The 56372-nt window shown below is 60.8% G+C and carries 53 protein-coding genes (1 of these 53 cut by a window edge); 32 read left to right on the forward strand and 21 right to left on the reverse strand.

The annotated features are described in order from the left end of the window. From ACR0D6_RS12855 to ACR0D6_RS12890, 8 genes are all read left to right on the forward strand, one after another. Window positions 1-119, forward strand: the final stretch of a protein-coding gene (locus ACR0D6_RS12855; protein WP_480765775.1) for a cytochrome c oxidase assembly protein. It extends 457 nt beyond the left edge of the window; 119 of the gene's 576 nt are visible here — the last part of the coding sequence; its start codon lies beyond the left edge, outside the window; its stop codon occupies window positions 117-119. Window positions 120-141: 22 nt separating this feature from the next. Then, complete coding sequence (locus ACR0D6_RS12860) at window positions 142-957, forward strand: cytochrome c oxidase subunit 3 (RefSeq protein WP_480765776.1); 816 nt, start codon at window positions 142-144, stop codon at window positions 955-957. 168 nt (window positions 958-1125) lie between these two features. Further along, window positions 1126-1803, forward strand: coding sequence for an SURF1 family protein (locus tag ACR0D6_RS12865; RefSeq protein ID WP_480765847.1), 678 nt, complete (start codon window positions 1126-1128; stop codon window positions 1801-1803). Next, window positions 1800-3188 carry a threonine synthase gene (gene thrC / locus ACR0D6_RS12870; protein ID WP_480765777.1) on the forward strand — a complete coding sequence of 463 codons (1389 nt, stop codon included), beginning with the start codon at window positions 1800-1802 and terminating at the stop codon, window positions 3186-3188. Before ACR0D6_RS12865 ends, thrC begins: the two co-directional genes overlap by 4 nt. Beyond that, window positions 3185-4447 carry a M16 family metallopeptidase gene (locus ACR0D6_RS12875; RefSeq protein WP_480765778.1) on the forward strand — a complete coding sequence of 421 codons (1263 nt, stop codon included), beginning with the start codon at window positions 3185-3187 and terminating at the stop codon, window positions 4445-4447. Before thrC ends, ACR0D6_RS12875 begins: the two co-directional genes overlap by 4 nt. Continuing rightward, window positions 4447-5031: a GNAT family N-acetyltransferase gene (locus ACR0D6_RS12880; RefSeq protein ID WP_480451108.1), complete on the forward strand. Its 585-nt coding sequence runs from the start codon at window positions 4447-4449 to the stop codon at window positions 5029-5031. The genes ACR0D6_RS12875 and ACR0D6_RS12880 overlap by 1 nt, the downstream gene beginning before the upstream one ends. 75 nt (window positions 5032-5106) lie before the next feature. After that, window positions 5107-5925, forward strand: a complete 819-nt coding sequence (locus ACR0D6_RS12885) for an MBL fold metallo-hydrolase (RefSeq protein WP_480765779.1) — start codon at window positions 5107-5109, stop codon at window positions 5923-5925. Between the two features lie 38 nt (window positions 5926-5963). Continuing rightward, on the forward strand, window positions 5964-7376 hold the full coding sequence (locus ACR0D6_RS12890; RefSeq protein WP_480765780.1) for an FAD-binding oxidoreductase: 1413 nt from the start codon (window positions 5964-5966) through the stop codon (window positions 7374-7376). Between the two features lie 5 nt (window positions 7377-7381). Here the strand turns inward: ACR0D6_RS12890 and ACR0D6_RS12895 are convergent, their stop codons facing one another. After that, the gene (locus ACR0D6_RS12895; protein ID WP_170651436.1) at window positions 7382-7921 is read right to left on the reverse strand and encodes an adenine phosphoribosyltransferase; all 540 of its coding nucleotides are present in this window, start codon (window positions 7919-7921) and stop codon (window positions 7382-7384) included. Window positions 7922-7999: 78 nt separating this feature from the next. Beyond that, entirely contained in the window at window positions 8000-8134 is a 135-nt protein-coding gene (locus ACR0D6_RS12900) for a hypothetical protein (RefSeq protein WP_480451103.1), read from the reverse strand. Between the two features lie 107 nt (window positions 8135-8241). Between ACR0D6_RS12900 and ACR0D6_RS12905 the strand changes: the two genes are divergently transcribed. Beyond that, window positions 8242-8415, forward strand: coding sequence for a hypothetical protein (locus ACR0D6_RS12905; protein WP_170651437.1), 174 nt, complete (start codon window positions 8242-8244; stop codon window positions 8413-8415). 6 nt (window positions 8416-8421) lie between these two features. Here ACR0D6_RS12905 and ACR0D6_RS12910 read toward each other — a convergent pair whose 3' ends face one another. Genes ACR0D6_RS12910 through ACR0D6_RS12920 form a run of 3 tightly spaced genes read right to left on the reverse strand, consistent with a single transcriptional unit; the run spans window position 8422 to window position 10991 of the window. Beyond that, window positions 8422-9051 (reverse strand): LysE family translocator, encoded by a 630-nt coding sequence (locus tag ACR0D6_RS12910; protein WP_480765781.1) that lies wholly within the window; start codon window positions 9049-9051, stop codon window positions 8422-8424. Between the two features lie 54 nt (window positions 9052-9105). Next, window positions 9106-10122 carry a DUF418 domain-containing protein gene (locus ACR0D6_RS12915; RefSeq protein WP_480765782.1) on the reverse strand — a complete coding sequence of 339 codons (1017 nt, stop codon included), beginning with the start codon at window positions 10120-10122 and terminating at the stop codon, window positions 9106-9108. After that, window positions 10119-10991: an S-methyl-5'-thioadenosine phosphorylase gene (locus ACR0D6_RS12920; RefSeq protein ID WP_480765783.1), complete on the reverse strand. Its 873-nt coding sequence runs from the start codon at window positions 10989-10991 to the stop codon at window positions 10119-10121. The genes ACR0D6_RS12915 and ACR0D6_RS12920 overlap by 4 nt, the downstream gene beginning before the upstream one ends. Window positions 10992-11214: 223 nt before the next feature. Between ACR0D6_RS12920 and ACR0D6_RS12925 the strand changes: the two genes are divergently transcribed. Then, window positions 11215-12849 carry a SulP family inorganic anion transporter gene (locus tag ACR0D6_RS12925; protein WP_170651441.1) on the forward strand — a complete coding sequence of 545 codons (1635 nt, stop codon included), beginning with the start codon at window positions 11215-11217 and terminating at the stop codon, window positions 12847-12849. 31 nt (window positions 12850-12880) lie between these two features. Here ACR0D6_RS12925 and ACR0D6_RS12930 read toward each other — a convergent pair whose 3' ends face one another. Next, window positions 12881-13522, reverse strand: coding sequence for a CatB-related O-acetyltransferase (locus ACR0D6_RS12930; RefSeq protein WP_480765784.1), 642 nt, complete (start codon window positions 13520-13522; stop codon window positions 12881-12883). Then, window positions 13522-14127, reverse strand: a complete 606-nt coding sequence (locus tag ACR0D6_RS12935) for a flavin reductase family protein (RefSeq protein ID WP_480765785.1) — start codon at window positions 14125-14127, stop codon at window positions 13522-13524. The genes ACR0D6_RS12930 and ACR0D6_RS12935 overlap by 1 nt, the downstream gene beginning before the upstream one ends. Window positions 14128-14199: 72 nt before the next feature. On the opposite strand from ACR0D6_RS12935, the gene ACR0D6_RS12940 reads away from it, so the two are divergent. The 5 genes from ACR0D6_RS12940 (at window position 14200) to ACR0D6_RS12960 (ending at window position 17251) form a co-directional block, all read left to right on the forward strand. Continuing rightward, window positions 14200-14694, forward strand: a complete 495-nt coding sequence (locus ACR0D6_RS12940; RefSeq protein ID WP_480765786.1) for a GNAT family N-acetyltransferase — start codon at window positions 14200-14202, stop codon at window positions 14692-14694. Window positions 14695-14750: 56 nt separating this feature from the next. Further along, window positions 14751-15509: an EcsC family protein gene (locus ACR0D6_RS12945; protein WP_480765787.1), complete on the forward strand. Its 759-nt coding sequence runs from the start codon at window positions 14751-14753 to the stop codon at window positions 15507-15509. A 121-nt stretch (window positions 15510-15630) separates the two neighbouring features. Next, a complete protein-coding gene (locus ACR0D6_RS12950) occupies window positions 15631-16113 on the forward strand; it encodes an NUDIX hydrolase (RefSeq protein WP_480765788.1) in 483 nt (160 codons plus the stop codon). Between the two features lie 52 nt (window positions 16114-16165). Further along, window positions 16166-16609, forward strand: coding sequence for a DUF1178 family protein (locus ACR0D6_RS12955; RefSeq protein WP_170651447.1), 444 nt, complete (start codon window positions 16166-16168; stop codon window positions 16607-16609). 3 nt (window positions 16610-16612) lie between these two features. Beyond that, on the forward strand, window positions 16613-17251 hold the full coding sequence (locus ACR0D6_RS12960) for an SDR family NAD(P)-dependent oxidoreductase (RefSeq protein ID WP_480765789.1): 639 nt from the start codon (window positions 16613-16615) through the stop codon (window positions 17249-17251). Here ACR0D6_RS12960 and ACR0D6_RS12965 read toward each other — a convergent pair. After that, a complete protein-coding gene (locus ACR0D6_RS12965; protein WP_480451086.1) occupies window positions 17245-17601 on the reverse strand; it encodes a hypothetical protein in 357 nt (118 codons plus the stop codon). The two genes, ACR0D6_RS12960 and ACR0D6_RS12965, sit on opposite strands and share 7 nt — an antisense overlap. Before the next feature lie 165 nt (window positions 17602-17766). Here ACR0D6_RS12965 and ACR0D6_RS12970 point away from each other — a divergent pair, with 165 nt between their 5' ends. The 6 genes from ACR0D6_RS12970 (at window position 17767) to ACR0D6_RS12995 (ending at window position 26606) form a co-directional block, all read left to right on the forward strand. Next, window positions 17767-19005, forward strand: a complete 1239-nt coding sequence (locus ACR0D6_RS12970) for an aspartate kinase (RefSeq protein WP_170651450.1) — start codon at window positions 17767-17769, stop codon at window positions 19003-19005. A 45-nt stretch (window positions 19006-19050) separates the two neighbouring features. After that, window positions 19051-21294, forward strand: coding sequence for a phosphoenolpyruvate--protein phosphotransferase (gene ptsP / locus ACR0D6_RS12975; RefSeq protein ID WP_480765790.1), 2244 nt, complete (start codon window positions 19051-19053; stop codon window positions 21292-21294). A gap of 178 nt (window positions 21295-21472) precedes the next feature. Next, entirely contained in the window at window positions 21473-22918 is a 1446-nt protein-coding gene (zwf, locus tag ACR0D6_RS12980) for a glucose-6-phosphate dehydrogenase (RefSeq protein WP_170651452.1), read from the forward strand. 1 nt (window position 22919) lies between these two features. Then, entirely contained in the window at window positions 22920-24725 is a 1806-nt protein-coding gene (gene edd, locus ACR0D6_RS12985) for a phosphogluconate dehydratase (RefSeq protein WP_480765791.1), read from the forward strand. Between the two features lie 3 nt (window positions 24726-24728). Further along, complete coding sequence (locus ACR0D6_RS12990) at window positions 24729-25364, forward strand: bifunctional 4-hydroxy-2-oxoglutarate aldolase/2-dehydro-3-deoxy-phosphogluconate aldolase (RefSeq protein WP_480765792.1); 636 nt, start codon at window positions 24729-24731, stop codon at window positions 25362-25364. Between the two features lie 51 nt (window positions 25365-25415). Next, window positions 25416-26606: a pyridoxal-phosphate-dependent aminotransferase family protein gene (locus ACR0D6_RS12995; protein ID WP_480765793.1), complete on the forward strand. Its 1191-nt coding sequence runs from the start codon at window positions 25416-25418 to the stop codon at window positions 26604-26606. On the opposite strand, the gene ACR0D6_RS13000 is transcribed toward ACR0D6_RS12995, so the two are convergent. Beyond that, the gene (locus ACR0D6_RS13000) at window positions 26603-27709 is read right to left on the reverse strand and encodes a pyridoxal phosphate-dependent aminotransferase (protein WP_480765794.1); all 1107 of its coding nucleotides are present in this window, start codon (window positions 27707-27709) and stop codon (window positions 26603-26605) included. The genes ACR0D6_RS12995 and ACR0D6_RS13000 overlap by 4 nt on opposite strands. 122 nt (window positions 27710-27831) lie before the next feature. Between ACR0D6_RS13000 and ACR0D6_RS13005 the strand changes: the two genes are divergently transcribed. Both ACR0D6_RS13005 and ACR0D6_RS13010 read left to right on the forward strand, forming a co-directional pair. Next, window positions 27832-28614 (forward strand): crotonase/enoyl-CoA hydratase family protein, encoded by a 783-nt coding sequence (locus ACR0D6_RS13005; protein WP_480765795.1) that lies wholly within the window; start codon window positions 27832-27834, stop codon window positions 28612-28614. A 127-nt stretch (window positions 28615-28741) separates the two neighbouring features. Beyond that, window positions 28742-30016: a hypothetical protein gene (locus ACR0D6_RS13010; RefSeq protein ID WP_480765796.1), complete on the forward strand. Its 1275-nt coding sequence runs from the start codon at window positions 28742-28744 to the stop codon at window positions 30014-30016. Between the two features lie 40 nt (window positions 30017-30056). On the opposite strand, the gene ACR0D6_RS13015 is transcribed toward ACR0D6_RS13010, so the two are convergent. The 4 genes from ACR0D6_RS13015 to ACR0D6_RS13030 all read right to left on the reverse strand — a co-directional run bounded on the left by ACR0D6_RS13015 (window position 30057) and on the right by ACR0D6_RS13030 (window position 35765). Beyond that, entirely contained in the window at window positions 30057-30389 is a 333-nt protein-coding gene (locus ACR0D6_RS13015; RefSeq protein WP_480765797.1) for a DnaJ family domain-containing protein, read from the reverse strand. 39 nt (window positions 30390-30428) lie between these two features. Continuing rightward, a complete protein-coding gene (locus ACR0D6_RS13020; RefSeq protein ID WP_480765798.1) occupies window positions 30429-31571 on the reverse strand; it encodes a benzoate/H(+) symporter BenE family transporter in 1143 nt (380 codons plus the stop codon). Between the two features lie 163 nt (window positions 31572-31734). Next, window positions 31735-34890: a valine--tRNA ligase gene (locus ACR0D6_RS13025; RefSeq protein ID WP_480765799.1), complete on the reverse strand. Its 3156-nt coding sequence runs from the start codon at window positions 34888-34890 to the stop codon at window positions 31735-31737. Window positions 34891-34970: 80 nt separating this feature from the next. After that, the gene (locus ACR0D6_RS13030) at window positions 34971-35765 is read right to left on the reverse strand and encodes a dienelactone hydrolase family protein (RefSeq protein WP_480765800.1); all 795 of its coding nucleotides are present in this window, start codon (window positions 35763-35765) and stop codon (window positions 34971-34973) included. 61 nt (window positions 35766-35826) lie between these two features. Between ACR0D6_RS13030 and ACR0D6_RS13035 the strand changes: the two genes are divergently transcribed. Then, window positions 35827-38118 carry a xanthine dehydrogenase family protein molybdopterin-binding subunit gene (locus tag ACR0D6_RS13035; protein WP_480765801.1) on the forward strand — a complete coding sequence of 764 codons (2292 nt, stop codon included), beginning with the start codon at window positions 35827-35829 and terminating at the stop codon, window positions 38116-38118. After that, entirely contained in the window at window positions 38096-39172 is a 1077-nt protein-coding gene (locus tag ACR0D6_RS13040) for a DUF2235 domain-containing protein (RefSeq protein WP_480765802.1), read from the forward strand. Before ACR0D6_RS13035 ends, ACR0D6_RS13040 begins: the two co-directional genes overlap by 23 nt. A gap of 19 nt (window positions 39173-39191) precedes the next feature. On the opposite strand, the gene ACR0D6_RS13045 is transcribed toward ACR0D6_RS13040, so the two are convergent. Then, window positions 39192-39836: an NUDIX hydrolase gene (locus ACR0D6_RS13045; RefSeq protein ID WP_480765803.1), complete on the reverse strand. Its 645-nt coding sequence runs from the start codon at window positions 39834-39836 to the stop codon at window positions 39192-39194. 9 nt (window positions 39837-39845) lie between these two features. Beyond that, the gene (locus ACR0D6_RS13050; protein ID WP_170651464.1) at window positions 39846-40424 is read right to left on the reverse strand and encodes a GcrA family cell cycle regulator; all 579 of its coding nucleotides are present in this window, start codon (window positions 40422-40424) and stop codon (window positions 39846-39848) included. A 128-nt stretch (window positions 40425-40552) separates the two neighbouring features. Between ACR0D6_RS13050 and ACR0D6_RS13055 the strand changes: the two genes are divergently transcribed. After that, a complete protein-coding gene (locus tag ACR0D6_RS13055; RefSeq protein ID WP_480765804.1) occupies window positions 40553-41356 on the forward strand; it encodes an ABC transporter permease in 804 nt (267 codons plus the stop codon). Here ACR0D6_RS13055 and ACR0D6_RS13060 read toward each other — a convergent pair. Both ACR0D6_RS13060 and ACR0D6_RS13065 read right to left on the reverse strand, forming a co-directional pair. Beyond that, complete coding sequence (locus ACR0D6_RS13060; protein WP_170651466.1) at window positions 41353-42588, reverse strand: MFS transporter; 1236 nt, start codon at window positions 42586-42588, stop codon at window positions 41353-41355. The genes ACR0D6_RS13055 and ACR0D6_RS13060 overlap by 4 nt on opposite strands. 115 nt (window positions 42589-42703) lie before the next feature. Continuing rightward, window positions 42704-43588, reverse strand: coding sequence for a DMT family transporter (locus ACR0D6_RS13065; protein WP_480765805.1), 885 nt, complete (start codon window positions 43586-43588; stop codon window positions 42704-42706). Between the two features lie 302 nt (window positions 43589-43890). On the opposite strand from ACR0D6_RS13065, the gene ACR0D6_RS13070 reads away from it, so the two are divergent. From ACR0D6_RS13070 to ACR0D6_RS13080, 3 genes are all read left to right on the forward strand, one after another. After that, on the forward strand, window positions 43891-45078 hold the full coding sequence (locus ACR0D6_RS13070) for an acetylornithine transaminase (RefSeq protein WP_480765806.1): 1188 nt from the start codon (window positions 43891-43893) through the stop codon (window positions 45076-45078). Between the two features lie 74 nt (window positions 45079-45152). Further along, window positions 45153-46079: an ornithine carbamoyltransferase gene (gene argF / locus ACR0D6_RS13075; protein ID WP_480765807.1), complete on the forward strand. Its 927-nt coding sequence runs from the start codon at window positions 45153-45155 to the stop codon at window positions 46077-46079. 85 nt (window positions 46080-46164) lie between these two features. Further along, window positions 46165-47139 carry a 2-dehydropantoate 2-reductase gene (locus tag ACR0D6_RS13080; RefSeq protein WP_480765808.1) on the forward strand — a complete coding sequence of 325 codons (975 nt, stop codon included), beginning with the start codon at window positions 46165-46167 and terminating at the stop codon, window positions 47137-47139. Window positions 47140-47157: 18 nt separating this feature from the next. Here the strand turns inward: ACR0D6_RS13080 and ACR0D6_RS13085 are convergent, their stop codons facing one another. Next, window positions 47158-48636: an inorganic phosphate transporter gene (locus tag ACR0D6_RS13085; RefSeq protein WP_480728844.1), complete on the reverse strand. Its 1479-nt coding sequence runs from the start codon at window positions 48634-48636 to the stop codon at window positions 47158-47160. A gap of 94 nt (window positions 48637-48730) precedes the next feature. After that, entirely contained in the window at window positions 48731-49189 is a 459-nt protein-coding gene (locus ACR0D6_RS13090; RefSeq protein ID WP_480451054.1) for an NUDIX hydrolase, read from the reverse strand. 260 nt (window positions 49190-49449) lie between these two features. Here ACR0D6_RS13090 and ACR0D6_RS13095 point away from each other — a divergent pair, with 260 nt between their 5' ends. After that, window positions 49450-51060: a GMC family oxidoreductase gene (locus tag ACR0D6_RS13095; RefSeq protein WP_480765809.1), complete on the forward strand. Its 1611-nt coding sequence runs from the start codon at window positions 49450-49452 to the stop codon at window positions 51058-51060. A gap of 46 nt (window positions 51061-51106) precedes the next feature. On the opposite strand, the gene hrpB is transcribed toward ACR0D6_RS13095, so the two are convergent. Continuing rightward, window positions 51107-53557, reverse strand: coding sequence for an ATP-dependent helicase HrpB (gene hrpB / locus ACR0D6_RS13100; protein WP_480765810.1), 2451 nt, complete (start codon window positions 53555-53557; stop codon window positions 51107-51109). A 42-nt stretch (window positions 53558-53599) separates the two neighbouring features. After that, complete coding sequence (locus ACR0D6_RS13105) at window positions 53600-54283, reverse strand: DUF3108 domain-containing protein (protein ID WP_480765811.1); 684 nt, start codon at window positions 54281-54283, stop codon at window positions 53600-53602. 113 nt (window positions 54284-54396) lie between these two features. On the opposite strand from ACR0D6_RS13105, the gene meaB reads away from it, so the two are divergent. Both meaB and rpmB read left to right on the forward strand, forming a co-directional pair. Further along, window positions 54397-55374 carry a methylmalonyl Co-A mutase-associated GTPase MeaB gene (gene meaB / locus ACR0D6_RS13110; protein WP_480765812.1) on the forward strand — a complete coding sequence of 326 codons (978 nt, stop codon included), beginning with the start codon at window positions 54397-54399 and terminating at the stop codon, window positions 55372-55374. A gap of 245 nt (window positions 55375-55619) precedes the next feature. Next, entirely contained in the window at window positions 55620-55907 is a 288-nt protein-coding gene (gene rpmB, locus ACR0D6_RS13115) for a 50S ribosomal protein L28 (RefSeq protein ID WP_039532366.1), read from the forward strand. Window positions 55908-56372 lie beyond the last annotated feature (465 nt).

A 56372-nucleotide genomic window follows, 5' to 3' on the forward strand; every position in this document is an offset into this window, starting at 1 on the left:
TCGACGACCCGGAAGCCAAGTATGTTCATACGATCACACTGTCGTATACATTCTACGAAATCGACCTGCCCGAGGGCTATGCCGCCCTTGACGCGCAGGCGGAAACAACAACGAATTAATGCCTGTAGGTGAGGGACGCTGATGGCACACGCAAAAAACCATGACTACCACATTCTGAACCCCTCGATCTGGCCGCTGATCGGCGCGATCAGCGGCTTTGTGATGCTGTTCGGGGCCGTTCTGTGGATGCACGGAATCACTCCGTGGATGTTCTGGGCAGGGCTGGTGGCCGTGCTCTACACCATGTTCGCATGGTGGTCCGAAGTGGTGGCCGAAAGCCGCGCTGGCGATCATACGCCCGTTGTGCGTATCGGCCTGCGTTATGGCTTCATCCTGTTCATCATGTCCGAGGTGATGTTCTTTTTTGCCTGGTTCTGGTCGTTCTTCAAACATCGCATGTATCCGATGTACGACTATGCCGGCACCGAATACATCCAGCCGGACATCCACGCGGTCGATCCGTTCCACCTGCCGCTGATCAACACGCTGGTTCTGCTGCTGTCGGGCTGTGCGATCACATGGGCGCACCATGCGCTTGTGCATGACAACGACCGCAAGGCGCTGATCAACGGTCTGGCCATCGGTATTGCACTGGGTATCGCGTTTACCTTCCTGCAGGCGTTTGAGTATTACGAACTGCTGGCTCATGAAGGCTGGAAATTCGGCGACGATCAGTTCTATTCGAACTTCTTCATGGCCACCGGTTTCCACGGCGCGCACGTCATCATCGGGACGATCTTCTTGTCGGTCTGTCTGATCCGTGCCTTGCGCGGTGATTTCACCCCCGAGAAACATATCGGGTTCGAGGCCGCCGCCTGGTACTGGCACTTCGTTGACGTTGTCTGGCTGTTCCTGTTCTTCGCCGTCTACATCTGGGGTCAGGCCCCGCTGATGTAACGCCGGTCAGGTGATCCAATTGCAAAAGCCGCCCTTTGGGGCGGCTTTTTCTTTCTCAGGGCGCAAGATTGCGCCCGATACAATTGCATGGTTGCAATTTTACCCGCGTCCCTCTTAACAAGACGCCGGTTCAGCCCGAGCCGTAAAATGAAGAGATCTGGTCCCGATATGCGCCGCATCCTGTTCCTGCTGATTTTTGGCTTCGCCGGTCTGGCGATCCTGTTGTCATTGGGATTCTGGCAGGTGCAGCGTCTGGCATGGAAGCAAGGCGTTCTGGCAGAGATCGAAGACCGCATTTCAGCTGAGCCCGTGGGCCTGCCGGGGTCCGTTTCTGCCGAGGGCGACAAGTACCTGCCCGTAACAGTGTCCGGCGAGATGGAGCCGGGGGAAATCCACGTTCTGGTCTCGGTCAAGCAGGTCGGGGCAGGGTATCGCATCATCCAGTCCTTCAGCACCGAAGACCGGACCATTCTGGTGGATCGGGGATTTGTTCCGACCACAGCCAAACAATCCGAACGGCTGACGGGGCAGATGACGGTGACAGGTAACCTGCACTGGCCGGATGAGATCGACAGTTACACACCAGAACCGGATCTAAACGATAATATCTGGTTTGCCCGCGACGTGCCCAATCTGGCGGCGGCACTTGGGGCAGAGCCGGTGTTGTTGATTGCACGAACACAAACCGACCCCGGTATTACGCCCCTGCCTGTGGATGCCGCAGGCATTCCGAACGATCACCTGCAATATGCAATCACATGGTTTGGTCTGGCTCTGGTCTGGGCCGCGATGACTGGTTATTTCCTGTGGCGCAACCGCGCCCCTTCAGAGAGTGATGAGCAATGAAATACATCTCGACCCGAGGCCAAGCGCCTGAACTTACCTTTGAAGAGGCGATGCTGACCGGGCTGGCCCGGGATGGTGGCCTGTACCTGCCTGCCGAAATTCCGGTGATGACGCAGGAAGAGATCGCGGCACTGGCCGGTCTGCCCTACGAGGAAATAGCGTTCCGCGTGATGTGGCCCTATGTCAGCGGATCGTTTGCCGAGGATGAGTTCAAAGAAATCATCGCCCGCGCTTATGAAGGGTTCGGCCACGACGCCCGCGCGCCGCTGAAGCAGTTGAACGAGAACCACTTCCTGCTGGAGCTGTTCCACGGGCCCACTCTGGCCTTCAAGGACTTTGCGATGCAGTTGATCGGTCAACTGTTTCAGGTGGCGCTTAAACGGCGCGGGGACCGAGTGACCATCGTGGGCGCTACCAGCGGCGACACCGGATCGGCAGCGATCGAGGCGTTCCGCGGGTTGGATGCTGTGGACGTGTTCATCCTGTACCCGCATGGCCGCGTGTCCGAAGTGCAGCGTCGTCAGATGACCACCCCTGCGGACAGCAACGTGCACGCCTTGGCTGTGGATGGCGATTTCGATGATTGTCAGGCCGCGCTGAAGGATATGTTCAACGATTTCGATTTCCGCGACAGTGTGAAACTGGCCGGTGTGAACTCGATCAACTTCGCCCGCGTTCTGGCGCAGATTGTTTATTATTTCTCCGCCGCGGTAAGCCTCGGGGCTCCGCACCGCAAAGTCAGCTTTACAGTTCCGACCGGCAATTTCGGAGATATCTTTGCAGGTTACCTCGCCAAGCGCATGGGCCTGCCCATCGACCGGCTGGTGGTTGCGACCAACCAGAACGACATCCTGCATCGCTGCCTGTCTGGCGAGGGGTACTTCAAGGGTGACACCATCCCTTCGATCAGCCCGTCGATGGATATTCAGGTCAGCTCGAACTTTGAACGGGCGCTGTATTATGCCTATGGCGAGGATGGCGGCGCCGTGGCGCAGTTGATGGATGAACTGAAAAACGGTGGCTTCAACGTCAGCCAGGGTGCGATGGAAGCGCTGCACGAAAACTTCGACTCAGGTAGGGTCTCCGAAGAGGAAACGCTTGCCACGATCAAATCCACGCTGGCCCACAGCGCGGAACTGGTCTGCCCGCACACCGCTGTCGGCATCAAGGTCGCCGAAGAACACCGCGCCGCTGATGTGCCGATGATCACGTTGGCCACCGCGCATCCGGCAAAATTCCCGGCAGCGGTCGAGAAGGCGAGCGACGTGCATCCGCCTCTTCCATCCCGCATGTCTGATCTGTATGAACGTCCGGAACGGGTGACCCGCATCGCAAACGATCTGGATGCCCTCGAGGATCATATCAGAAGGCATATCGCTGAGTGACTGTCAGACAGGACCAACTGAAGAACGGCTTTCGTATCGTCAGTGAACATATGCCGGGGCTGCAATCGGCGGCCATCGGCATCTGGGTAACCGCCGGCGGGCGGCATGAACGGATCGAGCAGAACGGCATCGCCCATTTCCTTGAGCATATGGCGTTCAAGGGAACCGAGCGGCGTTCCGCGCTGCAGATCGCCGAGGCGATCGAGGATGTGGGCGGATATATCAACGCCTACACCTCGCGCGAGGTGACGGCCTATTACGCGCGTGTCCTGAAAGACGACGTGGCGCTGGCGATGGATGTGATCGGTGATATCGTTCTGAACCCTGTCTTCGACCCGCGCGAGATCGAGGTTGAGCGCGGCGTGATCCTGCAAGAGATCGGTCAGGCCTATGACACGCCGGACGACGTGATCTTTGACTGGCTGCAGGAGCAGAGCTACCACGATCAGCCATTGGGGCGGACCATTCTGGGACCGACCGAGCGGGTCAGCGCGTTCTCGCGCGAGGATCTGTCGGGCTTTGTGGCAGAACACTATGGCCCCGAGCAGATGATCCTGTCTGCTGCTGGGGCGGTGGATCATGATGCGCTGATGAAAATGGCCGAAGAGATGTTCGGCCACCTGCAACCACGCAAAGGGCTGGTTGCCGAACCGGGCCACTTCACCGGTGGTGAGGCGCGGCAGGAGAAAGAGCTGGAGCAGGCGCATTTCGCGCTGGCCTTGGAAAGCCCGGGATATCGCGATGACGCGATCTATACCGCGCAGATTTATTCGACGGCACTCGGCGGTGGCATGTCCTCGCGCCTATTTCAGGAAATGCGTGAAACGCGCGGTCTATGCTATACGATCTTTGCCCAGACTGGCGCCTATGCCGACACCGGGACGACGACGATCTATGCCGGTACCTCTGCCGATCAGGTGGCGGAACTTGCCAACATCACCATCGACGAGATGAAGCGCGCAGCCGAAGACATGACACCCGAAGAGGTTGCCCGCGCCCGCGCCCAGATGAAGGCCGGAATGCTGATGGGGCTGGAAAGCCCATCGAACCGCGCCGAACGTCTGGCCCGGCTCGTGCAGATCTGGGGCAAGGTCCCCCCGCTGGAGGCCACCGTGGCCAAGATCGACGCCGTGACCACGGCAGAAGTGCGTAAATTCGCCGAACAGATGGCTGTTAATGCTCCGACCGCTCTGGCGCTTTACGGTCCGGTTTCCGGCGCACCCACACTGGCCGAACTGCAGGAGAGGCGCGCGGCGTGATGCTGTTAGGCAGACGCAAGCTGAAACTCGAAACCGAGCGGCTCAGCCTGCGTCCGCCGGTGCATTCCGATTTTCGTGATTGGTCTGCGTTGCGACGGTCATCCAAAGAATATCTGACCCCGTGGGAGCCGATTTGGGCGCATGACCATCTGAGCCGCAAGTCGTTTACCAACCGGGTCTATTGGGCGCAGAGGTCAATTGTCAGCGGAACAGCCATTCCAATGTTCCTGTTTCGCCGCAGTGATGATGTGCTGGTGGGGGCGATCACTTTGGACAATATTCGCCGCGGCCCGGCACAGGCAGGGACGCTGGGATATTGGACGGGACAGGCGTTTTCGAGACAGGGATACATGCGCGAAGCTATAGGCGCCCTGGTGCACCACGCCTTTACGCGCCTCGACCTGAGCCGGATCGAGGCCGCCTGCCTGCCCGAGAATGCCGCCTCTCGGGGGTTGCTGGAAAGCTCTGGCTTCAAATACGAAGGCGTGGCGCAGTCCTATCTTCAGATCGATGGGCGCTGGCGGACGCATGTTCTATACGCCAGCCTGCGGTCTGACCGGCGGGGACGGACCGACGCCGGATAGCGGCCCCGAACCCCATTCCACTTTCAGACAGAAGAAGGGGCATGACTTGAGCGGCAGGTGCGCTACACTTGGGCCATGCGGTGGATTGTTGTGGGACTAATAGTGATCGCAGGTGGGGCGGCTGCGCAAGAGCGGCGGCCCAGCCATTGCATCGCCATCGCCGATGCAGCACCGGGCATCGAATTTCTGCACAAGGCTGCCTGGCAGGACCCGGTTCCCGAATTCTCGGTCCGGATCAGCTATATCGCGCACGCGTCCTTTCTTATTCAAACCCAAGGCGGGCTGAATGCCGTGACCGATTTCACCGGGTTCATCGGCAGCGCGACCTTAATTCCCGACATCGTGACGATGAACCACGCGCATGACACGCACTGGACGGCGCATCCCGATCCCGCGATTCCCCATGTGTTGGAAGGCTGGGGCGAGTTCGGGCAGGGCGTAGACCACCACCTTGATCTGGGAGAGCTGCTGATCCGCAATGTCTCGACCGACATTCGCTCGTTCTATGGGGGTGTCGAAGAGAAGGGCAATTCGATATTCGTTTTCGAAGTCGAAGGGTTGTGCATCGGCCACCTAGGGCATCTGCACCATATCCCGAGCGATGAACAGTTTGCGGCACTTGGCCGGATGGACGTGGTCATGGCGGCCGTGGATGGTGGCACAACGATGCCGCTGCCCGAAATGATCTCAGTGCTCAAGCGGCTGAAAAGTTCCGTCATCATTCCGATGCATTGGTTTTCCGGCTATTCGCTTGATCGGTTTCTGGCAGGCATTCGCGATGATTTCCCTGTCGTGCGCGACGGGGTCTCGGAAATAGAGGTTTCGCTGCGATCTCTGCCCGACCGGCCCACAGTCGTCGTGCTGGAACCACAATATCTCATTGAACAGGAATAATACTTGTCGACGCGCCGCAGCTTGGGCAAGGAATAGGCATGACCCTCAGACCAGCCGACGAAACATTAGCTCAGAGCATCCGGAACAAGATCGGCGACGACCTCGTGCGCCCGGTCGAAGCGCGCTATCTGGAAGAACCGCGCAGGCGTTTTGCGGGGCAGGCGGGGGTGCTGGCCTTGCCGAAGAACGTGGGCGAGGTCGCCGCACTGGTAAAGCTGGCTTTGGACGCCCAGGTGCCGGTTGTCCCTTATGGCGGCGGGACAGGATTGGTCGGCGGGCAGGTTATGCCGGTTGGCCCCGCGCCGCTAGTGATCTCGCTGGAACGCATGTCGGCGGTTCGGGCAGTCTATCCAACCGAGAATATTCTGGTGATCGAAGCCGGTGCCGTACTGGCCGAAGTGCAAGCGGCGGCAGAGACCGCGAACCGGCTGTTCCCCCTGTCGCTTGCCGCGCAGGGCTCATGCCGGATCGGCGGTAACCTTGCGACAAACGCGGGTGGTGTCAACGTCCTGCGCTATGGCAATGCGCGTGATCTGTGCCTTGGGCTTGAGGCGGTCTTGCCCAATGGCGAAATCTGGCATGGGCTCAGTCGGCTGCGAAAGGACAACACCGGCTATGACCTGCGTAATCTCCTGATCGGGTCCGAAGGGACGCTGGGCATCATTACCGCAGCGGCGCTGAAGCTGCATCCGCGCCCCACAGGGATCGGCACCGCGATAATCGAAACTCCGTCGCCCGAAGCGGCCATCTCTCTGCTGGCGCTGGCCCGCGATCTGGTTGGCGAAGACGTCAGTGCGTTCGAATTGATCCACCGGCAGGGATTACAGTTTCTGGACGAGGTTCTACCCGATATTCGCCAGCCATTCGACCGCGCGCCAGAATGGAGCGTTTTGATCGAGATCGGGGTGTTCGAGGGGCAGAACCCTTTGACCCTGCTGGAAACCCTGTTTCAGCGCGCATCTGACAAAGATCTGGCCTCGGACGGCGTGATCGCCAACAGCGAGGCGCAACGCCAGATGCTCTGGTCCGTGCGCGAGAACATTCCCGAGGCAAACAGGCTGATCGGCTCGGTCTCAAGCCACGATATCTCGATCCCCATCTCACGGATACCCGAGTTCATTGAACGCGGGGCTGGTGTTGTCGCAGCGTTCGGGCCGTTCCGTATCAATTGCTTCGGCCATCTGGGCGACGGAAACCTGCATTACAACGTGTTTCCGCCGCAAGGGCATGATCGTACGGAATATGATGATCAGCGCGAGGCAGTAAAGCACGCGCTGCACGATCTTGTCGCCGAATTCGGCGGTTCGGTCAGTGCCGAGCACGGGGTGGGGCGGCTGAAAGTGACCGATCTGGAACGCTATGGCGATCCGGTGCGGCTGGCGGCCATGCGGGCCATCAAGGCGTCACTCGACCCGGTAGGGATCATGAACCCCGGCGCCGTGCTGCGCTGAGTCGCTCAGAGGCCCTCGAATTCGCACAGGACATGGACGTCCATGTCCATCGCCTCAAGCGCCTTGCGGCCGCCAAGTTCGGGCAGATCAACGATAAAAGCGCACGAGATAATCTCGCCACCCAGACGCTCGATCAGCTTGATGCCCGCAGCGGCTGTACCGCCTGTGGCCAGCAAATCATCCACCACCAGAATCTTTTCGCCTGGTTGGATGGCGTCATCATGGATTTCCACGATGGCCTCGCCATATTCCAGTTTGTAATCCTGACTGATGGTCGTTCCGGGCAGCTTGCCCTTTTTGCGGATCGGTACAAATCCAACGCTCAGCTGGTGCGCAATCGCACCGCCCAGAATGAAGCCGCGCGCCTCAAGCCCGACGACCTTGTCGATCCTTTCGCCCGCATAGGGGTGCAGCATCTGGTCGATTGCCATCCGGAATCCGCGCGGGTCCGCGAACAATGTGGTGACATCCCTGAACATGATCCCTTCGTGAGGGAAATCGACGATGGTCCGGATGTAATCCTTGACCGTTTTGTTTTTGGGCATGGCTCATCCCCTGATGCATCGCGTTACCAACGGGTGTTTCGCCCATCGGGTCCGCGCACGCAAGAGGGGGACGGGAAACTATCTTTGGCGCTTCGAAATCACATTCGGCAGACCGTAGTAGCGGTACAGAGTACCCGGCAACCACGACAGATGCGGTTTGCGCCAGTTGCGCTGATCACGCAGAAGAAATGCCTGAGCTGCATGAAGGTTCATTGCCTTATCCTCCGTTTTATTGTTAGGTGCTCGATATCTACATTCTCTATGCGATGTATATACAATGCATCTCTCAGAGAATCAAGTATCAGGCGGAGCAAAGGCGCGTGGCAAAGAAAGACGGCAAAGGTTCGACCAAGAAAAACAGTCAGTTGGTCTTGCGGTTGGACAAGGACGAACGGGATGCGTTCGTGGAGCTCTGCAAGGAACTGGATACCTCTGCGGCGCGGGAAATCCGCCGTTTCATTCGCGGTTTCATGAAGGAAAATGCCGGCGACTGAACCGTCTCAGGCCGGGCGGCGCAGCACTGCCGTTGCAATCCCCATCCCGATCAGCGTCAGGCCGCCAAAGCGAGTCAGGGCGGATACGACATTCGCGCTGCCCACAACGCGCCGCAGGCGGTCAGCCAGCAGGGCATAGGCCAGCGCATTGATCCATGCCAGACCAACAAATGTGGCGATCAGGATGGCGAACTGGGGTGCCAGCACGTCATCGGGGCGCAGGAACTGCGGAACAAATGCGATGAAAAAGGCGATGGATTTGGGGTTCAGCGCGGTAACAGCAGCAGCGTGCCCAAACACGCCTCTGGCCGAGATATCCTGATCAGCTTCTGCCGCTTCCTCTGCCTTGGACGGTGTGCTGAACAACAGTTTTACGCCCAGCCAGATCAGATAGGCAGCGCCGATCCACTTCAACACCGAAAACAATGTTGCCGAGGTCAGAACAAGTGCGCCGAGCCCCAGCAACGACGCGGTCATCGCAATCAAATCTCCCAGCGCCACTCCGGTTGCCGACGCGACGGCGACACTCCGCCCCTTGGACAGAGCATAGCTAAGCACCAGCAGCACGGTCGGGCCAGGTATCAGCAGCAATGCGGTCGAGGCTGCGACGAAAGCCAGCCAAAGATCCAGGGGCATGAGGGTATCCTTATCCGAAGTTCCGGCCGATCAAGCCTCGGTTAAAGGCCGGGGTCAAGCCCTTCGTGTTTCGGTTACCCGCCGCATCAGCGCTTCCAGCGGACCACGCTGGAATTTGCGGGACCACAGGATGGCGTAAGCCGACGACAAGGCGCAGAAGCACAATGCGTATGTGACGATCTCCGATGCCGTTAGTGTGCCGTTCAGCAGCCCGGCCTCTTCCAAAACGCCCATGCCGATCAGTATATGCGCCACATACAATGTCAGGCTCTGTCGTCCCGGTGCAGTTAACAGCTTTCCCAGCCGCAGCCGCTCGATCACAGGCCAAAGCTTGAGCATCAGCCCGATCACCATGCAGGCGCTGCCGGTTCCCGCAAGGATGTAGAACGGTCCCGGCGGGATGGACTCAGTTCCCAGTAGGGCGGCCAGATCAGGATCAGTTGTCAGATTTTGTGGGAGCAAAGCCAGCACCGCCGCACCAAAACCCCACATGATCAACCGGTGCTGCACACAAAGCGTACGCAGGTCGGCGCGGGCGATGGCCATCCCGATCAGCAGGAACGCGGCCCATGGCAGCACCGGATGCCAGCCATTGAAAAACGCGTTGTACAGAAAGCCCGGCAGGGTCCACAGGTCGGTGTAGCTGAGCGTGTCCCAATTCCAGCCCCGGTCATAGTCCAGAATCAAATGTGCCGCGACGCTCAGCGCTACGATGCCGACTGCGCCAATCCAAAGACTGCGCGCAGGGGCAGTCAGAAACATCACCCCGACAAGAAAGTACAAGGCATAGAAATGCAGGATATCCGCATCGAACACCGCCATGTTGATCAATCCAACCAAGAACAGAAAAACCGCGCGGCGCAATAACTGCGAGGCTGAGACCCCGGACAGGCCAACACCGATCCCGGCCAGAACCACGAAAAGCGCGGCAGCCCGCCCCTCCAATGCGTCAACAAAGGCCGACGCCCAATCATCTGCCGGTGCAACCTGCGCGGCGATGCTGAAATTCACCAGAACCATGCCGCAAAACGCCACGAAACGCGCGGCGTCCAGCGCATTCAGTCGCGTCATAGAATACGACCGGCCACCGCATCCAGCTTGGCCAGCAGCGCCGGGTCGCGTTTTTCCGGCGCGGTCAGGATTGCGTATTCCAAAGCGCGATCACAGCCATGCGGGCAGGGCGCCCGATCCGCGCCAAGCAGCGCAGGCAGGCCCTTGACCAGCGCGCGCCCCTTCTCGGCGTTGCCGGTCAGTGTGGCGATGATGGCAGACACGTCCACTTCGCCGTGATCCGGATGCCAGCTGTCGTAATCCGTGACCATGGCGATTGAGGCGTAACAAAGCTCGGCCTCGCGGGCGAGTTTCGCTTCGGGCATGTTCGTCATGCCGATCACGTCACATCCCCATTGCTCGCGATACATCTTCGACTCGGCCAGGGTGGAAAACTGCGGCCCCTCCATCGCCAGATAGGTGCCCCCCCTGTGAATGGTGACCCCAGCGGACCTGCCTGCGGTTTCACAAGCATCGCTCAGACGCGGGCAAGTGGGATGGGCAACGCTGACATGGGCGACGCAGCCTGTGCCGAAAAAGCTTTTGTCGCGCGCAAAGGTGCGGTCGATGAACTGATCGACAATCACGAAATCCCCGGGGGCCATATGTTCGCGGAACGATCCGCAGGCCGAAACCGAGATCACATCCGTGACACCCAGCCGCTTGAGCGCGTCGATATTGGCGCGATAGGGCACCTCGGTCGGTGAATGGACATGACCACGTCCGTGGCGGGGCAGAAATGCCATGTCGACGCCGCCCAGTGATCCGGTCAGAATCTGGTCCGATGGATCGCCCCACGGCGTTTCAACCGTAACCCACTCGGAATTTTCCAATCCGTCGATGTCGTAGATACCCGATCCGCCGATGACGGCAATTTTTGTCTGAGCCACTGTGCGCTCCCTGCTGAATCTTTGTTGTTGCCGGAAAATCTGTGAGTTAACGGCCGGTTTGGCAAGGGTGTGCACCGTGGCAAAGTTGCACGAGTCCGGAAAAAGCGATCCAGGGCATGCACAATTCGCATGGCAGTGTCCCGCCTGATGCAGTAGCTCGCAGGGCGATACGCCTGTAAAAGGGCGCTTTCGCGCGAACACGACAGATCCACAGGACAGCCCCATGCCCCGAGCCTTGCTGGCAAGTTTTGCCAATCGCCTAGCCATTCCCGATCTGCGCTGGATGCCGGACGAGGGGCTGACCCTTTCCCGCCTGCGGATCGAACTGCTGTCGGGCCTGACTGTGGCGCTGGCTTTGGTGCCCGAGGCGGTGGCTTTTGCCTTTGTCGCCGGTGTTCACCCTCTGGTCGGTCTGTACGCCGCCTTCATGGTTGGTCTGATCACGGCACTGATTGGCGGACGTCCGGGCATGATCTCGGGCGCGACCGGCGCTCTGGCTGTGGTGATGGTGGCGCTTGTGGCGCAGCATGGGGTCGAATACCTGTTTGCGACCGTTGTTCTGATGGGCATCCTGCAGGTTATCGCGGGTGCCATGCACTGGGGACGGTTTATCCGGCTGGTGCCGCATCCGGTGATGCTGGGCTTTGTGAACGGACTGGCCATCGTGATCTTTCTGGCGCAGATGGGCCAGTTCAAGGTGCCGGGAACGATGGAAAACACCGGTCATGGCATGAGTGGTGGCGAATGGCTCTCGGGCATGCAGCTTTACACCATGCTGGGTCTGGTCGCGCTGACCATGGCCGTGATCTGGGTGATGCCGCGCATCACGCGTATCGTGCCCGCACCTTTGGCCGGGATCGTCGTCGTGGCGGCGCTGGTGATCGGCTTTGGTCTGGATGTGCCGCGCGTAGGTGATCTGGCATCGATCGAGGGCGGCCTGCCCACATTCCACATCCCAATGGTTCCGCTGAACTGGGAAACCTTCGAAATCATCCTGCCCTACGCCGTCATTCTGGCGGCCATTGGTCTGATCGAATCTCTGCTTACCCTGAACCTTGTCGGCGAAATCACCGGCAAACGTGGCGGAGCTTCGCAGGAATGCATCGCTCAGGGCGTATCCAACGTCGCCACCGGCTTTTTCGGTGGCATGGGCGGCTGCGCCATGATCGGCCAGTCGATGATCAACGTGAAATCCGGCGGCCGCACCCGTATCGCCGGGATCGCTGCCGCCCTGTTCCTGCTGGTGTTCATCCTGTTCGCCTCGCCCCTGATCGAGCAGATTCCGCTGGCCGCTCTGGTTGGTGTGATGTTCATGGTGGTGATCGGGACCTTTGCCTGGAACTCGTTCAAGATCATGCGCAAGGTGCCGCTGATGGATGCGTTTGTCATCGTGCTGGTGACCGTCGTGACCGTGATGGAGGACCTCGCGGTTGCCGTCGTCGTCGGTGTGATCGTCTCGGCGCTGGCATATGCGTGGAACAACGCCAAACGCATCCACGCGATCACCCGTGAATCTGAGACCGAAAAGGGCGCAAAAGTTTACGAAGTTCAGGGCCCGCTGTTCTTTGGATCCTCCGAAGGCTTTGTAGAACTTTTCGACGTGCCCAATGACCCCGACGTTGTAATCGTCGATTTCGCGGAAAGCCGTGTCGTGGACCAGTCCGCATTGCAGGCTATCGAAGCGATTGCAGCGAAATACGAGGCGGCGGGTAAGCGCGTCATGCTTCGGCACCTCAGCCGGGATTGCCACAAGCTGCTGAACAAGGCGGGTCACCTCATGGTCGACAGCGACGACGACCCGGATTACGCGCTGGCCGTGGACTATTCAGTCCGGACCGGAATTCTGGGCGGTCACTGACGTATTGGAAAGGCGGCCCGAGGGTCGCCTTTCAATTTGGTGCCAGACGTTTCAACCGATCGATATCACCGGATAAAAGGGCGCTTTCAGCCGCTCCAACTTCTTGTGGTGGCCAGTTCCACCAGGCAAGGGCTTCCAGTCTGGCGATCACATCCGCTTCAAAACGGTATCGCCGCACCTCTGCAGGGTTTCCCGTGACGATTGCGTAAGGTGGGATATCACCTCGGACAACCGATCCGGCACCAATGATTGATCCGTTGCCGATCCGCGTTCCGGGCAGAATCAATGCGCCATATCCGATCCACACGTCATGCCCGATGATCGTATCCCGCGTATCGGGCTGGTATCCCGACATCCGGTCCGGATCAAAGACAGGAAAAGGAAAACAGGTCAGCCCCGCCATCGCGTGATTGGCCGAAGATGTAATGAACCGGACGCCATGAGCAATCTGGCAAAACTTGCCCAAGCTCAGTTTTTCCTTCGAAAACGGAAACAGATAAGGGGCAAGTCGTGCCCCCCAATCCTCGGGCGGGTCAAAATCTGATGCGTAGCTGAACGCCCCGGCCTCAAACCGTGGATGATCAACCGCCTCGGACAAAAACACCGTGCCCTTGTGGTCGGTCCCATCGGGCAGGGTAACCGGGTATCTGCGATGAGGATCAGGGAGTGGCATCAGTCGTCAGGCCTGGACAGGCTGAATAGCTCGGTCACAACCGAATAGTCGCGATATCCAAGCCGGGCCAGCGGCTGAAATCTGGTGACATCAAACTTTCCGTCCTGCAAACAGTCGTCGCGCAAGTGAACGCCCGTGACCTCGCCAAAGACAACGCGGTTGGCCTCTCCGGGCAGGGTTACGATTTGTGTGAGTTTGCATTCCAGCGATGCTGGTGCGCCTTCGATCCTCGCGCAGGGGATGGTTTCGCACTCAATCGGGGTTAGCCCTGCGTGTTCGAACTCGTCCACATGTTTGGGCAAGCCTGCGGAACTGGCGTTCATCGCGTCCCGATGGGCATGTGCCACGACATTGACGCAAAACACCCCGGTCGCCTTGATATTGGCGATGCTGTCCTTGCCCCCATCCTGATCGTGTTTGGTGCCTGTTGTGGCAAACATCACTTGTGGCGGGGTGTAGGCGACACCGTTGAAGAAGGAATAGGGGGCCAGGTTGTTGATCCCCTCCGCATCCCGGCTCGATATCCAGCCAATGGGCCGGGGGGTAATGATCGCGTTGAACGGATTGTGCGGCAAACCATGGCCGTCTTCGGGGCGATAGAACATCTTTTCTCCAAGCGTTTGCCCAAGGCGTAACGAAGTGCTAGGGCGAATTCCAGCAAGGAAAAGAGGGCAGGGGTGCAGCAATTCGTAATCAGGCCGGAAGAGCCGGGTGATTGGTGGGAGGTCGAGGCCCTCTATGACCTGTGCTTTGCGCCAGGGCGCGAGGCGTTGTCGTCATACCGTCTGAGGGATGACGTGCCACCTGTATCCGGCCTGTCCATGGTCGCTCGTGATACTGGCGGGATATTGGCAGGGGCCATCCGGTTCTGGCCGGTGCATGTCGGGGAACATGACGCCCTTTTGCTTGGACCTGTTGCCGTGCACCCGACCCATCAGGGCGAAGGTCTGGGCGGTTTTCTGATCCGCGAAGGTGTCGAGGCGGGCCGCGGCAAGGGCTGGCAGCGCGTGATTCTGGTGGGTGACGCCCCTTATTATTCCCGCTTTGGTTTCGATCGGCTGGGCGGTGTGGAAATGCCACCGCCGACCAACCCTGACCGGGTTCTGGGGATGGAACTGGTATCCGGTTCATGGCGCGATATTTGCGGTGCCGTGACCCGCTGGAGCAAATAAACCATTGAATCCGGGCACTCGTGACACGATGTCTTTCATAGACGGAGGTACGCGACGTGCAGGATGTTATTCTGGTCGAAACGGTGGATACGGAAGCAGAGCTTGACCGGTTGGCGGATCGCTACAGATCGGCTGGCGGATCGGGTGTCAAGTTGCTCAACCATTTGGGCGGCAAAGCTGAATCTCTGCTTGAACAACTTCCGCCGCAGGTGCGCAACGGCCTGTACGATGCCACCGAAGGTGCGTTGCGTATCGCTCTGCATGCGGCCCAGACGTCACGGCGCGCGGTTCCGGATCAGCAACCTTGGGTGAATACCGCCGTTACAACGGCAATGGGTGCAGCAGGCGGTTTTGGCGGCTTTTCAACCGCATTGATGGAGCTTCCGGCAACGACAACCATGTTGTTGCGCTCAATTCAGGGCGCTGCGGCAAAAGAAGGTTTTGATCCAGCGTCCGACAGCGTGAGGTTTGATTGCATCCGCGTACTTTCCGCTGCGGGACCGCTAGCGGACGATGACGGTGCCGATCTGGGGTTCTACTCGGTGCGTCTGACGCTGACCGGCCCTGCCGTCCAGCGTCTGATCTCCGTTGTCGCGCCGCGTCTGTCGGTGGTTCTGGGGCAAAAGCTTGCGGCTCAGTCGGTTCCCGTTCTCGGGGCTTTTGCCGGAGGTGGCACGAATTACGTCTACTCGCGCTATTACCAACAGATTGCCCGGGTGCATTTTGGTCTGCGCCGTCTGGCCATAGACGCCGACATACCGCATGACGAGTTGGTCCAAAGACTGGTCAGGCGCCTGCCTGAAAGGGCGATCTAGATCGGCATATTTGGTTGATTCCTCAATATATGGTATGGTGCCAGTGTCTGGCCGCGATATCCGGCCGGTATGTGTCTTGAGGGGCCGAGCCTTTGATCAACACGATCCTGCGGAAAGTACGATGAACGCCAGACTGCCGGCGGATATGTTGCAAAAGCCCGGTGCCTACCCGGTTCAGCCGCAATATGGTGCGATTTGTTACAAGTTCGTTCATGGGGATTTACGTATCCTTCTGATCACCACACGTGAAACGGGGCGCTGGATCGTGCCAAAGGGCTGGCCGATCGACGGGTTGAAACCCGCCAAAACAGCCGAGTGGGAGGCGTGGGAAGAAGCCGGGGTCGTAGGGTCGTGCGAGGCGCAGAGCATTGGCCGCTATACCTACCTGAAACGGCGCCCGAGCAAGGGAAATGTGCTGTGTGCGGTCGAATTGTTTCCCGTTCGGGTTGAAAGTTTGGCGGAAAGTTTCCCGGAACGGACCGAGCGCAGACGCAAGTGGTTTTCGCCCAAAAAAGCAGCAGCGCGCGTACACCAACAAGACCTCGCCAGAGTTTTACTCGATTTTCACTGCAAATTGCGGGATCTATCGGCTATGATGTCTTGATCTCGCCTTTTTGGTCAGTATCTATTTCGCAACCATCCATTTTGGACAAACCATGATTCAATACGCGTTGAAATGCAGCAACGGACACAGCTTTGACAGCTGGTTTCAGTCTGCCGAAGCCTACGACAAGCTTTCGGCGGCCGGGATGGTGTCCTGTGCGGTTTGCGGCTGCGCGGAAGTCACCAAGGCAATCATGACGCCCAGTGTGCGACCCGCGCGCCGGATTGAGGCTGCACCCGTTGCGGAAAAGGCAGAAGATTCACTGGCTCAATCCCGGGATGTTTCGACGGTGCTGGCTGAACTGCGGCGCAAAGTCGAAGAGAATTCCGACTATGTCGGTAAGGATTTCGCCTCCGAGGCCCGAAAGATTCATTTGGGCGAGGCGCCTGAACGGGCGATCTATGGCGAAGCCAAACCTGACGAGGCTAAGGCGCTCATTGACGATGGCGTGCCAGTGGCACCGTTGCCGTTCATGCCCAGCAGAAAGACAAACTGATCCATGCATGTACTGATTACCGGGGCCAATCGCGGGATCGGCAAGGCTCTGGCGGAACACCTGCGTGCCCGTGGGGATGATGTCACCGGCACCGCACGGGATGGTGCGGCAGACATTGTGCTGGATGTCACCGATCCGACCCAGCAGGCAGCAATGGCGGCAAAGCTGGAAGGCAAGCCGCTGGATTTGCTGGTGTGCAATGCCGGTGTCTATCTGGACAAGGGGCAGGGGATCGACGGTTATCCGGCGGAAATGTGGGGGCAGACCTTTGCCGCGAATGTGACGGGTGTGTTTCTGACCGTTCAGGCCCTGTTGCCCAACCTGCGCATGACTGGCGGCAAAATCGTGATCATTTCTTCCCAGATGGCGTCTCATACGCGTGCGCCAGGCGGCAGTTATATCTATCGCGCCTCAAAAGCGGCGGCACTCAATTTGGGGCGCAATCTTGCCACGGACCTCCGGGGCGACGGAATTGCCGTCGGGATCTATCACCCCGGTTGGGTGCAGACAGATATGGGTGGAGCAGCCGCCGACATCCACGTCAACGAGGCCGTGTCGGGCCTTGCCGAACGGTTCGATGGGCTTTCGCTTGAAACGACGGGCTGTTTTGAAACCTGGGATGGACAGGCACACGCCTACTGACTGGTCAGCGCGGCCTTTGGAATTTCGTAAACCTCGCCGGGATCGATGAAGATCACCAAAATGTCGCCGCGCGATTCCGAGGTGATGGGCGATGTTGAACTGGTCGAGACCGCCTCGGCACCTTCGAAATAGATGCGTCGCACTTCGCCGGTGCCAAGCTGCACGGCAAGCGTTGCGGTGCCGTCATCCTTGCGGCGCAGCTCGGCCGGGCAGTTTTCCAGCGGCTGGCCCGCCAGCGCGGTGCAGGGAACCGTGCCCAGTGAATTCTGTCCGTCCGTACCGGAAAGGGTGGCAACCTGTGCGGTGGCCGGGGAAGACAGCAGCGCAAGGGCAAGAATGAAGCGGTACATGGGTAACCTTTTGGTAAACAGTATTTCCGTTACGCTCGCACCCCTGCCGGGCAATGTAAAGCGGCCCCGCGCCGCAGTCAGAACCTGTTTGGCCACTTGCCCTTACGGCCCCCCTCGCATATGAGGCACGGGATCGGAATTCCAAGGCGCGGAGACACTGGCCCCATGCCCGTACTCGTGATGAAATTTGGCGGCACCTCTGTTGCCAATCCTGACCGCATCCGCCGCGCGGCGAAACGCGTTGGCGTAGAAGTGGCCAAGGGCTATGACGTGATCGTCATCGTCTCGGCCATGTCGGGCAAGACCAACGAACTGGTGGGTTGGGTCGATGAAATCTCGCCGCTTTATGATGCGCGCGAATATGATGCCGTTGTATCGTCTGGCGAAAACGTGACTGCCGGTCTGATGTCGCTGACGCTGCAGGAAATGGATATCCCGGCCCGGAGCTGGCAGGGCTGGCAAGTGCCGCTGATCACCAACGGCGCGCATTCGGCTGCCCGGATCGAAGAGATTCCGACCGACAACATCAACCAGAAATTCGCCGAAGGCATGAAGGTTGCCGTGGTCGCGGGCTTTCAGGGGATCAGCCCCGAGGGGCGCATTACCACGCTGGGTCGTGGTGGTTCGGACACCACTGCGGTGGCCTTTGCGGCGGCCTTTGATGCCGAACGGTGTGACATTTATACGGACGTGGACGGTGTCTATACCACCGACCCGCGCATCTGTGAAAAGGCCCGCAAACTCGATAAGATCTCGTTCGAGGAAATGCTCGAACTGGCTTCGCTGGGGGCCAAGGTGCTTCAGACCCGCTCGGTCGAGCTGGCGATGCGGTACAAGGTGAAATTGCGCGTCCTCTCAAGCTTTGAGGAACAATCCGACGAGGCCGGTACGCTGGTCGTCGACGAGGAGGAAATCATGGAATCCAACGTAGTCTCCGGTGTGGCCTATTCCCGCGATGAGGCCAAGATGACCGTTGTGTCGGTCGCCGACCGCCCCGGTATCGCCTCGACGATCTTTACCGCGCTCAGCGACGAGGGCGTGAATGTGGACATGATCGTTCAGAACATCTCGGACGAGGGGCGCACGGACATGACCTTTTCCTGCCCCACCGATCAGGTCGCGCGGGCGGAAAAAGCGCTGTTGGGAATCAAGGAGCGTGGCGAGCTGAACTATGCTGATCTGGTTGCCGACAACGATGTCTGCAAGGTGTCCGTGGTCGGGATCGGAATGCGCTCTCAATCCGGTGTGGCGGCCAAAATGTTCAAGGTGCTCTCGGATGAGGGGATCAACATCAAGGTCATTACAACCTCCGAGATTAAAATTTCCGTTCTCGTAGATCGGAAATACATGGAACTTGCCGTTCAAGCACTGCATGATGCCTTTGAACTGGACAAGGCGGCCTGAGCATTTCTGCCAGGGACTTGCCTGACACCTGAATGTGATTGGGCCATGGCAGACGGCACAGAATCAGAATCCCGCAAGCTGCTGGGGCGGCTGCGCGAAGAAATGGCGAGCGAGGCCGCCGGTCAGGAACGTCTTGACCGGATCACGCATCTGATTGCGGACAGCATTCTGTGCGAGGTCTGTTCGATCTATCTGTTCCGCGACGAAGAAACGCTGGAGCTTTGCGCGACCGAAGGTCTGGCACCCGAGGCGGTGCACCAAACCCGTATGCGCATGGGTGAGGGGCTGGTGGGTCGCGTTGCCAAATACGGCAAGGTGGTCAACACCGCGGATGCCCCATCGGCCAAAGGGTTCCGCTATATGCCGGAGACGGGAGAAGAAAGGTTCTCTTCCTTTCTTGGTGTCCCAGTGCAGCGTCTGGGTGAAAAGCTGGGCGTTCTGGTTGTGCAGTCCCGCGAAGCGCGGGAATTCTCCTCGGACGAGGTTTATGCTCTGGAAGTGGTAGCGATGGTTCTGGCCGAGATGGCCGAACTTGGCGCCTTTATCGGCGAAGGCGCAGCCCTGTCCCCATTGCACCAGCAATCCGTTGTGCTCAAAGGCGGCCCGGCGCAGGAAGGTTCTGCCGAGGGCCACGTCTGGCTGCACGAGCCGCGCGTCGTTGTCACCAACCCGATCGCGGACGACCCGCAACGTGAACTTCAACGCCTGACTGAATCGGTCGAGGAACTGCGCGTTGGTGTCGACAAGATGCTCGAAATCTCGCAGGGCGGCGACAAGGAGCAATTGCAGGTCCTCGAAGCCTACAGAATGTTTGCCAATTCCAAGGGCTGGATGCGGCGCATGGAAGAGGACATCGCGCGCGGCCTCAGTGCTGAAGCCGCGGTTGAGAAGGAACAGTCACAGGCCCGCGCAAGGATGAGTCAGGTCACCGACCCCTATCTGCGCGAGCGTTTGGCCGATCTGGATGATCTCAGCAATCGCCTCCTTCGCATTCTGACGGGTCAGGGCAACAATACCGGGCTGGAACTGCCGCCCGACCCGATTTTGATCGCCCGCAATATCGGCCCGGGCGATCTGCTGGAATATGGGCGATCCCTCAAGGGCATCGTGCTTGAGGAGGGTTCGGTTGGCAGTCATGCCACCATTGTGGCCCGTGCATTGGCGATCCCTCTTGTCGTTCATACCGGCCGGATCACGACCGAGGCATTGAACGGCGACCACATCCTTGTGGACGGGGATCAGGGCGTCGTGCACCTGCGACCCGAAGATACGGTTGTCGGTGCATTTCGTGACAAGATCGCGATGCAGGCCAAGGCGCAGGAACGCTATGCGTCGATCCGCGAACGCCCTGCGGTCACGAGGGATGGTGAACGGGTCAACCTTGTGATGAACGCGGGCCTGATGGCCGATCTGCCATCGCTGGAAAACTCGGGGGCCGAAGGCGTTGGGCTATTCCGGACCGAGTTGCAGTTTCTGATCCGGAACCAGATGCCCAAACGCTCCGAGCTGGTGGCGTTGTATCAACGGGTTCTAGACGCGGCTCATGGCAAAAGGGTCGTCTTCCGCACGCTGGATATCGGGTCGGACAAGGTTCTGCCCTATATGAAACATGTGGCCGAGCCGAACCCGGCGCTGGGCTGGCGCGCCATCCGCGTCGGGTTGGACAAGCGCGGCGTCATGCGCATGCAGCTTCAGGCGCTGATCCGCGCGGCCAACGGCCGCCCTCTGACCGTCATGTTCCCCTTCGTTGCCCAGGCCGAGGAATACCGCGCCGCCCGCGCCGAAGTGGACAAAACGATCGAACGGGAAAAACGCCTCGGGCACGTCCTTCCGGAAACGCTCGAAGTGGGCGCCATGCTTGAAACGCCGTCTCTTGTCTTTGCGCCTCAGAAATTCTTTGACGATGTCGGCTTCATCTCAATCGGCGGCAATGACCTGAAACAGTTTTTCTTTGCGGCGGACCGTGAAAACGAACTTGTGCGCCGTCGGTACGACACGCTGAATGTCAGCTTCCTGAGCCTTATCGAGCGGATCGTCGAACGCTGCGGCATTTCCGACACGCCCCTCAGTTTCTGTGGCGAGGACGCGGGCCGCCCGATCGAGGCACTGTGCCTTGCGGCCATGGGCATTCGGACACTCTCGATGCGCCCGGCCTCCATCGGTCCTGTCAAAAGCCTTCTGTTGCGGTCCAACCTGCAAGAGGTGCGCAAGATCATCACCGATGCCCGCCATCGGGGCGAACAAAGCGTGCGCCCGGCGGTCATGGAATGGCTGCGAAATCAGGACTGAGGTGAAATTTCCCGGTGATGGCCTTAATCTGACTTCCGGACTTGCATTTTGTCGGGGTTTTTCTTATCCAGCTCACGAATGTTAGCGATAACATTATCGTTAACACCTATATATGCATTTCGTACCCGGCCAACAGTTTGTGCTAGACAGGGCAGGGCAAATTCAAAGGAGCCTGGCGATGGTTTCACGCGTAATACCTGTGCATCCGTTCGACCTTGTGTTGTTCGGCGCCACGGGTGATCTGGCGCATCGCAAGATCCTGCCGGGTCTCTATCACCGTTTCGAGGTCGGCCAGATGCCGGATGAGGCCCGCATCATCGCTTCGGCACGGTCCGAAATGTCCGATGATGAATTCCGAACGCTCGCCCGAAACGCAATTCAGGAATTCGCGCCGGAATCAAAACCTCAGGTACTGGACCGGTTTTTGAAACAGGTCGAATATGTTTCGGTGGATGCACTGGGCAGCGACGGCTGGCCCGAATTGGCCAAATCTCTGCGGCCTGACACCATCCGGGCGTTTTACCTGTCTGTCGGGCCAAATCTGTTCTCAGGTATTGCGCAGCGGCTGCACGATCACGGCCTTGCGACGCCGGATAGCCGGATTGTCGTGGAAAAGCCCTTTGGCCACGATCTGGCTTCGGCAAAAGCCTTGAACGGCGAGCTGCGGGAGTTTTTCGAAGAGCATCAGATTTACCGGATCGATCACTATCTGGGCAAGGAAACCGTTCAGAATCTCATGGCGCTGCGCTTTGCCAACTCTCTGTTCGAGCCGCTTTGGAACGCCACGCATATCGACCATGTTCAGATCACGGTTGCGGAAACCGTCGGTGTCGAAGGGCGTGAGGCCTATTATGATCAGTCCGGCGCAACGCGGGACATGATCCAGAACCACCTTGTGCAGCTTCTGTGCCTGACGGCCATGGAACCGCCCTCGAAATTCGCGCCCAATTCGGTGCGCGACGAAAAGGTGAAGGTGATCGAGGCGCTGGAGCCGGTCGCGCCTTCTGACATTGCGCGCGGTCAATACCGGTCCGAAGACGGTGGCGGCGGCTATCTGGATCACGTGGGCACCCCCGACAGCCGCACCGAAAGCTTCATCGCGCTCAAGGTGCATGTGGGCAACTGGCGCTGGGCCGGCGTGCCGTTCTATCTGCGCACCGGTAAACGTCTGCGCGCCCGCGAGTCTGAGATTGCCGTGTTCTTCCGTGACCCGCCGCACACGATCTTTCCCAATGTCGGCCCGTTGCGCGGCAATGTTCTGGTGATCCGGCTGCAACCGGACGAGGGGATAACCCTGCGCACCACCATCAAGGACCCCGGGCCGGGTGGTTTCCGTCTTGCGGACGTGTCGCTGGACATGAGCTTTGCCGAGGCGCTGGGCGCAGACGTTCGGGCGCAGGACGCCTATGAACGGCTGGTGATGGATGTCATTCGCGGCGATCAGACCCTGTTCATGCGCGGGGACGAGGTCGAGGCCGCCTGGGCCTGGGTCGATCCCATCATAAGCGAGTGGGAAGAAAGCCGCGACAAGCCCGCCCCCTATGATCAGGGCAGTTCCGGCCCCGAAGAGGCCCTGATGCTAATGCACCGCGACGGGCGCCGCTGGCGCCAGATCGGAGGTTGAGATGGTTCACAACGTCATCACCCAAGTCACAAACCGGATCACGGAACGCAGCGCATCATTGCGCGCGACCCATCTGGATCGCATGGAACAGGCCCGCTCATCAGGACCGGCCCGCGGTCATCTGTCGTGCAGCGGTCAGGCCCACGCCTATGCTGGGGCAGGAGAGGATCAGCAGTCGCTGGCCACCGGGCATGCGGGCAATCTGGGCATCGTCACCAGCTACAACGACATGCTGTCGGCGCATCAACCTTTCGAACGCTACCCCGAACTGATCCGCCAGACCGCGCGGGCGGCGGGGGGCACGGCTCAGGTCGCGGGCGGTGTTCCCGCCATGTGCGACGGGGTCACGCAAGGGGCCGCGGGGATGGAACTGTCGCTGTTTTCCCGTGATGTGATCGCTCTGGCCGCTGGGGTGGCGCTCAGCCACAACACCTACGACGCGGCTGTATTCCTTGGTGTCTGCGACAAGATCGTCCCGGGTCTGGTTATTGCAGCGCAGAGCTTTGGGCATCTTCCGGCCGTCTTCCTGCCCGCCGGACCGATGACCAGCGGCTTGCCCAATGATGAAAAGGCAAAAATACGCCAGCAATTCGCAGCCGGTGAGATCGGGCGAGCGGAGTTAATGGCCGCCGAGATGGCCGCCTACCACGGCCCCGGCACCTGTACATTCTATGGCACCGCCAACACCAACCAGATGCTGATGGAATTCATGGGCCTGCACCTGCCGGGTTCCAGCTTTGTCAATCCCAACACTCCCCTGCGCGACGCCCTGACCCAAGAAGGTGCCCGCCGCGCATTGTCCCTCAGCGCGTTGGGCAACAACTATACGCCGGTTTATCAGATTCTCGATGAACGCGCCTTTGTGAACGGTATCGTCGGTCTGATGGCTACGGGCGGATCGACCAATCTGCTGATCCATCTGATCGCGATGGCTCGCGCTGGGGGCATCGTGCTGGATTGGCAGGACTTTTCCGATATTTCAGCCGCGGTACCTTTGGTCGCGCGGGTTTATCCCAACGGTCTGGCAGACGTGAACCACTTTCACGCCGCAGGCGGGCTTGGCTATTGCATCGGTACGTTGCTCGACGATGGGCTGCTGCACCCCGATACACTCACCGTCGCCGGGCAGGGTCTGCACCACTACACGCAGGAACCCAAACTGATTGATGGTCAGTTGATCTGGCAGGATGGCGCGGGTGAAAGCCTGAACGAGAAAATCCTCCGTCCGGCTTCGGACCCGTTCCAACCCACGGGCGGGCTGTCGCGCCTGACCGGTTCTCTGGGCACGGCGGTGATCAAGGTTTCGGCGGTTGCGCCCGAGCATCACGTGGTCGAGGCACCCGTGCGCGTTTTCCACGATCAGGATCAGGTCAAGGCCGCCTTCAAGGCAGGTGAATTCACCGGAGACGTGATCGTCGTCGTCCGCTTTCAGGGGCCAAAAGCCAACGGTATGCCCGAGTTGCACTCGCTGACGCCAATCCTGTCGATCCTTCAAGGGCGTGGGCAAAAGGTGGCGCTGGTTACCGATGGTCGCATGTCGGGCGCGTCCGGCAAGGTTCCCGCTGCCATCCACGTCTGCCCCGAGGCGCTCGAGGGCGGCCCGATTGCCTATCTGAGCGATGGCGATCTGGTGCGCGTCGATGCGGTGAACGGCGAGCTGGAGATTCTGACCGAAGGTGTCCTCGACCGCACACCTGCATCGGCTGACCTGACCGCGAACCAGTTCGGCGTTGGTCGCGAACTTTTCGCCACTTTCCGCAATTCCGTTGGGTCGGCAGATACCGGCGCCAGCGTGTTTGGAGCCTGATTCATGCCCTCAAAATCGCACCGTACCCGCGAAATCTGTGCCCTTGCGCCGATTGTTCCGGTTCTTGTCATCGACGATGCGGCTCAGGCCACACCGCTGGCCGAGGCTCTGGTCGCAGGTGGGTTGCCCGCGCTTGAGGTCACGCTGCGCACGCCCGCGGCCCTTGATGCCATCCGCGCCATGGCACAGGTGCCGGGTGGAGTTGTGGGGGCGGGGACATTGCTGACCCCCGAAGATGTCCGGGCCGCGAAAGAGGCGGGCGCACAATTCGGTGTCTCGCCGGGGGCAACCGACACATTGATTGCCGCCTGCGAGGCCGAAGGTCTCCCCCTGTTGCCCGGGGCCGCCACGGCGACCGAGGCGATGGCCTTGCTGGAGAAGGGCTACGACATGCTCAAGTTCTTTCCGGCCGAGGCATCAGGTGGCGCTCCGGCACTAAAGGCCATCGGCGCGCCCCTGCCGCAAATCGGGTTCTGCCCCACCGGCGGTGTCTCGCCCGAAAATGCACCGGATTATTTGTCCATGCCGAACGTTATCTGCGCCGGCGGCAGCTGGGTCGCGCCGAAACAGATGGTGTCCAGTGGCGACTGGACCGGGATTGAGGCGCTGGCGCGTGAGGCGGCCAGCCTCATGCATTGACGCGGCCTGCGCGGGCGCTAATGTAAGCCCGAATTTACGCAGGTTGCCCTCATGAAAAACAAAATCTCTCTCGCGCAGGGGCGCGATTATCTTGCGATCCCCGGCCCTTCGGTCATGCCGGATGCGGTGTTGCAGGCGATGCATCGCCCGGCCCCCAATATCTATGCGGGTGAGTTGGTCGACATGATGCCTGAGCTGACAGCCGACCTGCGCCGCGTGGCGCGTACAAAGCACGACGTGGCGATCTATATCTCCAACGGCCACGGCGCGTGGGAGGCTGCCCTTTCCAACGTGATCGCGCCGGGTGAAACCGTATTGGCCCCGGCTTCGGGCAGCTTCACACACGGCTGGGCAGAAATGGCCCGAGGTATCGGGGCCGAGGTTGAACTGATCGATTTCGGCAAATCCGCGCCATGGAACTTTGACCGAATTGCCGAAGTGCTGCGTGCGGACAATGCCCACCGGATCAAGGCGGTTCTGGCCGTGCATGTGGATACCTCCACCTCGGTCCGAAACGATATTCCGGCCTTGCGGGCGCTGCTTGATGATCTGGGCCACCCGGCGCTGCTGATGGCCGACTGCATCGCCTCACTCGGCTGCGACCGGTTCGAGATGGACGCATGGGGTGTCGACGTAATGGTCTCGGCCAGCCAGAAGGGGCTGATGACGCCACCGGCGTTGGGCTTTGTCTTTTTCAACGAAAAGGCGCAGGCGAAACGGGCCGCCATGCCCCGTGTGTCGGTTTATTGGGACTGGCAGCCACGTGCCGAACCCGGCTGGTTCTATCAGTATTTCGGCGGCACTGCGCCCACCCATCACCTCTATGGTCTCAGGGCGGCACTGGACATGATGCACGCCGAAGGGATGGAGCAGATCTGGGCTCGCCATGAACGCCTTGCTCAGGCCGTCTGGGCCGCCTGCGAAACCTGGTCCGAAGGCGGCGCGCTGAGCCTGAATGTGGCGGAACATGCCCACCGCAGTCATGCGGTCACGGCGTTGCGTCTTGCAAAGGGACAGGGCACACCGCTGCGGGAATATACCGAAAACAATCTGGGCCTGACGCTCGGCATCGGGCTGGGAATGGATGACGAGGATTCGTATTTCCGGCTGGGCCATATGGGTCACGTGAATGGCCATATGGTCATGGGAATGCTGGGCGGTGTTGAAACCGCCATGGCCGCACTGAACATCCCTCGGGGATCGGGCGCGCTGGACGCGGCGGCGGCGGTGCTTGCAGGCTAACCGCGCGCTGCCGCCAGCGCCTTGGGCAAGGCGACGGCAAAGGCGTCCAGATCACCCTCTTCCCCGCAACTGACCCGGATGCAGCGGTTTTGCGGTGCCGCAAAGGGCATCCGCACGAATACACCCTGCGCCACCAGCGAGTCCAAAACCGCCTTGGCAAACACGCCATCCCGCCCACAGTCGATGGCCACGAAATTTGTGGCCGAGTGTAGGGGCTTCAGCCCGTTGTCGCGGGCGATCTGCCTGATGCGCTCTCGTGCCTCGGCGATCCGGTCCTGAACATGGCTCAACCAAGCGTCGTCCCGCAACGCGGCCAGCGCCCCGGCCTGAGCGGCACGGTTCATGCCGAAATGGTTGCGCACCTTGTTGAACGCCGAGATCACCCCGGGCGCGCCTATCGCATAGCCAACCCGCGCACCCGCCATGCCGTAAACCTTGGAAAAGGTCCGCATCCGGATCACACGCGGATCATCCGCGTCAACCGGTGCTGCGGTCCCTTCGGGTGCGCATTCCACATAAGCCTCGTCCAGTACCAGCAACGTTCCTTCCGGCAGGTTCTCCATGGCCCGGACGATATCCGTACCCTTGTGCCAGCTGCCCATCGGATTGTCGGGGTTGGCGAGGTAGACAAGCTTGGCGTCCACCTCTGCCGCTTTTGCGAACAACGCAGCGGGATCTTCGTGATCGCCGGTATACGGAACCTTGTGCAAAGCGCCGCCAAACCCCGCGACGTGGTAGTTGAATGTCGGATAAGCCCCGGCGGACGTTACCACTGCATCACCCGGACCGATCATCAACCGCACCAGATAGCCCAGCAGCCCGTCGATCCCTTCGCCCACCACGATGTTCTTCGCCATAACCCCATGATGGTTGGCCAGAGCATGACGCAAATCATGATTTTCGGGATCGCCATACATCCAGATGTCGCTGGCCGCCTTGGCCATGGCCTCGATGGCACGGGGTGAGGGGCCGAACACGCTTTCATTTGCTCCTAGCCGCGCGGCAAAGGGTGCGCCGCGATCGCGCTCCTGCGTTTCTGGTCCGACAAACGGCACGGTTGCGGGTAGGGACTGGGCAAGCGGGGTATAACGCGGATCACTCATGTGCGCAGATAAACGCAAGGAACGGGTTCCGGCAAGCCGCACTGTCCATATGCCCCGACGTAGCGGTGGAAACCATTGCAACTTGCGGGCATGGTTGACCAAACATCAGCAGGAGAACCCGCATGTCACGCGTATCCGTCGAATACAAGGACCACATCGCCCATGTCACGCTGACGCGGGGTGACAAGATGAATGCGCTGGATGGTGCGATGATCCAGGCGATTCTGTCCGCCGGGCAGGAGGTAGCGGCCTCGGACGCCCGCGCCGTCGTGCTGTCGGGCGAAGGCAAAAGTTTCTGCGCCGGGCTGGATATGGCCAGCTTTGCCACAATGGGCACCATCGATCCCGAAGAATGGCTGATGGGGCGTACCCAAGGGGACACCAACGACCTTCAGGAGCTGGCGATGATCTGGCGCCGCGTCCCGGTCCCCGTGATCTGCGCGGTGCAGGGCGTGGCCTATGGTGGTGGCCTGCAGATCGCGCTGGGTGCGGATATCCGCATCGCGCATCCCGACAGTAAATGGTCGGTGATGGAGATGAAATGGGGCATTATCCCGGACATGGGCGGCATGGTGCTGCTGCCGCAACTGGTCCGCTCGGACGTCCTGCGCCTGTTGACCTACACCGCCCGGCCCATCGGCGCGCAGCAGGCAGCCGATTGGGGGCTGGTGACAAAGCTGTCCGACGACCCCCTGACCGAGGCGATTGCCCTTGCAGAAGAGATTGCCGGCAAAAGCCCTTCGGGCATCCGGGCCGCAAAACGCCTGATTGACGTGGCCGAGACCGGATCGCGTCAGGAAGTCCTGCTGGAAGAATCCGCCGAACAGGTCAAGCTGATCGGCAAGCCGGACCAGATGGAGGTCATCGCCGCACAGATGCAGGGCCGCAAGCCTGAGTTCAAGTAAACTCGCACGTTTCAGGCGTGTTCTGATTGATTTTGCACGGTTTTTCCGGTTTTCCGCAGTTGACAAGCTGTAATTTGCTCAGTGAAGCTGTGGCTATTGTCGTAGCAAGTGGAAACTGTGTGAAATAATGAACAAAACGAATAGTTTGGCGGCGCTTGCCGCAGGTGTTTTCCTTTCAGTAGCAACTCCGGGCATCGCTGGCGACGCCGAGGCAAATGCACTGCTGGTTGAGGCTGTGCAGCTGGTTCAGGCGGCGGAACAACACGAGGACCCGATAGAAAAACTCGCCTCGCTGAACGACGCGATCAGCAAGTTGGACGAGATCGTTTCGGCCCACCCGTCTTCTGGTCTGGCGGTATCGCTGGCGACCGGGCAATCCATCGGAAACGTCAATCCGACCCTTCTGAAACAGGAACGTGACAAGCTGAACGCCGAAGTTCAGGTATTGCTGTCGGAACAGCAGGCCATTGCCGATGCGAAAGCGGCGGAAATGCAATGGATCAACGAGGTTATGGAGTGCGTCGAGGATATTGAGTGCGCCCGCGACCTATTTGTTCAGGAGTCGGAAAAATTCGGACGCCCGCCCGAAATTATGGCGCTTTCCCACGTCTATTTCGAGGTTCTCCACAACGGGTATTCAAGGGCGTTCGAGCGTCAGGTGGATGACATGCTGGCGGCGGCGGGTGAGGCCGGTGTCAGACAAAATCTGGAATTCATGGTCGCTCATGGCATCTACCACGAAAAGCCCAGTACAGTTTTCAAGAAAATGAGCAAGATTGCTCAACGACCCGACAGTATTGAGCCTGCGATACGTGCCCTTGCCGCCGGATTGCCCGAACTGGCCGAAGAATATCTGGAAGTTCTCGCTAATGAGGGGTTTATCGAAGATTTGGAGACGGCCAGGAATTCTGTGTATGAACAACTTTATCATTTTGGCGGCCCAACATTCGATGCTCTGCAAAAGCTCAAATCCGATTTCGAAAACTCGGTTGAACTGGACGAATATTCCAAACTGGACTTGCTTGATGGCCTCAGCATAGTCGGAGATCCGGCTTTCCTGAGCGTATACGAAAATACAAAGGCAGAGCTTGGTGACAGAGCGACCATGGCCATGGTGACCTACCAATTCGTAGCAGACGAACCCTCAGAAGCGGTGCGCTACTTTCAGGAACTCAGGCCGCGGCTTGCTGCGCAGGAATTGCGTGGGTATGCCGAACTCGCCATTCCCCGCAATAGCCGGGATATGCAATCTGCAATGAGAACCATCACCAAAAGCTCACTTTTGGCCAAAAAATCCGTCATTCAGAACGATAACGGCTCTGATCCGGCAGAGGCCATCGAACTCACGATTGATGAGGACACGGCTGGTGTTCTGTTAATGGTTTCAGGTGTCCTGCAGTGATCGCTTATAAGCTGACCAGCATGAATTTTGCGAAAAATACTTAACGCATAAAGGCCCGCCTTGCATCGCGGGCCATATTGAACCGCATCTCAAGATCAGCCAGCCGCGCCATTGCGGCCTTGCGCTCTTCGGGGTCGCTGAGGGTCGCATAGTGTTTTCTGGCCGCATCCAGTTCTTTCTTGATCTGAAATTCCTCTGGCAGAACCCCGGCCTGCGCCATGATCCTGTGACCGGCCGCCAATGCGGGATCAGTCTGGGCCTCGGCCGAGCGGTCGGGCAGGGGCTTGCCTTCGCCTTCAAGGCCCTCCAACTGACCCTCGGCCTGCGCTTTTTGAATCTGACGTTCTATCAGTTTTCCGAGCGATCTAAGCATGATGCGATTATACCCCGCGCAATGCTTCAGCGATAGGTTTCAGCGTACCTTGTGTGAAACCAGATAAGCGATGCCCCCCGCAAGCAAACCCCAGACGGCGGCCCCCAATCCAAATACCGTGATGCCCGAAGCGGTTATGGCAAAAGTCAGAATGGCCGCTTCGCGTTCGGCAGGCACCTCCAGCGCCGCGAAGGTCGCGTTGGCCATCACACCGATCAGCGCAACGCCGGTCAGCGTGCCCATCAGCATCGGGTCGGCATGGGCGGCAAACCCGGTGATCGCCACGGCGAAAACCCCGAAGACACAGTAGAACACACCCGCCATGATGGCCGACCAATACCGTTGTTTCGGGTCGGGGTGGCTGTCTTCGTTCGAACACATGGCTGCGGTGATCGCGGCGAGGCAGGTCGCAGGTGCGCCGAAAGGCGCAGACAAGAGGCTCGCACCACCCACGGCAGAAAACAGTGGGCTGGGTTGGGGCGTAAACCCAAAGCTGCGCATTACCGCGATGCCGGGGATGTTCTGGGTTGCCATGGTGACCACGTACAACGGGATTCCGATGCTGATAGCCGTGCTGAGCGAGAATGTAGGGCTGGTCCAGACCGGGACGGCAAGGATGTGCGCCGGTGCAACCGATTTCCCGTGCGCGTTCAGCACCACCACGATGGCGGCAGCGACAACGGCGGCGGGTACCGCAAACAAGCGGTTGATCCGGCCGGCAATGAACCATGTCAGAATGACCGGCAGCGCCTGCCATGGCAGATCGACTGCCGCCTTGAACGGAACGATGCAAAGCGGTAGCAGCACGCCCCCCAGCATGGCCTGCGCCAGCGACGTCGGAATGGCTGCCGCCAGACGGCCAAGCGGTCTCCACAGCCCGGACAGCACCGTCAGCGCACCCGCGCACAGGAACGCTCCGACCGCGCCGGAAAACCCCTCTGCCGGGGTGGCCGATACCGCCAGCAAGGCCGCGCCCGGCGTGGACCACGCGATACTGACCGGGATCCGGTACCAGAGGCTAAGTATGATGGCGGCAAGGCCCATCGTCACCGCTGCGGTCATCAGTCCCGAGGCAGCCTGTTGGGGCGACGCCCCCATGGCATCCAGCCCGTGCAAAACGATGGGAAAAGAACTGAAAAATCCGACCACAGCCACCACCAGGCCAGTGGATACGGTTTGCATGGGGGGGTAGGGACGCGCCATCTCAGCCTCGGGTTTACCTAGTGAACTTGCTAACAACCGGTGGCTTCCGTGAACAGTGGGAAAATCCTTGCCGCGAAACGAAAACCCCGCCGGTGCAAACGCGGCGGGGTTCGGAATTTCCGTATTTGGAACGGGAAGAAGATCAGGCGATTTCAGACAGACGGGCGAGCGCCTCGTTCAGCTTTGCTTCTTCTTCTTCGCGGGCCGCGAGGTTGGCCTTGGCTTCCTCGACAACCTCCTCCGGGGCCGAGGCCACGAATTTCGGGTTGTTCAGGCGCCCGCGCAGACCGCCCAGTTCCTTGGCCAGCTTGCCCTTGGCTTTCTCAAGCCGTTCCTTTTCCGCGCCGATATCGATGATATCCGCCAGCGGCAGGCCGAAAGAAGCGCCCGGGGCCGCGATCGAGATGGTGCCTTTGGGCAGCTCATCCGCCTTGGTCAGGCTGTCGATGCGCGCCAGACGTTTGATCAGCGCCTCGTTGCGGTCCCAAGCGGCCTGTCCGTGGGCGTCGATTTCCGTCACCAGCATCGGCACATACAGACCCGCCGGAACCCGCATCTGGGCGCGGGCCGAGCGGGTGTTCTCAATCACCGAGATCACCCAGTTCATCTCACGGTCCGCGTCGGCGTCAACCAGTTCAGAGCCGTAAGAGGGCCAGTCGGCGTGGACGATCATCTTGGAACGGGTGCCGGTCAGGCCCCACAGCTCTTCGGTGACGAAAGGCATGATCGGATGCAGCAGGACCATGCACTGATCCAGAACCCAGCGCATGGTGGCGCGGGTTTCAGCCTGCGCTTCGGCGTCATCGCCCTGCAGCAGCGGTTTGGACAGTTCCACGTACCAGTCGCAGACCTTGCCCCAGACAAAGGCATAAAGTCCGTTCGCCGCGTCATTGAAGCGATAGCTTTCCAGTGCCGCGTCGACCTCTTCCCGCACGCGTGCGGTTTCGCCGATGATCCAGCGGTTTACGGCCGCCTTTGGCTTCAGGTCAGCCACATCCAGTTGCGGGACGGCGTCGGTGAAGACCTCGTTCATCTCGGCGAAACGGACGGCGTTCCACAATTTGGTGCCGAAGTTGCGGTAACCGGTGATACGTTCCTTGGACAGTTTCAGCACACCGCCAATCGCCGCCATCGAAGCATTGGTAAACCGCAGCGCGTCCGCGCCGAATTCGTCCACGATCTCCAGCGGGTCGATGACGTTGCCGGTGGTCTTGGACATCTTCTTGCCCTTCTCGTCACGGACGAGCTGGTGCAGGTAGACGGTGTGGAACGGGATCTGATCGACCACGGCCAGCTGCATCATCATCATCCGGGCGACCCAGAAGAACAGGATGTCGAAGCCGGTGATGAGAACGTCCGTGGGGAAGTAGCGTTCCAACTCCTCGGTCTGCTCGGGCCAGCCGAGCGTGCCGATGGGCCAGAGCCCGGACGAGAACCATGTGTCGAGGACGTCGGGGTCGCGCCAGACCGGATAAACCAGCTTGGTCGGGTCCTGATCGAGCGCGTATTGCGCAAGACTTTCCGCAAGCTGGTGGATGGCCTCGTGCTTGTCCGCCACCTCGATCACGGTGGAATGACTGAGCGGGCTGGGGATGTTGGCGTTGTCGTCCAGGAATTTCTCGATCACGCCGTCGAAAGTGGCGGCCGCATGCAGCACATGGCCGCGATGCAGCATCCCGCCATCGTTCAGCAGTCGACCAAGCTGGACCAGATCCAGTTCGCCGTCGTTCGCACCCCGGAAATCTTCTGCCGACAGATCAAGCCCGTACCAGACCGGAATCTGATGTCCCCACCACAACTGGCGCGAAATACACCAGGGCTCGATGTTTTCCAGCCAGTGATAATAGGTCTTTTCGCCTGACTCGGGGATGATCTTGACCGTGCCGTCCTTGACCGCATCCAGCGCCGGGCCAACGACTTTTTCGGCATCAACAAACCACTGATCGGTCAACATCGGCTCGATCACAACCTTCGAGCGGTCGCCAAAGGGCTGCATGATCGGCTTGGACTCGACAAGAGGAACCGCTTTGTCCGCGCCTTCGTGATCGAGCTTCAGCGCAGTTGCACCCAGACGCTCATCATCGGCGCGGGTCATGACAGCCAGCCCTTCGCTGGTAATCTCTTCGACGACCTTCGCCCGCGCCTCGAACCGGTCAAGGCCACGCAGGTGATCGGGCACCAGGTTGATCGCGTCGATCTCACCTTCGGTAAAGGATTGGCCGCGCGCGTATTGCCCGGCCTTGTAGGCCTCGTTCGAATACGGCGCACCATCGGCCCGCATGTGGCCGCGTGTGTCCATCAGGCGATAGCAGGGGATGTTTCCACGCTTGGCAACGCCATAGTCGTTGAAGTCGTGCGCACCGGTGATCTTCACCGCGCCCGAGCCAAAGTCAGGATCGGGGTAATCATCGGTGATGATCGGAATCTGACGGCGATGCTCTTTCGGCCCGACTGGGATTTCACAAAGTTTCCCGACGATTGGTGCATAACGCTCATCTGACGGATGGACCGCCACCGCGCCGTCGCCCAGCATGGTTTCTGGCCGTGTAGTCGCAATGGAAATGTAATCCCGCTCTTCGCGGAAGATCCCATTCCCATCTTCATCTTTTTCCAAATACTCATATGTCTCGCCCCCGGCCAGCGGGTACTTAAAATGCCACATGTGGCCTGCGACTTCGATATTCTCGACCTCAAGGTCCGAGATCGCGGTTTCGAAATGCGGGTCCCAGTTGACCAGTCGCTTGCCGCGATAGATCAGGCCCTTGTTGTACATCTCCACAAAGACCTTGATGACCGCGTCATGAAAATTCGCAGAATTTTCGTGCCCCGTGCGCGGATCGCCCGCCGCTCCGGCCATGGTGAACGCATTGCGCGACCAGTCGCAGGAGGAGCCCAGACGCTTTAGCTGTTCAATGATCGTGCCGCCGTATTCGCCCTTCCATTCCCAGACTTTCTCAAGGAATTTCTCGCGGCCCAGCTCACGCCGACCGGGCTGCTGGGTGGCGGCCAGCATCTTTTCAACCTGCATCTGCGTGGCGATGCCCGCGTGGTCCTGACCGGGCTGCCACAGCGTGTCGAAGCCGCGCATCCGGTGCCAGCGGATCAGGATGTCCTGCAGCGTGTTGTTGAACGCGTGGCCCACATGCAGCGCGCCCGTCACGTTGGGCGGCGGGATCATGATGGTAAAGCTTTCGTCGCGCGATTTGTTCGCGCCTGCCTTGAAGGCTCCGGCCTCTTCCCAGGCCTTGTAGATGCGGGCCTCGGCCTCGGCCGCGTTGAATGTCTTTTCCATCGCCATGGGGTGCGTCCTGCGTCATCGAATTCGGGTCGGTGCCTGCAATAGCGAATGGATGCGGGAAGGGGAAGGGCGCGTAAGCGTTATTCGGCCTGCGCCGCTTGTGCAAAACGCGCCCGGAAATACTCTTCGACCCGCTGATAGGCGGGCTCGTGGAAGTGCAGGGTCAGCAGCGAGTGTTGCTTGCCCGGATATTCCTCGGTTTCCAGATGATCGCCAAAGGCGTTTTCCAGCGCGCGCATCAGCTTTTCGGGCGCCATCGAGTCATCCTTGTACCGCATGGCCAGACCGGGCCCTTTTTGTGCCATGCCTGCACAGGCGTCCGCGATGTCCTCGGCGCTCATGTGCAACTGATCCCCGCCAAAAAGGGGTAAGGCCGGCTGGCTGGCAACGCCACCCACAACCGCGTCCTCGGCCATCAGGGGCAGGGCGAAACTGCCGGTCAGGCACATTCCGATTGCACCGACTCCATCGCTGCCTTCCCGTTCTCGGATGTGACGGGCCAAGGCGCGCATCCAGTCAGAAATCGGGCTTTGTTTGCCTTTCAGGAAAATATTGAATTCACGGCGCACGCAGAACAGACGGAACAGGTTTCCGGCCATTGTGATTTTGCCGAATTTTCCGAACAAATGCGGCAGATATACACGGAACCCCGAGTCGTTCAGCCGTTGAGCCAATGCCAGCGTTTCCGGTCCGATCCCCGGCAATTCCTGCAAGATCATGATCGGCGGGCCCTCACCACCGACATAAACGTCATGCGTCGTTTCGGTGCCGGAGGACAGTTTTGCGGTGAACGGAAAAACGGTTTCATGGGTCCAAGTCATGCCGGGACGATAGACGAAGCCCGGCGGAAAGGTAAACGCGTTTTTCTTGGTCATTCTCTGGACTTCCCCCGCGCACGGGCTAGGCTCGCCACAAACCGCAGAGCGAGGGCAAGGCATGGAAAAGTTCGGCAAAAGCCAACCCGTCAAACGGGTCGAGGATCAGCGGTTTCTGACCGGGCAGGGCCAGTACATGGACGACGCCATTCCGCAGAGAACATTGCACGCGGTTTTTTTCCGCAGTCCGGTCGCCCATGCGGAAATCACCTTGCTTGATCTGGATGCGGCGCGTGCTGCCGAAGGCGTTCGTCTGGTCATGACAATCGACGATCTGACGGATGCCGGGGTCGACACGGTGATGAACGCCTCCGTGGTTCCGAACCGCGACGGATCACAAGGGGCTGCACCTCAACGGCACATGCTGGCGAAAACCCGTGTCCGCTTTGTAGGCGAGCCGGTTGCGGTGGTGGTCGCCGACACGCTGGCGCAGGCGCGCGATGCGGCCGAACTGATCTGGATGGACACCGATGACCTGCCCGCCAAAACCGATATCGGACCCGGCGGTGAGGTGCTTCACCCCGAGGCACCCGACAACCGCGCCTTCGACTGGGGCTTGGGGGATGAACAGGCGACCGAGGCCGCGTTTCAGGCTGCTGCGCACACGGTCTCGCTGGACGTGCACGACAACCGTGTGATCGTGAATTCGATCGAACCGCGCGGCTGTCAGGCCGACTGGTCCGATGGGCGCCTGCATTTTGCCTATGGTGGGCAGGGCGTCTGGGGCATGAAGGCACAGCTGGCGCAGAAACTGAAACTCGACGCGGATGCGATCCGGGTCACGACCCCCGATGTGGGTGGCGGTTTCGGCATGAAGGCGATGCCATACCCCGAATATTTCTCGGTTGCCGTTGCCGCCATGAAACTGGGCCAGCCCGTCCACTGGATGTCCGAGCGGACCGAGGCGATGCTGTCGGACCATCACGGGCGCGATCTGACCTCGCTGGCCGAGCTGGCCTTTGACGAGAACTATAAAATCACCGCCTATCGCGTGCATACCCGATGCAATCTGGGCGCGTATAACAGCCACTTCGGTCAGGCGATCCAGACCAACCTGTTCAGCCGCGTTCTGATGGGCGTCTATGATGTGCAGACCACCTATCTGCGGGTCGAGGGGTTCTATACCAACACAACGCAGGTTGATGCTTATCGCGGCGCCGGGCGGCCCGAGGCGATCTATGTCCTTGAACGCGCCATCGACCGCGCCGCGCGCGAACTGGGCATCGATCCGTGGGAATTGCGGCGCAGGAATTTCATTCCTTCCGATGCGTTTCCCTATAAGACGGCGACGGGTGAGACCTATGACGTCGGTGATTTCGACATGGTTCTCGACCGTGCCGCAGACCAGACCCAAGGCTTTGCCGCGCGCAAGGCGGCGGATGCCGAACGCGGTCTGATCCGGGGGCAGGGCCTGTGTTACTATATCGAAAGCATTCTGGGCGATCCTTCCGAAGGCGCAAAGGTCGAGTTCTGCGGGGACGGGACGGTGAACCTCTATGTCGGGACGCAATCGAACGGGCAGGGTCACGAAACGGTCTATGCCCAGTTTTTGTCGGACCAGACAGGCATTCCGGCAGAGCTTATCAACGTGGTGCAGGGCGACAGTGACCGGCTGGCGCAGGGCGGCGGGACTGGCGGGTCGCGATCGGTCACCACGCAAAGCAATGCCACTCTGGCCACCGTCGACACCATTGTCGCCGCATTCACGCCTTATCTTGCGGATAAGATGGGGGTCGAGGAAGACATGGTGACGTTCGATCACGAAACCTTCCGCGCGCCGGGCTCCAACCTGACGCCGACGCTGATTGAGGCGGCCGAGATGGCGCGCGCCGATGGCCGCACCGATCTGCTGCAACACGAGGCGCGGGCGACGCTGCCGGATCGTAGTTTCCCGAACGGGGCCCATGTTGCCGAAGTCGTGATCGATTCTTTCACCGGTGTCGTGGCCGTTGACCGCTATACAGTGGTCGATGATTTTGGTAACCTGATCAACCCGATGCTTGCCGAGGGGCAGGTGCACGGAGGGGTGGTGCAGGGCATTGGTCAGGCACTGGCCGAGCATGTTGTACATGATGCAGATGGACAACTGCTCACGGCAACGTTCATGGACTACGCCTTGCCGCGCGCAGCGGACGTACCCATGATTAAGTTTACCTCGGCGCCGGTTCCGTCAACGGCCAACCCTATGGGGATGAAAGGCTGTGGCGAGGCAGGTACCGTGGGCGCGCTGGCCGCTGTGGCAAACGCGGTTCAGGATGCGCTCTGGGATTACGGGGTGCGGCAGGCGGATATGCCTTTCACACCCCACAAGGTATGGGAATTGTTGAAGGATGGTACTGTCGCGGCTCACTAAAAAGGTTCTGGGATGGCTCGGGCGGCCACTGCGCTCCGAGCATTCGGCCGAGACACGCCATCGCGAACCTATCAGCCACGTCATCATCCTTGACGGCACCATGTCCACACTTGAAGCCGGGCGCGAAACCCATGCAGGCATGACCTATCGGTTGGCCTGCGAAATGGGCAGCCAGGTGTCGGTGTTTTATGAGGCCGGTGTACAGTGGGAAAGCTGGAAAACCACTCTGGACGTCCTGATGGGGCGGGGCATCAACCGCCAGATTCGCCGCGCCTATGGCTATCTCGCCTCGCGCTACAAACCGGGCGACAGAATATTCTTCATTGGGTACTCGCGCGGCGCCTATGGCGTGCGCAGTCTTGCGGGTGTGATCGACATGATCGGCCTGCTTAAGGCGGAACATGCGACCGAGCGCAACATCAAACAGGCCTACCGCCATTACGAATGCAATTCCGGCGGAGAGGCGGCCGCAGTGTTCCGCCGCAAGTTCTGCCACGAGGAACTGGCGATCGAAATGGTCGGCGTCTGGGACACCGTGAAGGCGCTGGGCCTGCGCCTGCCGCTGTTGTGGCGCTGGGCCGAAGAACGCCACGCCTTTCACAACCACCAGTTGGGTCCTTCAACCCGGCACGGATACCACGCACTGGCGCTGGACGAGACGCGCGAGGTGTTCGAACCGGTGCTCTGGGATTGCACGCCCGGTTTCAAAGGCCATGTGGAACAGGTCTGGTTCAGGGGCACCCATGGCGATGTCGGTGGTCAGTTGGGCGGGTTCGAAGAGGCGCGCCCGCTGGGCAACATCCCGTTGATCTGGATGCTGGACAAGGCCGAACGTCACGGCCTGCCCTTGCCCGCGGACTGGCGCACCCGTTTCCCGACTGACCCGAACGCATCCTCGGTTGGAACATGGCGCGGCTGGGGCAAGATCTTTCTGCTGCGCGGGCATCGAAAGGTCGGGCGTGACCGGTCAGAGCACCTGCATGTCTCGGTGTCACCGGAGGACCTGCCAAACTGGCTGCCCGAACCGGACTTGCCATCCCATCCGGCTCAGTGATCCTGCCTTCTAGCAAAGATCAATCAAACAACGTGACTTTCTGCCCGATCCGGTGGGCCTCAAACGCTGCCTCGATATCCGTATGCAGATTGCGAACCAGTGACAACTCGGGCAGGGCGTCGAGAGTAAAAAACGCCGCCTCACTGGTTTCGGCCCCGGCCATCGGTGTTTGAGGTCCGATCTCGTCACACAGAAAGAACAGCTTGTAGAAATCGCGCGCATCTGCGGGATAGGGGTGGCGGGCCTTGTGGCGCAGCGCATAAAGATGGCGCGCGCGGACAATCAGCCCGGCCTCTTCGCGAATTTCTTTTTCCGCGTTCTCGGCGGGTGATGTGCCGATATCCGCAAAGCCGCCGGGCATCGACCACCGCCCGTCGCTGCGTTCGCGCACCAACAGAATGCGGTCGTCGCGGATCACCGCGCCGCGAATGTCCAGACTTGGGGTGGCATATCCCGCTGCGTGGTCCGATATCAACCCTTCGATCCGGGAAACGGGAACACGGCCCAGATCGGCCAGCATGGCGCGGGCCATACCGGCGATCTCGTCATAGCGTTCGCGGTCAAAGGGATCGCGGGTGAAATGCTGGCCGGTCTCGGCCAGCGCCAGCAACCGCTTGGCCCGGGCAAGCCAGGTATCCTCCAACGCTGTGGGGTCCTGGCGCACCGGCTGGTCTCAGCGCCGTCTGTCGCGGCGTGCGCTCATCGGCTGGAAGGCGACGCCCACATGGGCTTCGCAATAGGGTTTGCCCGCCTCAACCGGCAGGCCGCAGAACCAGAAATCTTCGGTAGCCGGATCGCCAACCGGCCACTTGCACGTGCGCTCGGTCAATTCCATCAACGTCAGTTTCTTGGCCTTCTTCTCGACCTCGTTGACCTTGGCCAGCGCCTCGGGGCTGATCTCGTTGGCAGAGGGCTGCGGTGGCAGCGGCTGGCCTGCCGGGATGATCTGACGCCGCGCCGGGGTGGCCGGTTTCGCCTCGGCCGCAGGGGCGGGGGCGGGACGCGCCGGTTCGGTCTTGGGCGCGGGTTTCGGCTTGGCCTCAGCCTTCGGGGCGGCGGGCGCGGGTTTTTCCTTGGGTTCCGGTTTGGCCGGAGTTGCACCGGTGGCGCGGTTCGACAGGCCCAGACGGTGCACCTTGCCGATCACCGCGTTGCGGGTCACACCGCCCAGTTCCTTGGCGATCTGGCTGGCCGACTGGCCTTCGCCCCACATTTTCTTGAGCAGTTCTACGCGCTCGTCAGTCCAGGACATGGGTAGCCTTTCAAAAAGCGGGAAAGCGGCCCCGGATTCGGGCCGCCTTCGGAATTCGTCTCAGCCCCCTATTCTAAACACTGCGGCCCGAGTTACAAGCTGTCTTCGAATCAGGTTTGGGGGCAGCAATGCAGATTCTGTCGGATAAAGACCCACGCGGTTTCGGCGCGGTCAACTGGATGGGGCTCTATACGCTCGTTCAGCGCGAGGTGCTGCGGTTTCTGGCTGTCTGGACGCAGACCCTGCTGGCGCCGCTGGTGACTGCCGGTCTGTTCCTTCTGATCTTCAATATCGCCATTGGCCCCGGCAGGCCGGATGTCATGGGCGTGCCGTTTCTGACCTTTCTGGCGCCGGGTCTGATGATGATGACGGTGATCCAGAACGCCTTTGCCAACACTTCGTCCTCGATGGTGATCGCCAAGGTACAGGGCAATATCGTCGACACGCTGATGCCGCCGCTGTCTCCGCTGGAAATTCTGCTGGGTTATCTTGCGGGCGGCATCGCGCGCGGGGTTTTCATCGCTTTTGCTGTCGGCATCGCTCTGGCGTTGGTACTTGGCCTGACACCGCACCATCCGCTGGTGGCACTGACCTTTGTTGTCCTCGGCGGTGCGTTCATGGGGGCGCTGGGCCTGTTCGCGGGCATCTTTGCCAACAAGTTCGACCAGATGGCAGCGATCACCAACTTTATCGTCACTCCGCTGGCTTTCCTGTCGGGCACTTTCTATTCAGTCGACGCCCTGCCGACGGTGCTGAACCGGCTCAGTCACGTGAACCCGGTTTTCTACCTGATCGACGGGCTGCGCTATGGCATGATCGGCGTATCCGACAGCTCGCCCATCCTTGGGGTGTTGGTTTGCACTGTCGCAACCCTGCTGGTCTGCGCATTGACATGGCAGATGCTACGCACCGGTTACCGGCTCAAGTCCTAGGCGGCCTCGGCCAATGATCCGGGCTGCAAAGGCACCCGTGGCCGTCCCAGTCGTGGATGCAGCCGCGATGCAATGGCCCACGCCCCAAACAGCGCCAGCCCGCCAGCAGCAAAGACCCCGGCCACCGGCGTGACGATCAGCACCAGCGACGCGACGCCCGGCGTGATGATCCCCGATACGTCCCGGTAGCTGGAATAGATCGCCGACATCTCGGTCCGCTCGGACGGCTTCACCGCCATCAGGAAGGGCAGGCCCGCGCAGATATCCAACACGATCAGGCAGACCGATCCCAGCACCAGCGCCGCGACCGAGGCCACGGGCCATCCCGCCAGCCCTCCGGCCGCGATGAAACAGATCGCACAGGCGGCAAAGCCGGTCCGCACCGCCGAGCGCAAGGACCGCCCCTGAACCCAGCGCAGGATCAGCGGCGCGACGAACAGCATCGCATTCGTTGCCGAAAGAAGGATGCCGCCCAGTTGCTCACCTAACCCGTTCTCGATCGCGAAAATCGGCAGGTAGACCACATAAATCCACCAGCCGCAGGACCGGATCATCGCAAACAGATAGCCCGCCACCAGCCTTGGCTGGGCAAAGAAACGCGGCAGAAACGCCAGCGGGTTCTTTGCCGGGCCGCGCGCCTTGGTGATCAGCTTGCCATTGCCCATCCGCAAGGCCCAGAACACCACCAGCATGACCACCGACGCAACTGCGCTGATGACAAATGGGGCCGGGGGCCAGACCTCCATCAGCAGCACGCCTGCCATTGGGCCCGCGGTCCAGCCCAGTGCACTGTAGAACATGCGGCTGGTCTCGCACCGGCCCAATTCGATCTTGCTGATGTAATCCAGCACATAAGCGTTGAAACAGATAAAGGTCACAACTGCCGCGACCGTGTTCAGCGCCAGCGCGCCCACAACGGCCTCGGGGCTGCCCTCCAGTGCAAGCAGGGCGCCGCCCATGAACATGAGGCACCCCCCGGTATAGGCCCAGCGGCGCGGTATGAACCGGATCAGGAACGGCACCATCAGCCCGGCACCCAGCGAGATCAGACCGACCAGAAAGTACAAAAACGAAACCGTCGCCGCATCGCCAAGCGCCCGGTACATCACCAACGGAAAGACCGATATCAGAATACCACGCACCACCGCCTCGAGCCCGGCAAGAATGCCGAAATCGCGGACGGATGGGGCAGGGGCATGGCGGACCCATTCGGGAATTCGACGCTCGTGCATGGGACAATCTCGCTAATCAACTGCCCTCAAATTGCGCCTTTTTAATTCACCTTCATGAGGAAATGCGACACGCAGGTCGCGGCTGGACCTGCCTCACAAAATTTTTTGAATGGGCTCAGCTGCGTCTGGCCCGCGCTTCCCGCCAGACAAGGATCAGCGCGCCGGTCAGGATGATGGTCGATCCCAAAATGCTGACCGAATCCGGGATCACCTCAAAGATCGCAAAGTCATAGAGCGCGGCAAATATCAGCGTTGCATAGCTGATGGGCGCGACATAGGACGCATCCGCCCGTGCCATCCCGTTGACAAAGCAGGCCTGCGCGCAGGCCATCAGCACGCCGATCCCTGCCAGCGCCGCCCATTGCTCGGCCGTCGGCGGTTGCCAGACCGCCAGCACCGCGACCGAGGCGATCGTCAATCCCATCGCGTTGTTCACCAGCAATATCTGGATGGGGCTTTCGCGCCCCGACAGCTTCTTGATGAAAATCAGCTCCATTCCGATCACCGCCGCCGCCGCCAGTGCCAGCAGCGCCGCGGGCTGAAAACTCTCAGGTGTCGGACGTAACAGGATCAGCGCGCCGGACAGTGCCACAGCCGCCGCAAGCCAGCGCCACGGCCCAACGCTTTCCTTCAGCAGCGGGATGGCCAGAATCATCGCAAAGACCGGATTCAGGAATGATATCGCCGTGGCATCCGCCATCGGAATATACGCGACCGAGGCGAACATCAGCGTCACACCGGCCCAGCCGAAACTGGTCCGCCCGATATGCAGCCCCCAATGTGGGCGGCGCAGTTGCGGACGCAGTGTTGCAACCGCACTGACAATCACGATGAACGCAAACAGAAACCGCCCGTGGCTAATCTGCATCGGATGCAGGGGCGGACCAAGTACCTCGGTCCCCAATGCCTTCGCCAGCAGCGTCGTCGCCGCAATGAAAGCGCTGGCGACGAATATCAGTGTTGCCGCAAATGCCGGGTTCTGACGCTGCTGAACATACATGCCCACAGCCCTGCGCCACGGCAGCCCAAATGGCAAGCGCGAAAACCGTGCCCGGCATCGTGATCACCAAAATTACGTGTCTGCCAAAATACCGGGTTTTCAGACCGGCTTTGCGCCGCTATAGAACACGCATGATCAGACACGCACATATCTCTTTGCTCCGACGCCGACGCATTTTTGCGTAACCGGCCCGTTTGATCCATTTGCGCTGCAAAATCAGCGCATCCCCCTCCAAACCAGTTGACGAACCCGCCCTTGGTGTATCACTCACTTGGGCTCAAACTTTCGAAAAGGATGATCCGATGATCCCGTCCGTTCTGCCGACCTATAATCGTGCGCCCCTCAGCTTTGTGAAGGGCGAGGGCGCCTGGCTGACCGAGGCGGATGGCCGACGTTTCCTTGACCTCGGCGCGGGTATCGCGGTGAACGCGCTGGGCCATGCCCACCCGGCTCTGGTCAAGGCGCTGTCGGATCAGGCCCATGCGTTGTGGCATGTCTCGAACCTATATCAGATTCCGCAGCAGCAGGCGCTGGCCGACAAGCTGGTCGAACACACCTTTGCCGACACCGTGTTCTTCACCAATTCCGGCACCGAAGCCTGCGAACTGGCCGTCAAGATGGCGCGCAAGTATTTCTATGACAAAGATCAGCCCGAGCGGGTCGAGATCATTACCTTCGACGGCTCTTTCCATGGCCGTTCTTCGGCGGGCATCGCGGCTGCCGGGTCGGAAAAGATGACCAAAGGCTTCGGCCCGCTGCTGCCCGGCTTTGTGCATGTAACTTTCGGTGACCTCGATGGCGTCACCAACGCCATCACCGACAAGACAGCGGCCATCCTGATCGAGCCGATACAGGGCGAAGGCGGCATCCGCCCGGTGCCCGATTCCGAGCTGAAGGCCCTGCGCCAGATCTGCGACGACAACGGTCTGCTGCTGATCCTGGACGAGGTGCAGTGTGGCGTCGGACGCACCGGCAAACTCTTTGCCCATGAATGGGCGGGCATCACGCCCGACATCATGATGGTTGCCAAGGGCATCGGCGGCGGCTTCCCGCTGGGCGCGGTTCTGGCGACCGAGGACGCGGCAAGCGGCATGACCGCGGGCACCCATGGTTCGACCTATGGCGGCAACCCGCTGGGCTGCGCCGTGGGCTGCGCGGTTCTGGATCAGGTGTCCACTCCGGCGTTCCTCGAAGGGGTCAACCGCAAGTCCGGCCTGCTGCGGCAAAAGCTCGAAGGCCTGATCGCCGACCACCCAGACGTGTTTGAAGAAGTGCGCGGCGCGGGCCTGATGCTGGGCCTCAAATGCAAGGCGTCAAATATTGATGTCGTCAATGCAGGCTATGACAACCTCGTCATCACCGTGCCCGCCGCCGACAACGTGATCCGCCTGCTGCCACCGCTGACCCTGACCGAGGATGACATCGCTCAGGCCATGATCCGCCTCGACAAGGCCGCCGCGCAGGTCGAAGCCAATCTCGAAACCGCCTGACCTTACTCTTGCCAAAAATATCCCGGAGGTGTGGGGGCTGGCCCCCACCCGCCGACAGCCAAAAGCGATATCCAATGAACCATTTTCTCGACATTCACAAAACCGATCCCGCTGATCTGCGGGCCATGATCGACCAGGCCGCGACGATGAAACAGGATCGCCTGGGGCGCCCCAAGGCCGCTCTGGATGACGATCAGCCGCTCGAAGGCCGCATGGTGGCGCTGATCTTCGAAAAGCCCTCGACCCGGACCCGCGTGTCTTTCGACGTCGGCGTGCGCCAGATGGGCGGTCAGACCATGGTGCTCAGCGGCAAGGACATGCAGCTAGGCCATGGCGAAACCATCGCCGATACCGCCCGCGTGCTCAGCCGCTACGTGGACATGATCATGATCCGCACGTTCGATGAAACCATCCTGACCGAGATGGCCGAGTTTGCCGATGTGCCGGTGATCAACGGCCTGACCGATCGCACCCATCCCTGCCAAATCATGGCCGACGTGCTGACATTCGAGGAACATCGCGGTCCCATCGCGGGCAAAAAGGTCGTCTGGACCGGCGATGGCAACAACGTCTGTTCATCGTTCCTGCATGCGGCAGGCCAGTTCGGGTTCGACTTCACATTCACCGGCCCGGCCCAGTTCGATCCCGAAGAGGAATTCATGGGGTTTGCCCGCTCCAAAGGCTCGAAAGTCACCGTCGAACGGGACGCGTTCAAAGCTGTCGAAGGGGCCGATCTGGTGGTCGCAGACACCTGGGTCTCGATGCATGACGCACAATCGGCCAAGGAACGCCGCCACAACCTTCTGCGCCCTTATCAGGTCAACGCCGAACTGATGTCCCACGCGAAACCGGACGCGCTGTTCATGCACTGCCTGCCCGCGCACCGCGAAGAAGAGGCCACCTCCGAAGTGATGGACGGACCCAACTCGGTCATCTTCGACGAGGCCGAAAACCGCCTGCACGCGCAAAAGGCCGTCATGCGCTGGTGCCTGGGCCTCTGACCGAGGCGGCGCCACGTCATTCCGTACCGCTCTTGCCCCAGCGGTTCATCCCGGCGCATCCTTTCCGCAAAAGGAAAGGGGCGCCATGAAACTTGTCATCGCGGGCGCGGGCAGCATCGGATGTTATTGTGGTGCTTTGCTTGCAGAGGCCGGGCATGATGTGACCCTGCTGGGGCGTGCCCGCATTCTGGATCCGATCCGTGCACAGGGTCTCACAGTCACCGATTTCTCGGGCCTTCGCTGTACGGTTTCCCCAGACCGTCTGACCCTTGCGGAAAACCCGGACTGTCTCGCATCGGCCGATCTGTTTGTCGTCACCGTCAAATCAGGTGCCACCGAAACAATGGCCGAGCTGATAGCCCGGCACGGACCTGAAACCGCGCCGGTCCTCTCTTGGCAAAACGGGATGGATAACGCCCGAATACTGCGCGCGGGCCTGCCTGACCGCGATGTTCGTGCCGGTATGGTACCCTTCAACGTCGTTCCGACCTCTCTGGCCGCGTATCATCGCGCGACGTCCGGCGATATCGTGATCCAGACGGGGCAGGGCGCACTGGCAACCGCGCTCTCATCGCCCGCGCTGCCCGTCACCGAAAGCGACCGGATCGAGGCGGTTCAGTGGGGCAAACTGGTGATCAACCTCAACAATGCGCTCAATGCGCTGTCCGGCCTGACCCTCAGGGAACAACTGCTGGAGCCGAGCTGGCGCCGTCTCATGGCCGCCCAGATGGCCGAGGCGCTGGGCGTACTCAAATCCGCCGGACACCCGGTCGCTTCGACGACACCACTCCCGGCATGGATGACGCCCCATATCCTGCGCCTGCCGACACCGCTGTTTTCCCGCATCGCGGCGCGCATGCTGACCATCGACCCCAGCGCCCGCACATCAATGGCCTATGATCTACAGGCCGGGCGCCCCACCGAAATTGACAGCCTGCAGGGCGAGATCATACGGATCGGACAGGCAAACGCCGTCCCGACCCCGATCTGTTCACGGGTTGCGACTCTGATAGCGCAAGCCCCGAACGAACCCCTCTCTCCCGATCAGATTTACAGCTGACAGCAGCACGCACCAGCGTCAGAGGAATGCTGTCAGAACCCGGAAAATCACCGCCGACATACAGGCAGCCGCCGGAACCGTAATGATCCAGGCCGCCACGACAGTCATGAAATGCGACCGCCGCACCAGCTTGCGCCGCCGGCGTTCTTCTTGCGCCAGCCGTAATTCGGGCTGGCGTTTCAGGTTCAGACCACGCCGCCGCCGTTCCGAATGCCATTCGCGATAAAACCCGACACCAAACACGCCGCCCACTGCGATGTGGGTCGAACTGACCGGAAGTCCCAGCCAGCTGGCCACGATCACCGTGATCGCCGCCGACAGCGCCACGCAATAGGCCCGCATCGGGTTCAGCTTGGTGATCTGGCTGCCGACCATGCGGATCAGCTTGGGGCCGAACAGGAACAGACCAAAGGAAATTCCGAATGCCCCGATGATCATGACCCAGCTCGGGATTGTAACCTTGGCGGCGAAATCCCCGAACTCGGCGGCATAGACAATGGCGGCCAGCGGCCCGACCGCGTTGGCCACGTCATTGGCGCCATGCGCAAAGCTCAACAAGGCGGCGGAAATCACCAGCGGCAGACCGAACAGGGTTTTCAGCGAACGGGTCCGGTTCTCCATCCCTTCGGACTTGCGGCGGACCCACGGCACGGTGATGGCCCAAACCGCCACACCTGCACCCAGACCGATCAGCAGAGCCAGCTCCAGATCAACCTTCACGATCCGTTTCAGCCCCTTCACCGCCAGATACGAGGCAAAGGCCCCCGCCATAAGCGCCACCAGTATCGGGACCCAACGCCGGGCCGCGGCGATCTTGTCATCCTGATATTGAATCCTGGCCTTGATCAGCGCCAGAAACGCAGCAGCGATCACGCCTCCCAAAACCGGTGAAATCACCCAGCTGGCGGCGATTTTGCTCATCGTTCCCCAACTGACCGCGCTCATGCCTGCCGCGGCAATGCCCGCGCCCATCACACCGCCCACGACGGAATGCGTGGTTGAAACCGGCGCGCCGATCCATGTGGCCAGATTGACCCACATGGCGGACGAAATCAGCGCCGCCATCATCGCCCAGATAAAGACCTCGCTATTCTGAACCGAGGCCGGATCGATGATCCCCTTCGAGATGGTCGATACCACATCGCCCCCCGCCAGCAACGCACCGGCGCTTTCGGCAATGGCCGCAATGACGATGGCACCACCCATGGTCAGCGCATTCGCGCCCACCGCCGGTCCCATGTTGTTGGCCACGTCGTTTGCGCCGATATTGATCGCCATATAGGCACCGAAAGCGGCAGCGGCGACAACGACCAGCCCGCCGTTTGCCTGCCCGAACCACACCGCAGCGACCAGCCCGGCCAAAGCGATAAAGGCCAGCGCGATCCCCGGCGCCACCAGCGGGCGCGCGACATAGGCGCTCGCGCGTTCTACACGCGAAATTCGATGCAGGTCGTTATCCAGCGCTTTCCAGCGCGGTTCGGTCTGGCTGTCGGTCATCTGCTTTGCGCAATGCTTACTGTTTCAGGCGCCAGCGCGCTACATCCTTGCGCCGGATGGGGCAAGGGGTTGTCATGCAGTTTTTACAAAACCGTTACATTTGCCGCAATATGGCCTGCAGCTCGGGCTCTCTCACCCGATCCGCCGCATCGCTGGCGCTTACCCAGCACCGTTTTCTCTCATGCGCCTCGGGATAGTCATCCGCCAGTTCCGAGACATGGATATGATAAACATTGGTCTGGATCGGCAGAGCCGAGCCATCCTTCATCATCTTGTCGTAGGAATAATACCCCACCGGCTCGCTGTCGACATTCGCCCGGCTAACCCCGGCTTCTTCCCAGGCTTCCTGCAACGCGGTCTCGGCCCCGTCCAGACCGTCGATCGGCCAGCCTTTGGGAATGATCCAGCGTCCGGTATCGCGGCTGGTGATCAGCAGCACGGTATTCCGCCCGTCCACCTGCTTGGTGCACAGCGCCGCGCACTGCACCCGCTTGGGACGCAGGACAAGAGGTCTGGCGACCTCCTCCCAGATATTACGCAGCCATGTTGCCATGTCAAAAGTGCCTGTCTTGTGCCCGGATATTTCCGTGGGTTCGCTTTGATACCTGATTTGGCTGAAATTTTCAACAATCGCACTGGAACGTGGGCCTTTCCCGCGAATTTTCAATAGCACCGGATTGTTTCGACGGCTCCGGTTGGTGTGCCCCCGCCTATTCCTCACAATTCGGAGCACAAATAACTGCCTGATAGCCCGAGGTTCTCCATTGCAACCGCCGCGCCAATCGGCAAGCTGACGCACAGGGGAGGAACCGGATGACAGATCAACTGGACGGAGACTACGATTACGTGATCGTTGGCGGCGGTACGGCCGGATGTGTTCTGGCCAACCGCCTGAGCGAAGAACCCGGCACCCGCGTTCTTCTTCTCGAGGCAGGCGGCAATGATCGCTATCATTGGGTGAACATTCCCGTCGGCTATCTCTACTGCATCGGTAATCCGCGCGTGGACTGGATGATGAAGACCGCCGAGGAGCCGGGTCTGAATAACCGATCCCTCGTCTATCCGCGTGGCAAGGTTCTGGGTGGCTGCACCTCGATCAACGGCATGATCTATATGCGCGGACAAGCCGCCGACTATGACGGCTGGAGACAGATGGGCAACACCGGCTGGGGTTGGGATGACGTACTGCCGTGGTTCCGCAAGTCCGAGAATCACCACAAGGGTGAAACCGACCTGCACGGGGCAGGGGGCGAATGGAAGGTAACCACACAGCGCCTCGGCTGGGACATCCTGCGCGCCTTTCAGGAGGGTGCGAAGGAATTCGGCTATATGCCGACCGCCGACTTCAACGCCGGCACCAACGAAGGGTCGGGATTTTTCGAGGTAAACCAGAAGAACGGTGTGCGCTGGAACACCACCAAGGCGTTTCTGCGCCCGGCCATGAAGCGCCCCAACCTGCGGGTACTGACCCATGCCATGACGGACCGGCTGATCCTTGATGGCCGCCGTGTCACCGGCGTCGCCTTCCGCCACAAGGGGCAGGCGCGCACCGTCAGTGCCAGACGAGAGGTCCTGCTTGCCGCCGGGGCCATCAATTCCCCGAAACTGCTGGAGCTTTCGGGCATCGGCCAGCCAGACCGCCTGTCCGCGCTGGGCTTAACCCCGGTCCACGACCTGCCGGGCGTTGGCGAAAACCTGCAGGATCACCTGCAAATCCGCACCGCCTTCCGTGTCAGCAACACTCGCACGCTGAATGAAACCGCCAACTCCTTGACCGGGCGTATCGGCATCGCCCTCAAATACGCGCTTACCCGTTCCGGCCCTCTGTCGATGGCACCCAGCCAGTTCGGCATGTTCACCAAATCCGACCCTGCACTCGCCACTCCTGATCTGGAATACCACGTTCAGCCGCTATCCACCGACCGCCTCGGCGACCCGCTGCACCCATTCCCGGCCATCACCGTCTCGGTCTGCAACCTGCGCCCCGAAAGCGTCGGCGATTGCCACATCACCCAAAACGCCGCCGACCCGCAGCCCCATATCCGCCTCAACTACCTGAGCGCCGAACGCGATAAACAGGTCGCGGTGACCGCTGTCAAACAGGCGCGCCGGATCATGACGGCCAAAGCGCTGCAACCATACGAGCCGCAGGAATTCCTGCCCGGCCCCTCCATCCGGTCCGATACCGAACTTCTGCACGAGGCCGGCAACATCGCTACTACGATCTTCCACCCCACCGGCACCTGCAAAATGGGCACCGACCCCATGGCCGTAACCGCGCCGGACCTGCGGGTTCACGGTCTTGACGGGCTGCGGGTCATCGATGCCTCGATCATGCCGAAAATCGTATCCGGCAACACCGCCTCACCCGTCATCATGATCGCCGAAAAAGCCGCCGACATGATCCGCTCTTCATCTTTTTGAAAATACTCTGGGGGAGACGCCGAAGGCGGCGGGGGCAAAGCCCCCTCTACGACCGCCGCTTGGCGCGCAGTGTCGGGTCGGCCTGCGTCGGGTCTTCGGGCCACGGATGCTTGGGGTACTGGGCCCGCATGTCCTTGCGCACATCCGCATAAGACCCGGCCCAAAACCCCGGCAGATCGCGGGTGATCTGGATCGGTCGCTGTGCAGGGGATAACAGCGTGATCTTAAGCGGCTCACCCCCGATCACCGGATGCCGTGTGACACCAAACAGCTCCTGCAAACGGACCGAGATTTCCGGCACCGCCGCGCCGTAATCAATGGGGACCTTGCGCCCCAGCGGCGTCACGAAAGACCCCGGCGCGCGCCGGTCAAGCTCTTGCATCTGGTCCCAGCTCAACCGCGTTTGCAGCGCGGGCAACAGATCAAAACGTTTCCAGTCTTCGGCGGTTTTGACGCCGGACAGCATCGGCAGCAGCCAATCTTCGACCGAGACCGTCAACCCTTCGACAGTAAAGTCAGGCAGATCAATGCCTTCGGAACGCACCAGCTCAACCCGCGCCGCCAACCGCGCCGCCGCGCCATCCAGCCGGATGCCCAGATCGCGCACCCCGTCCAACATCGCGCGCGCGACATCCTCGTCCGGCACATCCTTCCAGATGCGGTCGTCCAGAGTAATGGCGCCAAACCGCTCCTGCCGCCGCGCGACCACGCGCCGTTCGCGCTTCGACCACCCGCAACTGTCGGCCCATTCAATCTGATCGGCAAAGAGATCGCGAATTTCGCGTTCGGAAATCTGCGCCGCCATCCGCAAACGCGCCTCGCGCGGGTTTCCATCGGTATCGATCGCCACCAGATTGGGCGCACCCGCCAGCGTATCGCCGCTTTCCATCACGACACCCTTGCCGCCCGACAGTACAAATCGCGGTACATCCCCTTTGCGCCGCTGTCCGATCCGATCCGGATAAGCCAGCGCCGCCATGGCCGCCGGGCTCAGGTCACGGGTCTTGCCACCAGCCTGCTTTTGCAGCCGCTTTGCCTCGCCCCGGATGCGGTCCACAACGCCCGGGTTTACCTGCCACGGCCGGTTGCGCTGAAACGCGCGGAGGTCCCGCAGCGCCTCAAGACGCAACGCCAGATCAACCGGCGCGCTCTTCAGCGGGTCCCGCTCGGCCATCAGCGCCGCCAAGGGCGCGGCCTGCGGGCCTGCTTCGACTAGCATGTGCCCCAACCGCGGATGCAGCGGCAGCGCCGCCAGCGCCCGCCCATGATCGGTAATCCGCCCCTTGCCATCCAGCGCCCCAAGCATCGCCAGCAGCGCCCGCGCCTCGGCCATTGCACCTTCGGGCGGTGGGGTCAGAAAGGCCAGATCACCGGGATCCGCCCCCCAAAGCGCCAGTTCCAGCGCCAGCCCGGTCAGGTCCGCCGCCTCGATCTCGGCCGGGGGATAGGCGGCCAATGCGCCTTCCTCTCCCTTCGACCACAACCGGTAACACGCACCCTCTGCCACACGCCCGGCGCGGCCTGCGCGCTGTGTGGCCTCGGCCCGCGTCACCCGTTCTGTCACCAGCCGCGACATGCCCGATCCGGGATCAAATCGCGCACGCCGGGCCTGACCCATATCCACCACCACCTGGATATCCGGAATGGTCAGCGAGGTTTCGGCAATCGACGTCGCCAGAACCACCTTTCGCCCGCCATCAACCGGGGCAATCGCCGCGCGCTGGGCGGCAAACGGCATGGCACCAAACAGGGGCCTGATCGCACAAGCCCCAGGCAACCGTCCGGTCAGCGCCGCCTCGGCCCGCCTGATCTCGCCCTCGCCGGGTAGAAACACCAGCATTCCGCCGCCAACGCTACGCGTCTCTCGCTCGGCCTGTAGGACCAGATCGATCAGCGCATCCAGCCGCCGCGCCTTTTGCCCCAATGGCCGCTCCAACCAGCGCAGATCGACCGGAAAACTCCGCCCTTCCGAGGTCACCAGCGGCGCATCCATCAAGCGCCCCACAGGGTCGGCATCCAGTGTCGCCGACATCGCCAGCAGGATCAGATCGTCGCGCAGCGCCCCGGTTACTTCCAGACACAGGGCCAGCCCCAGATCGGCATTCAGCGAACGTTCGTGAAATTCATCGAAAATAACCGCACCCACGCCCGGCAGGTCGGGATCGGATTGCAGCATCCGGGTCAAAATGCCCTCGGTCACGACCTCGATCCGCGTGGCCTTGGAAACCTTTGCCTCACCCCGCACGCGATATCCAACGGTCTCGCCCGCGCGCTCGCCCAGCGTTTCGGCCATGCGCTCCGCCGCGGCCCGCGCGGCCAGCCGGCGTGGCTCCAGCATCACGATACGTCCGTCGCACAGCCCGGCCTCCAGCATGGCCAGCGGCACGCGCGTGGTCTTGCCCGCTCCGGGCGGGGCCTGCAGAACGGCCCGGCCCGAGGTCCGCAGAACCTCCAGCAGTTCGGGAATGGCGTCGTCAATTGGCAGGCGCAGTGTCATCCGGCCCTTATCCGCCAACTCGCCAGCGCCGTCCAGATCGCACTACTTCCGCACAACCGTCGCCGCGCCATAGACCGTCTGCGCCTGTACATGTACCGCCCGCATGACGCCGCCCTGCGCCTCATAGGTTACCGTCAAAGGAAACCGGCTGCCCTTGCGCAGATCATCGGGCGCATAGCCGCTGAGCCGGGTAAAGGCACCGCTGCACCGAACCGTGCCACCGGAATCCACACGCCGGGTCAGGGCAATCTCGGTCAACCGCTCGCCGTCATAGATTTTCTGGCGCAACCTGCACAGGTCTTCGGGTCGCTGATCCCGCAGAACCATGAAGATCGCGGTCAACGGGTCCACCGCACCGCGCTGTTCCTGATCGGTCACGGAAAAGGCCGTCCTTTCCCCGATCTCCGACCCGCTGGCCCGCGCCACGCCGCCCGAATAGGTCAACCGCGCGCGTGACTGGCGCTGCCCTGTATCCATATCCTCGACGTACTGTTGCGGGATGAACCGATCCCCTTTGCGCCGCCCCGACGCCTGAATAACAAACCGCACCTGCTTGATCGCACCGACCAGCCCCGTCGTGGCAAGCTGCGCCGACACCGAATAGCGCGAGGTGCCGGCGTTACCGTCCAGCGTGAACTCGCCCACCTTCACACCCAGTGCCCGCAAGGCAAAACGCGCTTGCGTCTGCTCTGCCAACAGCGATGCAGGCAGAACCAGAAGGGTCACAATGCAAAAAACATGGCTCAGGCGAAACACGGATCAAAATTCCTATGCGGTCCGGGCTGGACAAACCGGGTTGGTCGGCTGCAAGTATTCGTGCCACAGAAATTGAGTTCAGAATGCAATTAGACAGCCTAAGTGACAAGATTTTGAACGGCGACCGCCGGGCGCTGGCCCGTGCGATCACGCTTGTCGAAAGCAAACGCCCTGACCACCGCGCTCAGGCCGCTGAGCTGCTGGAGCGTCTCGGACGCGCCGACCGCCAGTCGCTGCGCATCGGCCTGTCGGGCACGCCCGGTGTTGGCAAATCCACCTTCATTGAAAGTTTCGGCATGCTGCTGACCGGGCAGGGGCTGCGAGTCGCGGTCCTTGCGGTTGATCCCAGTTCCGCCCGTTCCGGCGGATCGATCCTTGGCGATAAAACCCGGATGGAGCGTCTGAGCCGCGAGAAAAACGCCTTTATTCGCCCATCCCCCAGCCAGAGCCACCTTGGCGGCGTCGCCCGCCGCACACGCGAAGCGATTGCCCTGTGCGAAGCGGCGGGTTTTGACGTGGTGCTGATCGAAACCGTTGGTGTCGGGCAGTCGGAAACGGTGGTGTCCGAGATGTCCGACCTCTTTCTGCTGTTGCTGGCTCCGGCCGGCGGGGACGAATTGCAGGGCGTCAAGCGCGGTATCATGGAGATGGCCGACATGATTCTGATCAACAAGGCGGACGGCGATCTGAAGGCCGCCGCCACCCGTACCTGCGCCGACTATTCCGGTGCGCTGCGTCTGTTGCGCAAGCGCCCGCAGGACCCCGATGATTTTCCCAAGGCCATGATGGTCTCGGCGGTCGAGGAAATGGGCCTTGCCCAGGCCTGGGACGAGATGCAGGCGCTGTCGGACTGGCGCAGGGAGAACGGTCACTGGGCGGCCAACCGCGCCGCACAGGCCCGCTACTGGTTCGATCAGGAGGTCCGCCACGCCCTTCTGGCCCGCCTCGATACGCCCGAGGCAAAGGCTGAGATGGCCGAACTCAATGACCGGGTGTCACAGGGCCACCTCAGCCCGGGTGCCGCTGCAGAAAAGATGCTGGCGACACTGTCCCGCGCCTGATCCTGCGCCGTGCCGCCCTTCTGCTCGTTGACAAATACGACCGCCGGAGGCATGGCCCGAACGGGCCATTTCCCGGTCGCATCAAAACCACCGGCACGAGCAAAGATTTCGCGCCCGCCCATCTTGACCCCATCCGTGATTCCCACTACACGCATCCAACCAGTTTTCGGGCGCGACTTCGGGTTGCGCCCCTTGTGATTTGGCCGCAGGCAGATGCCCGGCCTCCAGAAACAAAGGAAGAAACCATGTCGCGCCGTTGCGAACTGACCGGAAAAGGCCCGATGACTGGCAACAATGTCAGCCACGCCAAAAACAGAACTCGTCGTCGTTTTCTGCCGAATCTGAACGACGTCACCCTGCAGTCGGAAACCCTGGGCCGTGGCGTCAAGCTGCGCATCTCGGCGGCTGCCCTGCGCTCGGTCGACCACCGTGGTGGTCTGGACGCGTTCCTGGCCAAAGCCAAGGACGAAGAGCTGTCGGCAAACGCACTGAAGGTGAAAAAGGAAATCGCCAAGGCACAAGCCTCGGCCTGATCCGCCTTACATTTCGATTTTCGGAACCCCGCGCGACATCGTGCGGGGTTTTCCTATTTAAGATCGGTGAGTTGGAAAATCCGCCTCTGTCGGGGCGAAAGCCGAACCGCCAAAATTGTTTTCAAATTTAATATTAATTCGTGTTTTGGCGTGACATTGTTCACATACTGCTCGCAAAAATGCGAATACGTTTGTGCATATTAGTAGATCGGAGGCTTCGCCTATGCCTTTCAAACAATATGCATTTTTAGGAATTCTGATTGATTTCGCGGCAAGCGGAATCAGGAAATGCACTCAGATACAGCGGCGCGTGAACCGTCTGCACACAAGCATGACAACCGATACGTCGTCGCGCCCCAATCTGGACCGGTAATCGGTCCCATCGCCGAATGCAGGGCCGAACCTGCATTCGGCACCCCGGTTTCCGGACATGGTGCGCGGCTATCCTGTCGCAGTCAGTCGAAT

It is taken from the genome of Ruegeria sp. BJ6 (genome assembly GCF_056537885.1).

Excerpts from the sequence above, each read along its gene's own strand:
- ptsP (WP_480765790.1), top strand. The coding sequence starts at position 19,051 with ATGGCAGACGGCACAGAATCAGAATCCCGCAAGCTGCTGGGGCGGCTG.
- ACR0D6_RS13005 (WP_480765795.1), top strand. The coding sequence starts at position 27,832 with ATGTCACGCGTATCCGTCGAATACAAGGACCACATCGCCCATGTCACG.
- ACR0D6_RS13040 (WP_480765802.1), top strand. The coding sequence starts at position 38,096 with ATGGTACTGTCGCGGCTCACTAAAAAGGTTCTGGGATGGCTCGGGCGG.
- ACR0D6_RS13000 (WP_480765794.1), bottom strand. The coding sequence starts at position 27,709 with ATGAGTGATCCGCGTTATACCCCGCTTGCCCAGTCCCTACCCGCAACC.
- ACR0D6_RS13080 (WP_480765808.1), top strand. The coding sequence starts at position 46,165 with ATGAAACTTGTCATCGCGGGCGCGGGCAGCATCGGATGTTATTGTGGT.
- ACR0D6_RS12885 (WP_480765779.1), top strand. The coding sequence starts at position 5,107 with ATGCGGTGGATTGTTGTGGGACTAATAGTGATCGCAGGTGGGGCGGCT.
- hrpB (WP_480765810.1), bottom strand. The coding sequence starts at position 53,557 with ATGACACTGCGCCTGCCAATTGACGACGCCATTCCCGAACTGCTGGAG.
- ACR0D6_RS13010 (WP_480765796.1), top strand. The coding sequence starts at position 28,742 with ATGAACAAAACGAATAGTTTGGCGGCGCTTGCCGCAGGTGTTTTCCTT.
- ACR0D6_RS13055 (WP_480765804.1), top strand. The coding sequence starts at position 40,553 with ATGCAGATTCTGTCGGATAAAGACCCACGCGGTTTCGGCGCGGTCAAC.
- meaB (WP_480765812.1), top strand. The coding sequence starts at position 54,397 with ATGCAATTAGACAGCCTAAGTGACAAGATTTTGAACGGCGACCGCCGG.
- ACR0D6_RS12925 (WP_170651441.1), top strand. The coding sequence starts at position 11,215 with ATGCCCCGAGCCTTGCTGGCAAGTTTTGCCAATCGCCTAGCCATTCCC.
- ACR0D6_RS13095 (WP_480765809.1), top strand. The coding sequence starts at position 49,450 with ATGACAGATCAACTGGACGGAGACTACGATTACGTGATCGTTGGCGGC.
- ACR0D6_RS12880 (WP_480451108.1), top strand. The coding sequence starts at position 4,447 with ATGCTGTTAGGCAGACGCAAGCTGAAACTCGAAACCGAGCGGCTCAGC.
- ACR0D6_RS13050 (WP_170651464.1), bottom strand. The coding sequence starts at position 40,424 with ATGTCCTGGACTGACGAGCGCGTAGAACTGCTCAAGAAAATGTGGGGC.
- ACR0D6_RS13060 (WP_170651466.1), bottom strand. The coding sequence starts at position 42,588 with ATGCACGAGCGTCGAATTCCCGAATGGGTCCGCCATGCCCCTGCCCCA.
- ACR0D6_RS13070 (WP_480765806.1), top strand. The coding sequence starts at position 43,891 with ATGATCCCGTCCGTTCTGCCGACCTATAATCGTGCGCCCCTCAGCTTT.
- ACR0D6_RS12865 (WP_480765847.1), top strand. The coding sequence starts at position 1,126 with ATGCGCCGCATCCTGTTCCTGCTGATTTTTGGCTTCGCCGGTCTGGCG.
- ACR0D6_RS12970 (WP_170651450.1), top strand. The coding sequence starts at position 17,767 with ATGCCCGTACTCGTGATGAAATTTGGCGGCACCTCTGTTGCCAATCCT.
- ACR0D6_RS13090 (WP_480451054.1), bottom strand. The coding sequence starts at position 49,189 with ATGGCAACATGGCTGCGTAATATCTGGGAGGAGGTCGCCAGACCTCTT.
- ACR0D6_RS12900 (WP_480451103.1), bottom strand. The coding sequence starts at position 8,134 with ATGAACCTTCATGCAGCTCAGGCATTTCTTCTGCGTGATCAGCGCAAC.
- ACR0D6_RS12860 (WP_480765776.1), top strand. The coding sequence starts at position 142 with ATGGCACACGCAAAAAACCATGACTACCACATTCTGAACCCCTCGATC.
- ACR0D6_RS12915 (WP_480765782.1), bottom strand. The coding sequence starts at position 10,122 with ATGACGCGACTGAATGCGCTGGACGCCGCGCGTTTCGTGGCGTTTTGC.
- ACR0D6_RS12950 (WP_480765788.1), top strand. The coding sequence starts at position 15,631 with ATGAACGCCAGACTGCCGGCGGATATGTTGCAAAAGCCCGGTGCCTAC.
- ACR0D6_RS13065 (WP_480765805.1), bottom strand. The coding sequence starts at position 43,588 with ATGTATGTTCAGCAGCGTCAGAACCCGGCATTTGCGGCAACACTGATA.
- zwf (WP_170651452.1), top strand. The coding sequence starts at position 21,473 with ATGGTTTCACGCGTAATACCTGTGCATCCGTTCGACCTTGTGTTGTTC.
- rpmB (WP_039532366.1), top strand. The coding sequence starts at position 55,620 with ATGTCGCGCCGTTGCGAACTGACCGGAAAAGGCCCGATGACTGGCAAC.
- ACR0D6_RS12930 (WP_480765784.1), bottom strand. The coding sequence starts at position 13,522 with ATGCCACTCCCTGATCCTCATCGCAGATACCCGGTTACCCTGCCCGAT.
- ACR0D6_RS12910 (WP_480765781.1), bottom strand. The coding sequence starts at position 9,051 with ATGCCCCTGGATCTTTGGCTGGCTTTCGTCGCAGCCTCGACCGCATTG.
- ACR0D6_RS12895 (WP_170651436.1), bottom strand. The coding sequence starts at position 7,921 with ATGCCCAAAAACAAAACGGTCAAGGATTACATCCGGACCATCGTCGAT.
- ACR0D6_RS13025 (WP_480765799.1), bottom strand. The coding sequence starts at position 34,890 with ATGGCGATGGAAAAGACATTCAACGCGGCCGAGGCCGAGGCCCGCATC.
- argF (WP_480765807.1), top strand. The coding sequence starts at position 45,153 with ATGAACCATTTTCTCGACATTCACAAAACCGATCCCGCTGATCTGCGG.
- ACR0D6_RS12935 (WP_480765785.1), bottom strand. The coding sequence starts at position 14,127 with ATGTTCTATCGCCCCGAAGACGGCCATGGTTTGCCGCACAATCCGTTC.
- ACR0D6_RS12955 (WP_170651447.1), top strand. The coding sequence starts at position 16,166 with ATGATTCAATACGCGTTGAAATGCAGCAACGGACACAGCTTTGACAGC.
- ACR0D6_RS12990 (WP_480765792.1), top strand. The coding sequence starts at position 24,729 with ATGCCCTCAAAATCGCACCGTACCCGCGAAATCTGTGCCCTTGCGCCG.
- ACR0D6_RS12960 (WP_480765789.1), top strand. The coding sequence starts at position 16,613 with ATGCATGTACTGATTACCGGGGCCAATCGCGGGATCGGCAAGGCTCTG.
- ACR0D6_RS13020 (WP_480765798.1), bottom strand. The coding sequence starts at position 31,571 with ATGCAAACCGTATCCACTGGCCTGGTGGTGGCTGTGGTCGGATTTTTC.
- ACR0D6_RS13035 (WP_480765801.1), top strand. The coding sequence starts at position 35,827 with ATGGAAAAGTTCGGCAAAAGCCAACCCGTCAAACGGGTCGAGGATCAG.
- ACR0D6_RS13030 (WP_480765800.1), bottom strand. The coding sequence starts at position 35,765 with ATGACCAAGAAAAACGCGTTTACCTTTCCGCCGGGCTTCGTCTATCGT.
- ACR0D6_RS12995 (WP_480765793.1), top strand. The coding sequence starts at position 25,416 with ATGAAAAACAAAATCTCTCTCGCGCAGGGGCGCGATTATCTTGCGATC.
- thrC (WP_480765777.1), top strand. The coding sequence starts at position 1,800 with ATGAAATACATCTCGACCCGAGGCCAAGCGCCTGAACTTACCTTTGAA.
- ACR0D6_RS12890 (WP_480765780.1), top strand. The coding sequence starts at position 5,964 with ATGACCCTCAGACCAGCCGACGAAACATTAGCTCAGAGCATCCGGAAC.
- ACR0D6_RS12965 (WP_480451086.1), bottom strand. The coding sequence starts at position 17,601 with ATGTACCGCTTCATTCTTGCCCTTGCGCTGCTGTCTTCCCCGGCCACC.
- ACR0D6_RS13085 (WP_480728844.1), bottom strand. The coding sequence starts at position 48,636 with ATGACCGACAGCCAGACCGAACCGCGCTGGAAAGCGCTGGATAACGAC.
- ACR0D6_RS13015 (WP_480765797.1), bottom strand. The coding sequence starts at position 30,389 with ATGCTTAGATCGCTCGGAAAACTGATAGAACGTCAGATTCAAAAAGCG.
- edd (WP_480765791.1), top strand. The coding sequence starts at position 22,920 with ATGGTTCACAACGTCATCACCCAAGTCACAAACCGGATCACGGAACGC.